The organism is Moritella viscosa, from assembly GCF_900120065.1.
Taxonomy (GTDB): domain Bacteria; phylum Pseudomonadota; class Gammaproteobacteria; order Enterobacterales; family Moritellaceae; genus Moritella; species Moritella viscosa.
This window is the reverse complement of sequence record NZ_FPLG01000094.1, coordinates 1-54,878: the sequence shown is the minus strand read 5'-3', so window position 1 is coordinate 54,878 and position 54,878 is coordinate 1. Positions and strand designations below refer to the sequence as shown.

Below are 54,878 nucleotides of genomic sequence, written 5' to 3'. Positions count from 1 at the left end.
GAGCATACTGAGCGGCTGTTTCCGTTTCAGTGGGATGGATTATAGAGAATTCGATCACATAGGCAAGCGTTATTATAAAATAACCTCACAAACAACAAGCTCTGTATAGATTTAGTACAGAAGTGTGTTTTTTCGATCTTGATAGTATATGAATCCCCCAATATAGCGAAGCAAGACATTATAAAAGTCATCATTAACATCGTCAGATTACTAGTAATGTCCATTTTTCGCGATACAATAACTTTAACCAAGGAGATAAACCCATGACTGAACTTAAAAAACAAATTATCACAGAGATGAAAGTTAAACCTAGTATCGATATCGCCGATGAGATCCGTAGTCGCATTAACTTTATCAAACAACAATTAACTGACTCAGGATTAAAAAGTTTAGTATTAGGTATAAGTGGTGGTGTTGATTCATCAACTTGTGGCCGACTTTGCCAATTAGCTATAGAAGAGCTAAATACAGAGTGCCAGAGTGATGATTATAATTTCATTGCAGTGCGTTTACCTTACTCTGTACAAGCAGATGAAGATGATGCACAAAAAGCACTTCGCTTTATTAATCCAAAAACATCTATCACCGTCAATATTCAATCTGGTGCAGATAGTATTCATGCAGAAGTACTCGAATCCGTGAAAGCAGCTGGGTTACCAGAAAGTACCGCATTCAACCAAGATTTTAATAAAGGTAATGTAAAAGCAAGAATGCGAATGATTGCACAATATGAAATTGCCGGTTTATATCGTGGTTTAGTACCAGGAACAGATCACAGTGCAGAAAACATTTCCGGCTTCTTTACTAAACACGGTGACGGAGCTTGTGATTTAGCACCATTGTTTGGTTTAAATAAACGTCAGGTTAGATCACTCGCAGCCTATTTAGGCGCATCAGAATTAGTTTATCAAAAAGTACCGACTGCCGATTTGGAAGAAGACCGCCCTCAATTAGAAGATGAAATTGCCTTAGGTGTTACTTATGAGCAAATCGATGATTTCTTAGAAGGGAAAGAGATCGATATTAAAGCTGAAATTAAAATTATCGATACCTATAAAAAAACAACTCATAAACGTAATCCAATTCCAACCCCTGTATAATGCATAGTTAATGACGTATACAAAAAAGCAGAGGTTTATCTCTGCTTTTTATAACTGTAATGACGTTAACGCTTACTTTACAATTTTAGTTGGTTTTGGCCAATTTTTGATATGACGTTGTTTCACTCGAGTGATAACAAGTTCATCGGCAGCAACATCTCTCGCGATAGTAGAACCAGCACCAACAGTAGCATTTTTACCAATAGTAACAGGTGCGATCAATTGACTATCTGAACCAATGAATGCGCCATCTCCAATAACCGTCTCGAATTTATTTACCCCGTCATAGTTACAAGTAATAGTACCTGCACCAATATTTACTTTTTCACCAATAATGCTATCGCCAAGATAAGCAAGGTGACCAGCTTTAGATCCTTTACCTAATGTTGTTTTTTTCAGCTCGACGAAATTACCTACATGTGCATCGTCTTCAAGTATAGTTTTAGGGCGTAAACGCGCAAATGGACCCACACTACAATCAATTCCAATTGTCGCCGATTCAATAATGGAGTTTGGTTTTATCTCAGAATGATCACCGATATGACAATCTTTCAAAATACAATTAGCACCGATAGTGACACCACGACCAATCGTTACCTTACCTTCAATGATAACATTAATATCAAAAGTAACATCGTTACCAACATTCACTTCACCACGTAAATCAAAGCGACGTGGATCAAGCATAGTAACGCCTTGCCCCATGAGTTTATATGCTTGTAATTCTTGGTATGCGCGTTCTAGTTCAGCCAATTGCATGCGGTTATTAACACCTTCGACTTCGATATTTGCAATAGGGTGAACGGCGTTAATCCTGCGACCTGCTTTATGCGCAAGCGCTATTACATCAGTTAAGTAATATTCAGCTTGCGCATTATTATTATCTAACAGAGATAACCAATGCTGAAAATCTGCACCATTAGCAACGAGAATACCAGAGTTCACTTCATTAATTTTAAGTTGATCTGCAGATGCATCTTTCTGCTCAACAATACCTACAACTGTGTCGCCTTCACGAACAATGCGACCATATCCCATAGGATTATCTAATTTCACAGTAAGTAAGCCAATACCACCTTCAGGTTGAGATTGACATAAATGGGTTAGCGTTTCTTGGCTAATTAATGGAACATCACCATACAACACTAATACTTGTTCATCGGCTTTAAATTGATCCGCGGCCTGTTGTACCGCATGACCAGTCCCCAATTGTTCAGCTTGTAGAACCCAATCTAATTTGTCATCTTGGATTCGTGATTTCAGTAATTCAGCGCCATGGCCATAGACTAAATGGATATCGTTAACATCTAACTGTTTTACGGTATCAATAACATGCTGAACCATTGGTTTTTTAGCAATTGGGTGAAGAACTTTAGGGAGATCTGAACGCATACGCGTTCCTTTACCAGCGGCAAGAATAACAACACTAATGGGCATAATGGGCTCTTATCTGAATGATGACATTAAAATATAAATAGAATATTCAGGTTATAGGGAATAATTAAGTTTAACAATAAGGATTGTGTATTAAAAACATAAAAAAAGCGACCCTAAGGTCGCTTTTTGACAACTAAACGTATTCAATTAAAAATTCAAACTAGTTGAATTTTTTAACCAATTTAAGCACGCGAAGTTGAGCAATTGCATCAGCCAGTTGATTCGCAACTTTAACATAATCTACATCTTGGTTAGTTGCAGAGCTGTTAAGTAGTTCCTCAGCTTGTCTTTTGGCTTCTTGCGCTTTGGCTAAATCTAGATCTTCTGCACGAATAGCAGTATCAGCCAGCACGGTAACTTCGCCAGGTTGTACTTCACAAGTACCGCCTGAAACGAAGATAACTTCTTCTTCACCGTGTTGTTTAACCAAGCGCACCATGCCAGGTACTATTCCAGTTAATAGTGGTGTATGCCCAGCTAAAATGCCGAACTCACCGCCAGAACCGGTAACTTGAATGCTTTCAGCACGCCCAGAAAATAAAACACCTTCTGCGCTTACTACATTCAAATCAAAAGTCATAGCCATAGTGCCCTCGCTTATTTACAGTTTCTTCGCAGCTTCAACAGCATCGTCGATAGAGCCACAATACATGAACGCTTGCTCAGGAAGATCATCGTAATCACCCTCTAGTAAGCCTTTAAAGCCTCGTAGAGTTTCTTTTAATGATACTAGAACACCCGGGTCACCCGTAAATACTTCAGCAACATGGTATGGCTGAGTTAAGAAACGTTGGATCTTACGAGCACGAGATACAATTTGCTTATCTTCTTCAGATAGCTCATCCATACCTAGGATCGCAATAATGTCTTTTAACTCAGTATAACGCTGTAGTACACCTTGAACGCCACGAGCGATGTCGTAATGTTCTTGACCAACTACTAGTGGATCTAACTGACGAGAAGTAGAATCTAGTGGGTCGATCGCAGGGTACATACCCATTGAAGCAATGTTACGGTTCAGTACAACTGTTGCATCTAAGTGAGCAAATGTTGTTGCTGGAGATGGATCCGTTAAATCATCCGCAGGTACGTATACCGCTTGGATAGATGTAATTGAACCACTCTTAGTTGAAGTAATACGCTCTTGTAGGATACCCATTTCTTCAGCTAGTGTAGGCTGATAGCCTACTGCTGATGGCATACGACCTAGCAGTGCAGATACTTCAGTTCCCGCAAGTGTATAACGATAGATATTATCGATGAATAATAATACATCTTTACCTTCGTCACGGAAGCGTTCAGCCATTGATAAACCAGTCAAAGCAACACGTAAACGGTTACCTGGAGGCTCATTCATTTGGCCGTAAACCATTGCTACTTTATCAAGTACGCCGGCTTCTTCCATCTCGTAGTAGAAATCGTTACCTTCACGAGTACGCTCACCAACACCAGCAAACACAGATAAACCTGAGTGAGCTTTAGCGATGTTGTTGATCAGTTCCATCATGTTTACGGTTTTACCAACACCGGCACCACCGAATAGACCGACTTTACCACCTTTAGCAAATGGGCAAATCAAATCGATAACTTTAACACCCGTTTCTAACAATTCGTTAGAAAGTGACTGCTCTTCATAAGAAGGTGCGGCACGGTGAATTTCATAACGCGTATCTGTTGGGATAGCGCCTTTACCGTCAATTGGATTACCAAGAACGTTTACAATACGACCAAGACATTCGTCACCAACAGGTACGCTAATCGCGCTACCAGTGTTAGTTACTTTAAGGCCTCGGCGTAAACCGTCACTTGAACCCATAACGATACAACGAACAACACCACCACCGATTTGTTGCTGAACTTCTAGCACCAATTCAGATAGGTTAGCGTCGTCGAATGTCAGTGCATCGTACACTTGAGGTACGGATTCTTGTGGAAACTCAACGTCCACAACTGCACCGATGATCTGGACAATAATACCAGTACTCATTTTAAATCCTCTAAACTTTACAAGTTTGCCTAAACCGCTGAAGCACCAGCACAAATTTCAGAAATCTCTTGTGTAATGGCAGATTGACGGGCTTTGTTAAATACTAACTGTAGCTCATCAATGATGTCACCAGCATTGTCTGTTGCATTTTTCATTGCAAACATACGTGCTGCTTGTTCAGATGCTGCGTTTTCAACAACACCTTGATACACTTGAGATTCAATAAATCTAACTAATAATTTAGTTAAAAGCTCAGCAGGTTCACCTTCATAAAGGTAATCCCAGCCATGCTTAGGTAATGCTTCATTTTCTTCCGATGCAGGCAACGGCAGTAGTTGATCGATAGTTGGTTCTTGCGTCATCGTATTAACAAATTTGTTATATACAACGAATAAGCGATCCAACTTCCCGTTATCGTATGCATCTAGCATAACTCGAACAGAACCAATCAAATCATCTAACTTAGGTGCTTCACCGAGGTTTGCTGTATTAGCAACCACGTTTCCACCTACGTTAGCGAAAAATGTACCAGCTTTAGCACCAATAAGGCCTAAATCTACATCTACATTTTTTTCAGACCATCCCTTCATATCAGAGATAGTTTTTTTGAAAAGGTTAATGTTCAAGCCACCGCATAGACCACGGTCAGTTGAAATCACAATATAACCAACACGTTTCGCATCACGTTCTTCTAGGTACGGATGAGAGTACTCTAGGGAACCTTCTGCGAGATGACCGATCACTCTGCGCATTGTGTTAGCGTATGGGCGACTAGCTGCCATGCGATCTTGTGCTTTACGCATTTTGCTCGCGGCAACCATCTCCATTGCGCTGGTGATCTTCTGAGTATTAGTAATACTCCCGATCTTGTTTTTAATTTCTTTAGCGCCGGCCATTTGCTTCTCCTATTAAGCTAGCTGTGGCAGCAAAGGCTGCCACCGCTCTTACCAGGTTTGTGTAGACTTAAAGCTTGCAAGTAAGCTTGTTAGCTTAGCTTGAACATCTTTGTCGTACGCGCCTGTTTCATTAATAGAAGCAAGTAAATCAGCGTGTTCTGCTTTAGCATAAGCTTGTAGAGACGCTTCAAAGCTAACAATTTTGTTAACTTCTACATCTTCTAATGCACCAGTTTCTGCTGCATATAAAGATAGAGCCTGCTCTGCAACACTCATAGGTGCATATTGGCCTTGCTTCATTAGCTCAGTAACTTTCGCACCATGATCAAGCTGCTTACGCGTTGCATCATCAAGGTCTGAAGAGAATTGAGCAAATGCTGCTAATTCACGGTACTGTGCTAGTGCGGTACGAATACCACCAGATAGTTTCTTAATGATCTTCGTTTGTGCTGAACCACCAACACGTGATACAGAAATACCTGGATCAACAGCAGGACGAGTGCCTGAGTTAAACAGTTCTGTAGTCAAGAAGATCTGACCATCGGTAATAGAAATTACGTTCGTTGGTACGAACGCAGATACGTCACCACCTTGAGTTTCAATGATTGGAAGAGCAGTCAAAGAACCAGTCTTACCTTTCACTTCACCTTTAGTGAACGCTTCTACGTATTCAGCGTTTACACGAGCGGCACGCTCTAGTAAACGTGAATGTAGATAGAAAACATCACCAGGGTATGCTTCACGGCCCGGCGGACGACGTAATAGTAATGAAATCTGACGATAAGCAACGGCTTGCTTAGACAGATCATCATATACGATTAGTGCATCTTCACCACGGTCACGGAAGTATTCACCCATAGCACAACCAGAGTATGGTGCTAAGTATTGCAGTGCCGCAGCTTCAGAAGCCGTTGCAACAACAAGAATAGTGTTTTCCATTGCGCCATGTTCTTCAAGCTTACGTACAACACTAGCAACGGTAGAAGCTTTCTGACCAATTGCTACGTATACACATTTAATGCCCGAATCTTTTTGGTTGATGATTGCATCGATAGCGATAGCACTCTTACCAACCTGACGGTCACCAATAATAAGCTCACGTTGACCACGACCGATTGGTATCATAGCGTCAATAGCTTTGATACCAATTTGTACAGGTTGGTCAACAGATTTACGTTCCATTACACCCGGTGCAATTACTTCAACAGGAGAAAAACCATCGTTGTCGATTGGTCCTTTACCGTCGATAGGCTCACCAAGTGTGTTTAAAACACGACCTAATAAGTTGCGACCTACTGGCACTTCAAAAATACGTCCTGTTGAACGTACTTTCTGGCCTTCTGCAAGACCCATGTAAGAACCCATTACTACCGCACCAACAGAGTCACGCTCTAAGTTAAGTGCGATACCAAAACGGTTGCCAGGTAATTCAATCATTTCGCCTTGCATACAGTCTGCAAGGCCATGAATACGAATAATACCATCGCTTACTGAAACGATAGTACCTTCATTTCTTGCTTCACTAACAACGTTGAATTTTTCAATACGTTGTTTGATCAGATCACTGATTTCTGTAGAATTCAGTTGCATGCTATTCCCCAATTACGATTGTAGCGCTTCCGCAAGTTTATTTAACTTACCGCGTACAGAGCCATCAATAACTAAATCACCAGTCTGAATAATCAAACCACCAATTAACGTGTTATCAACGTTGCAATTTAACTTAACTTTGCGTGCTAAACGTTTTTCCAACGCAATGACAATATTTGCTTCTTGCTCTGCCGTTAGTGACATTGCAGAAGTAACATCAGCTTCAACAGATTTCTCATGTTCCGCTTTGTAATGTGCAAATAAAGTAACAATGTTTGGTAATGCGCTTAACCGAACGTTCTCGGCCAGTACTTTAATAAAGTTTTGGCCTGATTCGTTAAGTTGCTCATCAGCTACGTTGATAAAAATATCAGCAATAGCGTGTGCACTTACAGCACCATTTAATAATGTAGAAATATCTTTATTTACCGCAATTTCTGCCGTAAACGCTAACATTTCTTGCCATTTATCAATAGCCTGTTCCTTAACGGCAAAATCAAATGCAGCTTTAGCATATGGACGAGCAATAGTAGTCAAATCAGACATAAGCCCCCCAGTTGTTAAAGTTCTGCAACGATTTTGTCTACGATGTCACTGTTAGCAGCTACATCAATAGAACGTTCGATAATTTTTTCAGCACCGGCAATAGCTAAACCAGCTACTTGTTTGCGTAACTCTTCTTTTAGACGATTACGTTCAGCTTCAACTTCAGCTTCCGCTTGAGCAAGAATTTTAGCTCGCTCCGCATTTGCTTCTTCTTTAGCTTCATCGACAATTTGAGCTTTACGCTTGTTTGCTGCATCAATGATATCTGCCGCTTGCGCTTTAGCATCTTTCAATTGATCTGTTGCTTTAGCTTCCGCTAGCTTCAAATCTTTAGCAGCTTTATCCGCACTTGCAAGACCATCGGCAATCTTCTGTTGACGTTCTTCGATAGCCGCAATCAGTGGTGGCCATACATATTTCATACAAAATAGTACGAATAACGTAAACGAAATCGCTTGGCCTAAAAGAGTTGCGTTGATATTCACAACGAACCTCCTTGGTTAGTAGTGGACCAAAAGCTGATTAAGCGATGAATGGGTTCGCGAATAATAGGAATAGTGCGATACCAACTGCAATCATAGAGATCGCATCAAGAAGACCAGCAACGATGAACATTTTAGTTTGTAGTGCTGGCGCCATCTCTGGTTGACGAGCAGAAGACTCTAGGAATTTACCGCCTAAGATAGCGAAACCGATTGCTGTACCGAATGCAGCAAAACCTAGTAAGATAGCAACAGCGAAGATAGTAGCTGATACAGTTTCCATTTTATTCTCCAATAAGATAAAAAATTTTAATTAAAAATTTGTGTTTATAAATTAATGATCTTCACATGCACTGCTTAGATATACCATAGACAGCATCATGAAGATAAACCCTTGTAGAACGATTACCAAAATATGGAAAATCGCCCATGGCACACTTAGTCCCCACTGAAGGTACCAAGGCATAAGCGCGATCAAAATAAAGATCAGCTCACCTGCGTACATGTTACCAAACAAACGAAGCGCTAATGAAATAGGCTTAGCCAGTAAAGTAACCATTTCCAGTGCAAAGTTAAAAGGAATAAATAACCAGTGGTTAAATGGGTTCATAGTCAGTTCGCGAGCGAACCCTTTGACACCTTTAACCTTGATGCTGAAACCAACAATAAGTGCAAAAATACTTAATGACATAGCAAATGTCGTATTTAAGTCTGTTGTTGGAACAACTTTCATGTAGTCAATTCCCATTGCTTTTGCGGCTTCAGGAATGAAATCCACAGGAACCAAATCCATTGTATTCATCAGAATAACCATCATGAAGATAGTTAATGACAGCGGTGCAATTAACGCATTACGACCATGAAAAGATTCTTTCACGATGTCGTTAACAAACTCGATACACATTTCAACAAAACATTGAAATTTGCCCGGTACGCCCGTTGTCGCTTTCTGACCAACTAGATAGAATGTCCCTAAGAATAAAATCCCTAAAGCGAGGGTTACGAAAAGTGTGTCTAGGTGCCAAGTCCAAAATCCTTCACCAACCGCTAAATTAGTTAAGTGATGTTGGATATATTGGGTCGACGTTAGTGCTTCACCTGTTGCAGACATTTTTCATCCCAGTTTTTTGTTCATAAAATAAGGAGCAAATAATTGTGAGCCAATTGCTAATGAGAACGTCACGTAAAGAGGAAGATAATTCACCTTAACGAAACCTAATACCGCAATAAAAAACACAACTGTCAGTACCAATTTTAACGATTCACCTAATGCAAATGATGCAACAACATCTTGAATCTGTCTGGCGCCCATAAACCGGAAAGCCAAACGGGTAAAAATGTAATTTGGTAAGACATAAATAATGCCACCAAAGATCGCAGAGCGAGCTGAAAGCTCACCATCAATAAGCAAAAAGGTTAACGCGCAAACGGCCACTAATAGCACCTGAAACACAATCAATTTAATAGCTTGATTGAACGCATTCATTGCTAATTTATTTGACACAATAAACCCCTAAAACAATCTTTTTGAAGCATTCAAAAAAAATATACAAAAACGCTTCTAAAAGCAGGATAAATTATACGTTGAAGTGGTGCTAATGCAACTCATTGCAAGCCAGATAAGGAAAGCTAAGTATAATATTCTGAAAAATGAGATATGACAGACGTTACCCACTAATGAGTACCGCCCTTATAATATTAAATTCTAAACAACACTGTTATTATGAAATAAAGTTATTTTGATATCGGGTTAAATATAAACCTTTGATATTTCAAGTGAAGATAATTGTAAAGAAAAGCGTATCTTACTGAGCTAAGTATATTTATTGACTCATAGCTACACTTTAAAAAATATTAACTTAATTTGATATTTATCATCCAGAGATTAAAATTTAACCCAAAGTTGCAACTATATCATCCAATTCAGCAAGGCTAGTATAGTCAATTGTTAACTTCCCACAGCCATTTGCACCTTGTTTAATGATAACTTTGGCTTTTAATCGTTCAGATAAGCGATATTCTAGGTTAACAACATCTGGATCTTTTACCTTTATTGGACTTATTTCAGTTTTTGGTTCGAGTAGCTTTCTCACCAATTTTTCGGTATCCCGTACCGTTAAACCTCGCTGAGCAATATTGCTTGCAGCTTGTGATTGCAACTCACCTTCAAGTGCCAATAATGCACGGGCATGACCCATTTCAATATCACCATGTTCAAGTAATATTTTAACCTCGGTATTTAAGCTATTTAAGCGTAATAAATTCGATACCGAAGCTCGTGATTTACCTACCGCATCGGCGACTTGTTGATGCGTTAATGAAAACTCTTCAATTAAGCGCAGTAATGCAATCGACTCTTCCATTGCATTTAAATCTTCACGTTGAATATTCTCAATTAATGACATTGCCATGACAGCTTCATCGGCAACGTTTTTAACTATACAAGGCACTTTTGTTAAGCCCGCTAATTGCGCTGCACGCCAACGACGTTCCCCGGCTATAATTTCAAACTGTTGTGAATTTAATTCCCGAACAACAATAGGTTGAATAATACCTTGTGCTGTAATCGATGCCGCTAACTCATCTAAGGCATCTCTAGCCATATCTTTACGTGGTTGATACTTACCTGGATATAACCATTCAATCGGTAATTTTTTAAATTCATTGTCAACCCTTGCTACCGGTTGCACTAGATCATCAGCTGTTTGTTCTTTCGTTCTTGCAATTGCACTTGTACCGAGCAAAGCATCCAGACCTTTACCTAATCCTCGTTTTTTCGCGTTCATGCTTGTTCCTTTGTCTGTTCGCTCTGTTCATTGGCTAATTCTTGACGACGAATAATTTCACCCGCTAGTGCTAAATAAGCTTTAGCCCCGTTAGATGATTTATCATAATACATGGCAGGCGCACCAAAGCTAGGCGCTTCAGCTAAACGAACATTTCGTGGGATCACAGTACGATAGACTTTATCCCCAAAATGTTGTTTAAGTTGTTCAGACACGTCTGATGCCAACCGGTTACGTGGGTCATACATGGTTCGCAGTATGCCTTCGATTTTTAAGTCAGGGTTAACAGCGGCGGATAACTTACTGGTGGTATCCATCAATGCAGTCAGTCCTTCTAGCGCATAATACTCACATTGCATTGGTACAATAATCGAATCAGCAGCAGCCATGGCATTAATTGTAAGTAAATTTAATGAGGGAGGGCAATCAATAAAAATATAATCGTAATAATCTTTTACCTCTGCTAACGCATTTTTTAACCGTAACTCACGGGCAAAGAATTCCATTAACTTAATTTCAGCTGCAGTAACATCTTGGTTCGCCGCAATAAGATGATATTTCCCTGAAGTTTCAGTAACGACAACCTCTTTAACTGATTTCTCATCAACTAATAAATCATAGGCTGAATACTCGACAGTATATTTGTCAACACCACTACCCATGGTTGCGTTACCTTGTGGGTCAAGATCAATGAGCAATACCTTACGTTTAGTCGCAGACATTGAGGCTGCTAAATTGACACAAGTTGTTGTTTTTCCTACGCCACCTTTCTGGTTAGCTATTGCTATGATTTTGCCCACAAATATTTCCTATTATTTTATCTCAGACATAACAATTAGATGACGTTCGCCCTCTAATTCTGGCACTGTTAGTTTATGTGCAACTTCCAGTTTAAATTTAGTATTCAATGTTTTAATTTCACCCGTTGGTCTAACCCCTTTCAACGCATAAAACAATCCATCTTGTTTTGGTAAGTGCTTACACCAATGTAACATATCTTCTAGTGAAGCAAACGCACGACTTAATACCCCATCAAATTTAATTTCTGGGTGATACTCTTCAACACGAGACTGCACAGGCGTTACATTGGTTAATTTTAGTTCATGAACTGCTTGGGTAATAAAACGAATACGTTTACCTAAACTATCAAGTAATACGAATTCTTTGTCAGGATTCATGATCGCGAGTGGTAAGCCTGGTAAGCCTGGCCCAGTACCAACATCAATAAAACGTTCACCTTCTAAATACGGGCTCACGACAATACTATCCATGATATGTTTTATTAACATGTCTTCAGGATCACGTACCGACGTTAGATTATATGCCTTATTCCACTTATGTAATAAAGTCACTAATGCCACTAATTGCTGCTTTTGTGTATCAGTAACAACTAAAGATGTTTGTGCTAATAATGCTTCGAGGCGGTTGATCATACGTAGGTTTACTCCGGTAAAACGCGATTATGTAAGTTAATATCAAATCGTAGAAAAATAAAAAACAACCTACTGAGTGAGGTAAAGGTACCTTAAACTGAATAGTAGCATTGCAAATTAGGGAATGATGTCAAAAATGAGGTTATATAGCCACCGATAAATGAGTTAACGGTGGCAGTAATCGTACATTATTTATTTGTTTAGTAAGTTTTGCTTTTTCAAATAAATTAATAGAATTGAGATCGCGGCAGGTGTAATACCCGAAATTCGTGATGCCATGCCAATCGTTTGCGGTTTAACGTCGATTAACTTAGCAACAGCCTCGTTAGAAAGGCCTTTAATTTTTGCGTAATCTAAGTCTGTCGGTAATGATGTATTTTCATGGCGTAACTGTTTTTCAACTTCTGATTTTTGACGGTTAATATAGCCTTCGTACTTAATCGTAATTTCAACTTGTTCTGCTGCTGATTCATGTTCTAACTTAGGGCCTAACTCTTCAATTGTCATCAGAGCGTTGTAGCTGACTTCAGGACGGCGAACAAGATCTTCTAAAGTATGCTCACGAGATAATGGTTTAGCCAGTAGTGCGTTGATCTTATCAGCAAATGCTTTGTTTGGATTGATCCAGGTTGAGCGTAAACGCTGTTGCTCTAATTCAATCGCTTCCATTTTTTCGCTAAATACCTGCCAGCGATGCTCATCAACCAAACCAAGCTTATAGCCTTGCTCTGTTAAACGCGCATCGGCATTGTCTTCACGTAATAATAAGCGGTACTCAGCACGACTTGTAAACATACGATACGGTTCTTTCGTCCCTAAAGTTGCAAGATCGTCGATCAACACACCAAGGTAAGCTTGATCACGACGAGGATGCCACGTATCTTCATCACGTGACGTACGAGCAGCATTTAAGCCTGCAAGTAGACCTTGCGCAGCCGCTTCCTCATAACCCGTCGTACCGTTAATCTGACCGGCAAGAAACAAACCTTCAATAAATTTACTTTCTAACGTTAATTTAAGATCTCGGGGATCAAAATAATCGTACTCGATCGCATAACCTGGACGCGTAATGTGAGCATTTTCTAAGCCACGGATCGAACGAACAAGATCGACTTGAACATCATACGGTAGACTTGTTGAAATACCGTTAGGGTATACTTCATGAGTCGTTAATCCTTCCGGCTCAATAAAGATTTGATGTGATTCTTTATCAGCAAAACGCGTGATCTTATCTTCGATCGACGGACAATAACGTGGACCAATACCCTCGATCACACCAGTATACATTGGGCTACGATCCATACCACTGCGGATCACGTCGTGCGTATTATTATTTGTATGAGTAATATAACAAGGGATTTGTTGTGGATGATCCTTACGGCTACCTAGAAAAGAAAATACAGGCGTTATCTCATCACCATGCTGTTCTTCCATAACGGAAAAGTCAATTGTACGACCGTCAATACGTGGTGGTGTACCGGTTTTCAAACGATCAGTACGGATAGGTAATTCGCGTAAACGTGCAGCTAATGACACAGATGCAGGATCACCAGCTCGACCACCTGCATAGTTCTGTAAGCCTATGTGGATAAGTCCATCAAGGAATGTTCCAACCGTCAATACTACTGACTTTGCTTTAAACTTAAGGCCTGCTTGCGTTACCACACCAACGACACGATCGTTTTCAATAATAAGATCATCAACAGACTGTTGGAATATAGTTAAGTTTTGCTGATTTTCAAGTTTTTGGCGTACTGCTGATTTATATAATAAGCGATCAGCTTGTGCACGTGTAGCTCGAACAGCAGGACCTTTACTTGAATTTAATGTTCTAAATTGGATTCCACCTAGGTCGGTGGCTTGGCCCATGATCCCGCCAAGTGCATCAATTTCTTTAACCAAGTGGCCTTTACCAATACCACCGATAGCTGGATTGCATGACATGTGTCCAAGCGTATCGATATTATGGGTTAATAATAATGTATTTCGTCCCATACGAGCAGCAGCAGCCGCAGCTTCAGTGCCAGCATGTCCGCCACCTACGACGATAACTTCAAATTGTTCATGGTATGCCATGTATCACCTCGGTTTTATTTGGCGGATATATTCAGAGCGGCACAGTTTACGGTTTTCTCTAACAGATGCAAATGATCTTAAATATATTTTTTTATTTGGATCTAACTGTTGATCTTAAGATCTTATAAGAGATCTTATTAGATCTATTATTAAGGGCGCCTTGATCTGTTGATAACCCGTTTTGATCTAGAAAGATCATGCGTTTAGCTGCGATCACTTGCTGTTAGTAAGGCTTGTGCTTGTTACGTATAAGTTGGGTGTAAATAGCCTAGTTATACACAGCTAGCGGGGCTGTAGATTTATTCTACAAGGATAACTATAGGTTGATCACAAGAAAGATCTATAGTTACCCACAGAAAATAAAAATAAAAAAACACGAGCATGGTTATATTATAGCCATTTTTTAGACCATTCTGGATACCATATATCGATCGCATCTTCAGGGATCGGCGTTTCCAGCGTGCAAATTTCAAGTGTGATCGCCACTTTTTCGGCATCCAATAGTGTTAATTGACGATCGATCATGTGTCCTGCATTGCAAAATTGATCATAAGATTTAGAGCCTAGAGCGATCACGCTGTATTTTATTAAGCTTAAATCTGGGTTGTTTTGTGTGAGTTGTTGCGCGAAAAGGGCGATATTTTCTGGATAATCACCAGCGCCATGGGTTGCAGTACAGATGATCCAAGGATTATTTTTGTTGATCGGTAAGTCTTCTAGTCGAGGATCTAGGTGTATATTGGCTTTAAATCCTTGATCAACGAACTTCTCTGCTAAATGATCCGCTACATATTCAGCGGATCCCAAGGTAGTGCCGACAATAATTTCAAATGTATACATGATTTTCTCTTATTTAATGGTTTATTCCGATAGTTTTATTGTAAAATATCATCAATGATTATAATTTTTTATTGCTGATTAAGGCGCTTATGACTTCATTATTTCAACGTTTTATTAATGTACTTGGGAACTCCAAAGCGACAGAGAAAGCAACATCTACTTCTCCCAAACCTGTAATTAATAACGTTGCTACATCTATAGTTAGTATACCTGATGTCACTGTGAGTAATGAGATAATTGACACCAGCTCATTATTTTATGATCTGTTGTTTAATCACCAGGAGATTAATGCAGAGACTAATCTGGGTTTGAACCCATTAGAAAAAAGTATTTTGCTTAAAGTCGAAGCAAGTGTAGGGTCTCCTGAAAACATCGCCTTGAATGTAGTAAGACTGCCAGCTGTATTACATAAAGTATCAAGCTTAATTGACAGTGATAATTATACAGCACAGCAGCTGGCAGCCTTGATTACGCAAGATCCTGCTCTGGCTGCTGATGTGATTCAGTTAGTCAATTCTGCACACTATCAATTAGGCTCTCAAGCAGTGACAAGTTTACAAGAGGCCGTGGTTCGTTTAGGTGGTTTGCAAATAAAGTCGATTGTGTTGACGATAGTTATGCAAAATATAACCGAAATAAAGCCGATCTATTTTAAGTTGTTTGGCCAGTATTTATGGCAACATTCGCTAACCACTGCCTTGTGGGCAAAAAAGCTGGCTAAGAGTAGGGGAGGTGATCCTGATTTAGCTTATTTCATCGGTTTGATCCATGATGTGGGGAAAATTGCATTGTTTAAATTGATTGTGGATGAGATGAATATTGGTGATCCACAGTTTAGACCGAACTCCAAGTTATTCCGTCAGATGATGACTAAACATTCATTGCGTTTGTCTGCTCTGATTGCACAATCTTGGCAGTTGCCTGGGCCTGTAGTTAAAGCGTTATATGAACAGGTTGAAACGGGCTCTGTGGTAGAGCACACGGGGCCTGGTAAGCTATTAAAGGTAGCCAACTTATATAGTGAAATACACTTGCTATTAGCGCAGGGATATATTTCAGAGCAGCAGGCTAGTGAGTTTTGTCATGAGCATCAATTAGATCTTCAAGTTTGTATTACTGGGGTATAAAATCAACTTTTTTAACCGACTAAAGCTCATTTTAAAGGTCTAAAAATATGCTTTATAACGCCACTATATTTACAGTTTTAGTTATTATCATAGTTGTTATTCAGCGGGATTAAGTTGTGGGTAACTCTGTGGATGGCTTTGTAATAAGGATCTTGTTGAATCGTTGCTGAAGTGTATTGGATGTCGATATCATGATCTTGCTTTGACAGTTAATTGTGATGTGCTGGATAAAGTGATGATCCCAATTAGGATCATCATTTTTTTATTTACCGATACAGAACGAAGTAAAAATACGACCAAGAAGATCATCTGAGGTGAACTCGCCGGTAATTTCTGAGAGTTGCTCTTGCGCTAAGCGTAGCTCTTCAGCAAGGAGTTCCCCAGCCTGATAAACTTCAAGTTGGAGTTTACCTACCTGTAAATGTTCATAGGCTTTCTCTATCGCATCTAAGTGGCGACGTCGAGCTATAAAGCCACCCTCTGTATTACTTTGATAGCCCATACATTCTTTTAAATGGGCTTTCAATTCGTCTAAGCCAAGGTTTTCTTTTGCTGATATTTTAAAAACCGGATGGCCTTGATCTTCGCTTTTTGTTAATTTCTCACCGGTTAGATCCATTTTATTTCTGATAACTGTAAGTCCGATCGAAGAGGGTAGGCGATCAATAAAGTCTGGCCAAATTTCGGCAGGATCCGTTGCGTCCGTGGTCGTACCATCAACCATGAATAACACTTGATCAGCATTGTTGATCTCTTCCCAAGCGCGTTCAATGCCGATTTGTTCAACACGATCCGGGCTTTCGCGTAAACCTGCTGTATCTATAATATGTAATGGCATACCATCAATGTGAATATGTTCGCGTAATACGTCGCGGGTAGTACCTGCTATGTCGGTGACAATGGCCGACTCTTTACCTGCTAATGCATTTAGCAAACTTGATTTACCGGCGTTAGGACGACCAGCAATCACGACCTTCATACCTTCGCGAATGATGCTACCTTGTTTTGCTTCTTTTTGTACCGCGGTAAGGTTATCAATGATTTTATATAATGCTTGAGCAATTTTACCGTCAGCAAGGAAGTCGACTTCTTCTTCAGGGAAGTCAATCGATGCTTCAACATAAATGCGTAAGTGAATTAAACTTTCGGTTAGAGTATTAATTTTTTTCGAGAACTCACCTTGTAGAGAGTTCATTGCTGATTTTACTGCGCGTTCAGAGGTGGCATCGATTAGATCGGCAATTGCTTCTGCCTGGGTTAAATCCATTTTGTCATTGAGGAATGCACGCTCTGAGAATTCACCTGGACGGGCCATTCTAATGCCGTCTATTTTAAGAATACGGCGCATCAGCATATCCATGATCACGGGACCACCATGGCCCTGTAACTCTAAAACATCTTCACCGGTAAATGAATTTGGTGCTTTGAACAAGATGGCAATACCTTGGTCAATTGTTTGTTGTTCTTCATCCAGGAAAGATAAGTAATCGGCTTTACGCACTGGTGGAATTTTATTTAAAATGGTTTGTGCGACTAACTCTGTTTTTGGCCCAGAGATACGAATAATACCAACACCACCTCGTCCTGGCGGTGTGGCTTGTGCAATGATTGTTTCATTAGTTAGCATGTTATTACCCGAAGATAGTAGGTTTTTTAGATGAAAAAAGGCGGCACAAGGGCCGCCTTGATAAGATTAGCAAGTTTATTTCTTACTATGCAAACCTTGTTTTTCCAGAGAGCGGAAAATAATAGTTTGTTGGATAATTGTAACTACGTTACTCATTAACCAGTATAGAACTAGTCCTGCAGGGAACCACAAGAAGAAGAAAGTAAACATTACAGGCATAAACTGCATTACTTTCTGTTGCATTGGATCCTGAACTTGTGTCGGTGACATTTTTTGGATCATATACATAGTAACACCCATTAATAGCGGTAATACGTAGTATGGGTCTTGTGCTGATAAATCATTAATCCACAATGCGAATGGTGCGTGACGTAATTCCACACTTTCCATTAATGCCCAGTATAGTGAGATGAAAATAGGCATTTGGATGATCATTGGGAAACAACCACCTAATGGATTTACTTTCTCTTCTTTATACAATGCCATCATTGATTGCGACATTTTTTGTTTGTCGTCGCCACATTTTTCACGTAATGCAGTCAGTTTTGGTTGCAGTAAACGCATTTTTGCCATTGACGTGTATTGCGCTTTGGTTAGCGGATACATTGCACCACGCACGGTAAACGTGATCATGATTACGGCAATACCCCAGTTACCAACTAAACCATGGAAGAACTGCAGTAATTTAAATAGCGGTTGTGCAATGAACCACAACCAGCTGTAATCAACAGTAAGGTCAAGACCTTCAACTAATTCACCCATCTCATCTTGTAATTTTGGACCAACCCAAAGCTTCGCCGAGATAGTTTTTTCGCTGTTTGCGGCAATTGTTTCAACAGGTTGTTTGAAACCAATGATCGCCTGACCTTTAGTAAACTCAGTACGACCAATGTTTAAGCTGTAGAAGTGATTTAGCGTATCACCCGGGATCCATGCTGCTACAAAGTAATGTTGTAGCATGCCAACCCAACCTGCATCCGTTGTACGGCTTAGGTTTGCATCGCTGATATCACTGAAATCGTATTTTTCATAACGCTTATCTGTCGTGCCTAGTGCTGCACCACGGTAAGCTTTCATCATCATGCTGCTACCTTCGTCTTCTGCAAGATCAATATTTTGTTTTAATTGACCATACATTTGTACCGAAATCGCGTTAGCAGATTGGTTATTAATTTTGTAGCTAACTTCAATATCATAACTACCGCGTGTAAGAGTAAATACTTTCGTAAATTTAACTCCATTCTCGTCTGTATATGATAATGGGATATCTAATGTATCACCAGAAATTGTGAAGTTTTTCGCTGTTGTTGTATATTGTGGACGACCATTTGCGTTTGCATCTGGACCGTTTACGCCAATAAGACCACTTTGTGCAACGTAAACATTTGTTGCATCATTTTGTAATAAGATGAAACGTTCTTCAGCATCTAACTCTGTAGCATGTTCAAGTAAGTTTGCATGAACAATATCACCGCCTAAAGTATCGACAGTTAGTTCAAGTACATCTGAGCTAATAGTTATCAGATTGTTTGATTGTTTGCTGTTTGGCGCATCAGTTGATGAGTCACTGCCTGCTGGTACATCGCCAGTTAAACCATTGGTGATCGCTTGAGTCGTTGTTGGTACTGCAACCGGGTTGTCCTTATTTTGCCACTCGGTGAATAGCAAAAAGCTGACAAACAATAATCCGATGACAAGTAAATTACGTTGGGATTCCATAATCTAATTAATCTCTTTGTTTGGGTTCTGGTACAGGATCGTAACCATGTTTATTACTAAAAGGATGACATATTAATAGACGTTTGGCTGTGAGCCAACAACCTTTTGTAAATCCGTGGAGTTTTATTGATTCTATCGCGTATTGAGAACACGTTGGAGTGAAGCGACAGCGAGGCCCAATCATCGGACTAATGAATAATTGGTACCCTCGTATTAATTTGGTGCCTAACCATTGCAACGGCGACAAAGTTTGCGCCATAACTTCTCCAATAATGCATCGATTTCTGCATTTTCCAAGTTTGCAATACCTGATTTAGCGATAACCACGATATCAACATTAGGAAAATCATGTTGGCGTGTCCGAAAACTTTCTCTGAATAGACGCTTAACTCGGTTACGGCCGACAGCAAGTTTAATCGCTTTTTTAGGTACCGCTAAACCAAGACGAGGATGTCCAAGTGAGTTATTTTTGGCAAGTATAGTTATATGAGGTGAGGCTGATCGCACAGGGTCTGCGAATACGTTTTTGAAGTGTTCGGGAGTTAACAAACGTAACTCCCGAGGAAAGCTCTTATCTATCACGTCTGATAATTAAGCGCTTAAAGTCTTACGACCTTTTGCACGACGACGTGCAAGAACCTTACGGCCACCTACAGTTGCTTTACGTGCGCGGAAACCGTGTGAACGTTTACGCTTAAGGTTACTTGGTTGAAAAGTACGTTTCATAGCTTTATCCGTTATAAAATTAACTGTACAGTTATGTTGAGTTAGCCAAGAAATAATGACCGGTCGTCAACTTGACTAACACAAAAAGAGGCGGAATTTTAATCATTCTTGTAAAACAAGTCAATAATTAATAAATACTCGCCTCGTGAAAATAGCAATATCTTACTTAAATTCGATATTCTCGACCGATTATTATGCGATTGGATACATGAAATAATAGGCTAAATTCCTATCCATATAGATAAAAATTATAATTCGGTTTAATAATTGCTGTTATTCCAATCTGATCACAAGGGATCAAGCGGGGAATTATACAGGCTATTTACTAACTAACAAGTCAGCACTGCTAATTTATCCACTTTATAATGCCTGATTATTGATTTACTCGTTGTAAAAATGAACGAGTACGGGGATCTTGCGGGTTATTAAAGATCATATCCGCGGATCCTTGTTCAACAATCTGACCTTGATCCATAAAAATCACCCGGTCTGCGATCTCTTTTGCAAATTGCATTTCGTGTGTCACAATCAGCATAGTTTGCTTTTGTTCGGCTAATTGACGCATTAATCCGAGTACTTCACCCACCCATTCTGGGTCTAACGCTGAGGTTGGTTCATCAAATAAAATAACTTTACTTTGTGCTGCCATAGCTCGTGCTATGCCAATACGTTGTTGCTGGCCCCCTGATAGTGAAGAAGGGTAGCTGTCTTTCTTATCTATTAATCCAATACTATCGAGGATAGTAAGCGCTTCCTTTTTAGCTATTTCTGCCGATTTTCCTCGGACGATAACTAAGCCCTCTGTAATATTTTCGAGGGCCGTTTTATTGGCAAATAGAGCATAGTTTTGAAATACGAAAGCGGTTTTTTTACGCAGCTCCGTAATTTGTTTTTTAGTGGCACTGTTTGCATCAACAACTAAATCATCAATAGTAATTTTAGCACTTGTTGGTTGCTCTAGAAAATTAAGGCAACGTAATAGCGTTGATTTACCTGTGCCTGAAGAGCCGATAATAACGGTTGTTTCACCTTCTTTGATATCTAAATCAATTTGACGTAAAACCACATTATCACCAAAATGCTTACTTAAATTAGCTACTTTGATCATGTTAATACGCCTTGTTGAGATAACGTTCTAAATGAACTTGCATTTGGGTAAAAACGAGTACGACAGCCCAGTAAATCAGCGCAACAGCCAGATAGCTTTCGAAGAAGTAAAAACTTGATGAAGCTTCCATCTGCGTTTTCGCCATGATCTCGGTAACACCGAGCGTAAATGCCAAGGACGTGCTTTTGATCATGTCGATAAAGTAATTCATCAATGATGGGGTCGCAATACGTGCTGCTTGTGGTAGCACGATACGGCGCATAGCTTGACTCGATGTCATTCCGATACTGAGTGAGGCTTCCATCTGTGATTTATCTACAGCCATGATTGCAGCGCGAATACTTTCAGCTTTGTAAGCGGCAAAGTGCAGTGTTAAGCCAATCACGGATGCGGTAAAGGCATCCATATTGATCAATATAGGGAATACTCGCGGCAGACCGTAATACAGCAAAAATAACTGTACAAGGAGCGGAGTGCCACGAAAAAAAGAAATAAATAACATTGCCAATTGATTGAGCACAGGTACTTTGAACGTGCGTACCACCGCTAAGCCAATGGCTATTATCAGGGCAAAGATGACACCAATCAGTGCCATCTGCATCGTTGTTCCCAAATACTTAAGTAGTATCGGGAACAGATTTAGCATGTACTCAAAATTAAATTGCATTTATTTTACAGTTATATCCGTTGAAAACCATTTTTCTGAAATCGCTGCTAGAGTGCCATCGGCACGCATGTTATCCAGCGTTGTATTCACTTTTAGGCGTAGTACTTCTTGTTTTTCTGTTTTCAAAAATGGCATTGCATTTTCGATAGTTTCAAACGTTGGACCTGCAAGTTGTAACGGTAATGGTGATTTGTTAATTAATTCAAGTGATGATAAACGATCCATAACAAACGCATCTGTACGACCTAATGCTACATCACGTTCGATACCAGTGTCGTAGGTTTTGATAGTAATGTTATTATTGGTATCGTATTTGCGTAATAAATCAGCAAAATTAGAGCCTAAGTTTACGCCAACTGTTTTGTTTGCAAGGTCATCAATACCATTAATTTCGGTATTGCCTTTTCTTACGACAACTTGAGCACCGTCATACACGTAAGTTTGGCTAAATGAATATTTAGCTGTACGTGCTGGAGTGATGGTTACTTGGTTTGAAATCGTGTCGATACGACCTGTTTCTAGCATTCCAAATAGACCGGAAAAATTAACGGTGATGAATTTTACTTTTGAATCATTACGCTTGGCGATCTCTTTCCATAAATCCACTTCAAAACCTTGGAGTTGATCATTTTTTGAAAAAGTGAATGGGAAGTAGTTACCTGACATACCAACTTTAATTGTTTCTTGTGCGTGTGCTACGCTTGTTAATGTTGTACTTACAAGCACTGCTGCCGCTAATAATAGTTTTTTCATGATTCACCCTGGTTACGCAAATAATATGTTAATGCGTGCATGATATTCTAATGTAAAATGAATTATAAATAGCATTTAGTTATAACTAATTGCTAAAAGATAGCGTTATTTATTATATTTACCGGTTTTTTCATATCTATTCGCACCTTATTAGTTTTTATTTTGCTTTTGTGTGGATAAGTGTTTATTCATGCTAGCGCTTATGCACAATTAGCAGTAAAATAATCCATTATTCTTTATTTTTATCTGGAGTGTGGAGAGTGTCAGTTTCTCTTTGGCAGCAATGCCTTTCGCGCTTACAAAATGAGCTTTCCTCTACTGAATTCAGTATGTGGTTACGCCCACTGAAAGCAGAACTTACCGATAGTACTTTCACCTTGTATGCTCCGAACCGTTTTGTACTTGATTGGGTTCGTGACAAATACCTTAATTCAATTACTGCATTATTCGATGAGTTTTGTGGTGCGGATGCACCTATCTTACGTTTTGATATTGGTGGTAAAGCGACGAAGGTAACACAAACGACGACCAAGGTTGATCGTGTAGTTACTCAAAAAGTGATCTCAAGACCAGCACTAGACCCGTGGGAATCAAGTTCACCACAGCAGCCGACGATTAATCACCGTAGTAATGTTAATTTGACATATACGTTCGATAACTTTGTTGAAGGTAAGTCAAACCAATTAGCACGTGCAGCCGCGCAGCAGGTAGCTAGTAATCCGGGTGGTGCTTATAACCCGTTATTTCTATACGGTGGAACAGGTTTAGGTAAAACGCATTTATTACATGCAGTTGGTAATGGTATTAAAGCGCAAAAACCTAATGCCAAAGTGATCTATATGCACTCTGAACGTTTTGTTCAGGACATGGTTAAAGCATTACAGAACAATGCCATTGAAGCGTTCAAAAATTATTACCGCAGTGTAGATGCATTATTGATTGATGACATTCAATTTTTTGCCAAGAAAGAACGTTCACAGGAAGAATTTTTTCATACTTTTAATGCCTTACTTGAAGGTAACCAACAGATTATTTTAACTTCAGATCGTTATCCAAAAGAGATTGATGGTGTTGAAGATAGATTGAAATCGCGTTTTGGTTGGGGTTTAACCATTGCCATTGAACCACCTGAATTGGAAACCCGTGTTGCAATCTTAATGCGTAAAGCTGTTGAAAGTAATATTCATTTACCTGATGAAGTGGCTTTCTTTATTGCCAAACGCTTACGTTCAAACGTACGAGAGCTAGAAGGGGCATTGAATCGAGTGATAGCCAATGCTAACTTTACGGGGCGTGCTATTAATATTGATTTTGTCCGTGAAGCATTACGTGACTTATTAGCGCTGCAAGAAAAGCTAGTTACTATTGATAATATTCAAAAAACAGTGGCAGAATATTATAAGATTAAAATCGCTGATTTGTTGTCGAAGCGTCGCAGTCGTTCTGTTGCCAGACCACGTCAAGTCGCGATGGCATTAGCCAAAGAATTGACCAATCATAGTTTACCGGAAATTGGTGATGCGTTTGGTGGCCGTGACCATACTACGGTATTACATGCTTGTCGTAAGATAGTGCAACTGAAAGAAGAAAATCACGATATTAAAGAAGATTACTCTAATTTGATTAGAACCCTATCGTCGTAAAAGCGTCGTAAAGAATCGTCGTAAAAAAGGTTATATTAAATGCAGTTTACAATTAATCGCGAAGCATTATTACGACCGCTACAATTAGTATCGGGTGCCTTGGGTAACCGTCCTACGTTACCGATTTTAGGTAATGTATTACTTGACGCTAAAGAAGGTAAATTATCGTTAACGGGTACTGATCTGGAAGTCGAATTAATTGGTCAAGTTAGTCTTGAAGGCGAGTATAGTGAAGGCCGTACAACCGTGCCAGCGAAAAAGTTTCTCGATATATGTCGAGGGTTACCTGATGGTGCACAAATTCAAGTCAATTATGCGAATGATCGTATTGTGGTGAAATCAGGACGTAGTCGCTTTTCTTTATCAACGTTACCTGCAACAGAGTTTCCAAATATTGAAGATTGGGATAACGATATTGAATTTGAACTGCTACAAGGTTCATTACGTCGATTGATTGATAATACCCAGTTCTCAATGGCAAGTCAGGATGTACGTTATTATCTTAACGGTATGCTGTTTGAAACTGAAGGTAATGTATTACGTACAGTGGCAACTGATGGTCACCGTCTGGCGGTGGCAAGTTGTCAACATGATGCTAACCTAGCACAGCAGCAAGTTATTGTACCGCGTAAAGGTGTGCTTGAGTTAGTACGCTTGTTAGATAGTGAAGAAGACATGGTTAAGATTCAATTGGGGAGTAATAACATACGTGCTATCACTAGTGGTTTTGTTTTTACCTGTAAATTGGTTGATGGTCGTTTTCCTGATTACCGTCGAGTATTACCAAAAAATGCCGATAAGATGTTAATATCGGGGCGTGAAGAATTGAAACAAGCCTTCTCGCGTGCCGCCATTTTATCGAATGAAAAATTCCGCGGTGTGCGTCTGAATATGAACCAAGGTTTACTTAAGATCACGGCAAATAATCCAGAGCAAGAAGAAGCTGAAGAGTTACTTGATGTTGAGTTTGGCTATGATGAGTTAGAGATTAGCTTTAATGTAAGTTATGTATTAGATGTATTAAATACGCTTAAATGTGACAAAGTTAAAATGTCATTATTAGATGCTAACAGCAGTGCCTTGATTGAAGATGAACAATCTGATCAAGCATTGTATGTTGTTATGCCAATGCGGTTATAATTTTAGATGGGACTGGTTAAGCTAAATATCACTGACTTTCGAAACATTAAACAAGTATCCATGCAACCGGGTGTGGGTGTTAATATTATTCTTGGTGAGAATGGCAGTGGTAAGTCAAGTGTACTTGAAGCGATTCATTACTTGGGGTTAGGGCGTTCTTTTCGTACCCACTTAACCAGTCGCGTTGTGAAACATGGCGAGAAGGATTTCACTTTATTCTCGCACTGTCAGCAACGATTAAACGATGAACAGATCACAACGATTGGGTTAAAGAAATCAAAAAACAGTGATACTGAACTAAAAATTGCTGGACAAAAAGCAGAGCGGTTAGCTGAATTACCCGGCATATTACCATTACAATTAATTCACCCTGAAAGTTTTACTTTACTTTCAAGTGGCCCTAAATTACGTCGACAATTTGTTGATTGGGGGGGATTCCACGTGGAACCTGAATTTTTTGCTACTTGGGCAAAGTTGACTCGATTATTAAAACAGCGAAATGCTATTTTAAAATCGGGAAAACGTTACGCTGAGCTAGCATATTGGGATAAGGAGTTTGCAGTTCAAGGGACGATTATTGCGCAGATGCGTGGTCGTTATCTTGAACAGCTTAATCCGATAATTAAATCTGCCTTGGCAGACTTCTTACCCGAGTATGAATTTGATATTCGCTACCATCAAGGATGGGATAGTGGTATCGAATTAGCTGAATTATTAAAACAAAATTTTATGCGCGATCAACAGTTAGGTTACACTAGCTTAGGTCCGCAAAAAGCGGATATCCGAATTAGAGCGAACGGAGTACCGGCACATGATATTTTATCAAGAGGTCAACTTAAATTGGCTGTGTGCGCAATGCGATTAAGTCAGGGACTTTTTTTAAGTCAGCATAGCAATAAGCGATGCACTTTTTTAATCGATGACTTTTCCTCAGAGCTTGATGACAGTAAACGGAAGTTGCTGGCGCAGTATCTGATTGAGAGTAAGGCTCAAGTATTTGTTACGGCTATTGAGAAAAGTCAGGTAACAGCTCTTTTAACAGAAAGCTGTAAAATGTTTCACGTGGAACATGGCAAATTAATTGAATTTTAAATATAAAGGCGCGAGAGCTAACTATGTCTGAAAATAATTACGACTCTTCAAGTATTAAAGTACTGAAAGGCTTGGACGCGGTGCGTAAGCGCCCCGGTATGTATATTGGTGATACTGATGATGGTTCAGGTTTGCACCACATGGTATTTGAGGTTGTAGATAACTCTATCGATGAAGCATTAGCGGGTCATTGTACTGATGTTGTAGTAACGATACACGAAGATGGTTCTGTATCTGTTAGTGATGACGGTCGTGGTATTCCGGTTGATATTCATGAAGAAGAGGGTGTTTCTGCTGCCGAAGTTATTTTAACGGTACTGCATGCCGGTGGTAAATTCGATGATAATTCATATAAAGTATCTGGTGGTTTACACGGTGTAGGTGTTTCTGTTGTAAATGCATTATCAGAAAAATTAGAATTAACCATTCATCGCCACGGTCATATCCATCAGCAAATTTATCGTCATGGTGAACCACAAGCGCCGATCGCTGTGATTGGTGATATTGATACAACGGGTACTGAATTACGCTTTTGGCCTAGTCATGAGACTTTCACCAATACATTATTTCATTATGATATTTTAGCAAAACGTTTACGTGAGTTATCTTTCCTAAATTCAGGTGTTTCAATTAAATTAATTGATGAACGTGAAGACGGAAAATCGGATCATTTCGTTTATGAAGGTGGTATTAAGGCATTTGTTGATTACTTAAACGTTAACAAAACACCAATCAACAAAGACGCATTTCACTTCTCTGTTGAACGTGAAGATGGAATTACTGTTGAAGTTGCTATGCAGTGGAACGATGGTTTCCAAGAAGGCATTTATTGCTTTACTAATAATATTCCACAACGCGATGGTGGTACTCACCTTGCAGGTTTCCGTGGTGCATTAACGCGTACGTTAAACAACTACATGGAAAAAGAAGGCTTCTTGAAAAAAGCCAAGTCGTCGACTGCTACTGGTGATGATGCCCGTGAAGGTCTAACTGCTGTTATTTCTGTTAAGGTACCTGATCCTAAGTTCTCTTCACAAACTAAAGATAAATTAGTGTCTTCAGAAGTTAAATCTGCTGTAGAACAAGCTATGGGTGAAAAGCTAGCTGAATACTTGCTAGAGAATCCGAAAGAAGCATCAACGGTTGTGACTAAAATTATCGATGCATCACGTGCGCGTGAAGCTGCACGTAAAGCACGTGAAATGACACGTCGTAAAGGTGCGTTAGATTTAGCTGGTCTGCCTGGTAAGCTTGCGGATTGTCAGGAAAAAGATCCTGCACTTTCTGAACTTTATATTGTGGAAGGTGACTCTGCTGGCGGTTCAGCCAAGCAGGGGCGTAATCGTAAAAACCAAGCAATTCTACCGTTGAAAGGTAAGATCTTAAACGTAGAAAAAGCACGTTTCGATAAAATGTTATCATCACAAGAAGTTGCAACATTAATTACTGCAATGGGTTGTGGTATTGGCCGTGATGAATATAACCCGGATAAAACGCGTTATCATCAAATCATTATCATGACCGATGCCGACGTCGATGGTTCACACATCCGTACGTTATTGCTGACTTTTTTCTTCCGTCAAATGCCCGAACTTATCGAGCGTGGTTACATTTATATTGCACAACCACCGCTTTATAAAATGAAAAAAGGTAAACAAGAACGCTATATCAAAGATGATGCAGACTTAACACAATACCTAACGACAATTGCACTCGACGGTGCTGGTCTATTTGTTAACTCTGATGCGCCAGCAATTCGAGGTGCGGCATTAGAAGATTTAGTAAATGGTTATCGTAAGATAGAAAGCTTAATGGGTAAACTAAACCGTAGCTTACCAAAAGTGTTTACTAATGAAATGATTTATCAATCAGTATTAACTGCTGAGATGTTAACTGATGAAGCGTCAACGACTGCATGGGCTGAAGAATTAGTGGCAACTCTGACGGCGAAAGAAGTGACGGGTACTTTGTATTCTGCACGTGTTGCACAAGATGAAGAAAGCCAATTATTCTATCCAGTATTATCTATCCGCCAACATGGTTTAGATACAAGCTATGACTTCACACCTGGTTTCTTTAATTCAAAAGAATACGCAACACTCACTGGTTTGGGGATCGCGAATTTACTTGAAGAAGGCGCTTATATTAAGCGTGGAGAGAAAAGTCGTGAAGTAACTAATTTTGTTGAAGCGCTAAACTGGTTAATGGCAGAATCAAAACGTGGTAGTTACATCCAACGCTATAAAGGTCTAGGTGAAATGAACCCTAGTCAGTTATGGGAAACAACCATGGATCCTGAAACGCGTCGTATGTTGCAAGTACGCATTGAAGATGCTGTTGCAGCCGATCAACTATTCACTACCTTAATGGGTGATCATGTTGAACCGCGTCGTGAGTTTATTGAAGAAAATGCATTAAAAGTAGCTAACTTAGATTTCTAAATTTCGCCATATTGAATGTATTAAAAAGGAGCCGTATGGCTCCTTTTTTTATATGTTTATTATTTTAAAGTATCTACAACCGCTGTTTATTGTAAGATTATCGGCTATGATTAAGCGGTTGCTGTACTGATCACGACAATTTCAGCGTAAGCTTTTTGTACTTCTTCGGCAATAATTTTGATCCCTCGCTGTACTGCATCATCTGGTTGCGAATAGTTCATGCGGATACATTCATCTGTATGACGCCATTCCTCATCGAGACCAGGAAAGAAATGATGACCCGATACGATGAGAACACCACGTGTTTTTAAACGCTCATATAGCTCTTGGCTACTGATCGGCAGGTCTTTGAACCATAACCATAAGAATATTGCGCCTTCCGGTTTATGGATTCGGAAACGTTCATCGGTAATATTTTCGTGCAGCCAAGTAACTGCTTGCTGTGCTTTGGCATAATAATAAGGTTTGATCACGTCTTCACTTAAGCTAATGATGTCACCAGACTCAACAAGATTTTGTGCCAGCATCGGCCCTAAGCTGCCGGGAGCTAAATTAATAATACCGCTTAAGTTTGAGATTGCGGAGATTACTTCTTCATTACCAATCACTATACCGCAACGAGTTCCGGGTAAGCCGAGTTTTGATAGACTCATACATAAAATAGTATTATCGTTATATATTGGTTCTACGGGTTCAAAAATGATATTTGGAAACGGTGTGCCGTAGGCATTATCGATCAGTAGGGGGATATTATGCTGTTTGGCCAGTGCATCAAGACGTTGCATTTCTTCATCGGTTAATACATTACCGGTTGGATTAGTTGGGCGTGATACACAGATTAAACCAATATCATCGGTAATATGGAGGTTGTCAAAATCAACGTGATATTTAAATAAACCACCATCGAGTAATTCAATCTTAGGTTTTACTGTCTCAAAGAAGTCATCAGTTAGTGCTGTGTCGGTATAACCTATGTATTCCGGAGCTAATGGAAATAGTACCTTCTTTTTCTTATTACCGGAAAAATCACCTGCGAACAAGTTGAATAGGTAGAAGAAGGCATTTTGACTGCCATTAGTTAGGGCTATGTTTTTATCGGTTAATTCCCAGCCGTAAGTCTTATTTAATAATGTAGCAAGTGCTGTGGTGAAACTGTTCTTTCCTTGTGGACCATCGTAGTTAGACATTGCTGCAACCAGATCGCCACTGCTTAATAATTGTTGTGCTTCACTGTTAAAGCGCTCCAGCATCTCAGGAATTTGAGCAGGGTTACCACCACCGAGCATGATGACATCATCACCGCTGCGAATACCTTCATTTAGATCATGCATTAGCTGCGTGATCCCTGAGAATTGAGTAAATCTTTGACCAAACAATGAGAATTCCATATCAGCACTTCTTGTAATTATTTAAAGGGTAAACAACCAACATAGCTGAACTTGACGCGGTTGTCGATAGTACGAGAGAGGCAAATTTATTTTTCTTACTGGTAATGTTTCACGTGAAACCAAAGGGTTTTAGTTGCATCTATTTAACAATGTTCCACGTGGAACATCACCTAGAAAGGGCTATTTTCGTCGTTGCTTATAGCCAAAAGTACTGAATAATAAAGTTGTAATAACAAAAAAAACTGTCTACTAATTATGTATTTATTGTCCGCGACAGATAAGGTAAGGTTGAACTCCATGATTACAATAATAGCCTTTTAAGAGGCATGAAGAGCTTATTCCTATGCAAAGAAATTTGTTATCAGAACGTATTGAAACACTAATAGATCATCTTTCTTATGGTATTTATGAACGCCGAGATGCCATAAGATTATGTTTATTAGCAGCCTTAAGTGGTGAAAGTGTTTTTTTATTAGGACCTCCAGGTATTGCTAAAAGTTTGATTGCTAAACGAATGATTGAAATTTTTGAAGATGAAAGTTACTTCGAATATTTAATGACACGTTTTTCAACCCCCGAAGAGATCTTTGGCCCATTATCAATCAAGGCGCTAAAAGATGAAGGTAAATATGTACGCCTCACTAAAGGTTACTTACCTGAAGCTGAAGTGGTGTTTCTTGATGAAATCTGGAAAGCGGGACCTGCGATCTTAAATACCTTATTAACCGTGATTAATGAGCGTACATTTCATAATGGAATCGAACATCAAAAAGTACCTATGCGGGTTATTGTTTCTGCGTCGAATGAATTACCGAGTGCTGATTCTGGTTTAGAAGCTCTTTATGACCGTATGTTATTACGTCTATATTTAGAGCCTATTCAAGATAAGCGCAATTTCAAAGCGATGTTAATTCAGAAACCATTACGCCAAGTAAACGATAAGATTATAAAAGTGAGCAATGATGAGTTTGAGCTTTGGCAGCAAGAAATAAATCAAGTACGTCTGAGTGAGCATTGTTTTGAGATAATTTATGAGCTGAAGTTATTTTTAGAGCAACGTAATACCAGTGGCGAGATGATTGCTGAACCGGTTTATGTCTCTGACCGTCGTTGGAAGAAATCGATGCGTTTGTTGCAAGCCTGTGCTTATTTTAATGGTCGTGATGAAGTAACTGAAACCGATTTATTTGTTCTTAAAGATTGTATTTGGCATGATCTAGAATCGCGCGATGTTATTATCGAAGCCACTCACCAATTTGCTAGTAAGCGTTTCTGTGACCAAGATGAAGTGAATTCTGCATTAGCGAGTATCAAGAGTCGATTGGTTAAACTTGATGCTGAGTTCATTGATCGCTTTGCTACTCGCTTAACTTCTGACGTGCTATTAACAAAATTACGTTATAAATTAGATCGTGAATTTGTGCGCACATCGAGTCTGAATGGTATCCCTAGTTTATGTAAGATTGCATTACTTGGTGAATATGATGTATTAGAGCAGGGCTCACAAGAAACTGCAAAATGGGTACATGTTGGTTTGGATGATTTCCAAAAACAAATAAAAACAGGTTCTTGTTTAGTGAAAGGCTATGTGAATGATCACCGTAACGATGTGTGGTTAAACTTTTCTGTGGATGCTAATCAGCATTTACAGATCCAAAACTTTGCCAATAAGAGTATTCCGGTTGCTGTTATTGTCTCGGATGCTGCGCTGAATATAGACGAAAACTGGTTACAACCCCTAGCTGAGATAGATAAAGAGATCTTGGTGATCGCGGATAAGTTAAAGAAAAGCCAGCGAGAGTTTAGCTTAACTAACCATAATATTTTTGTCAGTGATGACTTTATGGATGATGTTGCGACGAGTCTTGGTTCATTATCATTAGAGTTGAATAATTTAGTACAGCATAAAGCATCACTATTAGATCGTTTGAATGCCATTGCACGTTTGTTTGAACAAGGCTAACTGGTATGGCTAAGCCTTATAATAAAAACCCTGCTATTCGACAATTAGTTGATGATGCCTTGTTAGATATTACAGCTAATAATCGAGTAACCAGTGATATCAAACTAGCTTACATCAATGATTGGAAGCAGCAGGTCACGATCTTATTAGCGGATATGTCATTGCCTGTTGGTTTGAGCAATGAGATTCATTTGTGTGATACGGCAAGACTATTGAGTCCGAGTAACTTTAGAAATAAAGTTGAAGGTATTCTGAGTAAGATAAAAGCCGACTCGTCATTTTATCAAACTGGATTAACTATCTATCAGCAAAATAGGATTATGCCGGATGATGTGTTCTTTGCCGTTTTTTTAGATGGCTGGCAGCAAGCAATTGAGTTAATGATGAATCAAGAACAAAGCCGTTTAATCGAAGAAAAACGGGAACAGTTATTGATCGAATTAGCCGATCGTGAAGAAACTATCGAACAATTAGAAGGTGTTCTCGATAGTGATTTACTGTGTAATGGTGAGCGTTTATGGGATCTTGCTAAAGGTAAGTTGACCCATTTAGATACCAAGCTACTACAACGTTATGCTGTTAATTTACGTAAGAACAAAGAAGTCAAACAAATTGCCTCTGAGCTCGGACGCATGGCACTTGCACACATTAATCCGGAAGAAACGCCAAACAGTTATGAAACCTGGGTATTAGATAATAGCTATCAAGATAATGTTCCAGATGATATGCAAGGCGTTACCTACAGTGATGAGATCTCACGGATGCTGCAAACCGAAGCGGTTAACTTAACGTTTCCAGAGTTAGAGATCATCTTTTATAAACGCTATGTAGAGCGCCACTTATTGACTTATCAGTATCAAGGCGCGCTGCAACAGTATAAAAAAGTAACCCAGTATCGTGATATTTCTGATGCTAATGAGCAAACCGGCGGGCCTTTTATTATCTGTGTTGATAGTTCAACATCGATGCAAGGCTTTCCTGAACTAACGGCTAAATCAATTTGTTATGCGCTATTGCAGATTGCATTTGAACAACGGCGTCAATGTTACTTGATGATGTTTTCAAATGAGGTTATCACGTTTCCGGTTACCCAAAGTACCAGTCTATCAACTATGCTAACGTTCTTGTCATCAAGCTTTCGTGGTGGCACTGACCTACAACCCGTGATTGAAAAATCATTAGACTTGATGAGTTCTGCACAATTTAAAAATGCGGATACTTTAGTCATTTCTGATTTTATAGCACAAAAATTACCAAGCCATATAGCAGATAAAATTAGAACGATTAAGATAGAACAAAATCGTTATCATGCTATTTCATTATCCCCTCAAGGTAATCCTGAATTAATGAACGTGTTTGATCATGTTTGGCGTTATTCTGCGGGTTTAACAGGGCGGTTGAAGAAAGTAAAATAATAGATGTTCCACGTGGAACACATGGTAGCGGTTATTGTGTCATGAATGTTTACGTTGAAAAGAGAATAGATAATAAAAAGCCAACATCATTGATGCTGGCTTTTTTATACATAAAACTAATTTTAATTAACAGTTATTTCTGTAATACAGAAATATCGGCTACATTTAAAAATTGGTTACGCAGTGTATTTAGTAATGTTAAGCGGTTAATTTTAAGTGCTTCATCATCAGCCATTACCATTACGTTGTCGAAGAATGTATCTACAACATCACGTAGTTCTGATAATTCTGTTAATGCTTGTTGGTAATCACCGGCCGCAAATAACGGCGCAAGTAATTCAACTTTAGCATCAACTGCAGAAGCCAATGCTTTTTCAGCATCTTCTTGAAGCAGTGATGCATCAACAGCTGAGTTTAGCTTACCTTCAAATTTAGCGAGGATATTACCTACACGTTTGTTCGCTGCAGCTAATGTTGCAGAAGCATCTAAACTGCGGAAGTGATTAACAGCCTTAACACGCTTATCAAAATCAGCAGGTTTAGTTGGGCGACGAGCTAGTACTGCTTGAATTACATCAACACTGATACCTGCATCTCTGTACCAAGCAGGGAAACGACCAAGTACGAATGCCACAACATCTGTTGATACGTTTTCGTTTGATAGTTTGTCACCGAATAGATCTTTCGCTGTATCTACTAAGTCAACTAGATCTAACGGTAAGTCTTTTTCGATAATTATACGTAATGTACCAATCGCAGCACGACGAAGTGCGAACGGGTCTTTATCACCTTTAGGGATTTGACCAATACCGAAAATACCAACTAATGTATCTAACTTATCAGCCAGTGCTACTGCACAAGCAACCAATGATTCAGGTAGACGGTCACCAGCATAACGAGGCATATACTGCTCGTTTAGTGCTACAGCTACTTCTTCTGCTTCACCGTCGTTACGCGCATAGTGCATGCCCATAACACCTTGCACGTCAGGAAATTCTACAACCATGTCTGACATTAAGTCAGCTTTAGCGAGTAGACCTGCACGTTGTGCATGCTCTGTATTGGCTGATATTTTACCTGCAATAGCAGCCGCTAAATCAGCAATACGTTGTGATTTTTCTTTTAACGTACCCAGTTGTTTTTGGAATAAAACAGTTTCTAGATCAGCAAGACGACTTTCTAATGACCGTTTCTTATCTGTGTTAAAGAAGAATTCAGCATCAGCTAGGCGAGGGCGTACAACTTTTTCATTACCTTCAATTACTTGTCTAACATCTTTACTGATGATGTTTGAAACAAAGATAAATTTAGGTAAAAGCTCACCGTCTGTGCTTAACATTGGGAAGTACTTTTGGTTGTCTTTCATCGTGTAGATCAAAGCTTCCGCCGGTACGTCGAGGTAACGTTCTTCAAAGTTACCCACTAATGTTACTGGCCATTCTACTAAAGACGTTACTTCTTCGAGTAGGTCTTCTTCGATTTCAGCAACACCGCCGTGCTCGTTTGCCGCCGCAATGACTTGTTTACGAATTACATCTTTACGACGTTCGTAATCAACCATTACCATTCCGTGGTCTTCAAGCAAATCTGCATAATTGTCAGCGTGTGGTAATTCGAAATCACCTTTACCTAGGAAACGGTGACCACGAATAGTTCGTGCCGCTTTAATACCTAAGATTTCGCCTTCAAGGGCTTCTGCACCAAATAACATCGTAATTGTATGTACAGGGCGAATGAATTGAATTGGGCTTGAACCCCAACGCATCGGCTTGCTAACAGGCAGCTTAGCTAAAGATGTCGCAACCATGTCAGCGATAAGCGCTTGTGTTGGTTGGCCTTTTACTTCTGATTTATGAAGTAGCCATTCGCCTTTGTCTGTTTTAATTCGACCAGCTTGCTCAATAGTAATACCATTACCACGTGCCCAACCTTGCGCCGCTTTCGTTGCATTTCCGTCGGCATCAAATGCAACAGAAATCGCAGGACCGCGTTTTTCAATTACTTTGTCAGCTTGAGAGTCTGCAAGCGCTGTTACTGTTAATGCTAAACGACGTGGTGCTGCCATCCAGTTAACGTCAGCAAATTCTAAACCTGCTTTGTCTAGCTCAGCTTGGAAGTTTGCCGCAAATGCTTCTGCTAATGTGCGTAACGATTTTGGTGGTAATTCTTCAGTACCAATCTCGATTAATAAATTTTCAGTTGCCATGCTACTTCCTATTTGTCTTTTTTACATAGCGGGAAGCCAAGCGCTTCACGAGATGCGTAATACGCTTCAGCAACACCTTTAGAAAGGGTGCGGATACGTAAAATATAGCGTTGACGCTCAGTCACAGAGATTGCATGACGTGCATCTAGCATATTAAATGCGTGGCCAGCATCAAGAATACGTTCGTATGCTGGTAGCGGTAGTGGCACTTCTAAATCCAATAGCTTTTGCGCTTCTTTTTCACTTTCATCAAAGAGAGTAAATAGGAAATCAACATTTGCATGCTCGAAGTTGTAAGTAGACTGCTCAACTTCATTTTGGTGGAAAATATCACCATACTTAACAGTGCCTAGAGGACCGTCTGTCCACACTAGGTCATATACACTGTCTACTTCTTGGATGTACATCGCAAGACGTTCAAGACCGTAAGTCATTTCGCCTGTAACCGGTTTACATTCAAGACCACCAACTGCTTGGAAGTATGTAAACTGTGATACTTCCATACCGTTTAGCCAGATTTCCCAACCTAGACCCCAGGCACCCAATGTTGGGTTTTCCCAGTTGTCTTCAACGAATCGGATGTCGTGAACCAATGGATCAAGACCAACTTCTTTCAGCGAGTCCAAGTATAATTCTTGGATATTAGCTGGAGATGGTTTAAGCACTACTTGAAACTGGTAGTAGTGTTGTAAACGGTTTGGATTTTCACCATAACGGCCATCAGTTGGACGACGCGATGGTTGAACGTAAGCATAAGCCATTGGCTCTGGACCTAATGAGCGTAAAAACGTCATTGGGTGAGAGGTGCCGGCACCTACTTCCATATCGAATGGTTGCACAATCGCACAACCTTGACGAGCCCAGTAATCCTGCAGTGCTAGGATCAGCCCTTGAAAGGTTTTAACATTATATTTTGACATGATATCTGCACAATAAAGCAAAGAAATAATCATTAAAGTATACCTGCTGCGCAGATATGAATATAGGATAAATTACAATTTTTCGCATTATTAGTGTGGTTTTTTCAGGTATTTGAGCTAGGTTAGCAAGGGGTCGGCAGAAAACCTGGCTAGGGATAAGAGCTGGCGCGAATATGCAGTGTTGATATTCGCGTATATAGAGTGGCTAATTTACACCTTTTTTGATCAGGTATTGATACGGTAGGCGCTCTGTCTGGCTAGCCACTAGGGTGTGATCCATAAACTGGCAGAAACTGGGGATATCACGTACTGTCGCAGGGTCATCTGCAAGTATTAATAATGTTTGACCATACTCAAGTTTCCTCACCGTTTTCCTTACCATCATTACAGGTTCTGGACAGCGTAAACCAAGGGCATCGAGTTCATGTTCAGGATCGGAAAATAATGGATTCATCAGGCTTTCTCTATGTGGTAAATATACGTAAATAGACTAATATTAATGAGTGATTACAATTATATATTGGTAAATCATCATGTATGTTGTTAACTTGTTAATAATCGCGCGATATTAATTTTGCGCTGTTAAGTAACCATCAACAAGGAGTGTGTATGTTACTACAAGCCAGTGGCAGACTAAAAGTATATTCTTCAATCGCTTTTTTTGCTTTATTAATCATGCTTATGGAAGTGCCTATTGCTGATACAGGTACTTGGCTAGGGGTGCTGAGTATTGTTGGGATCGCTGTTTGGGTGGAATTAAGTGATTATTTTGTTGAAGAAGATAAAGTAGAAAAAGCCAAACAAGACGATGATAAAAAATAAATTCACAGAGGGCGATCGCCCTCTGTCTTGTAATCTAACTCGTAATTTCCCTCCTTGTAATGGTAAAACTGTGATTGTTATCTAAGCTTAACTCTACTACCTGTTTATTGGAGTTAACTATGAAAGGCAACAGTAAGGTTATCGCGACCCTTAATGGGTTATTACATAATGAATTAGCAGCAATTGATCAATATTTCACTCACTCTCGAATGTATCAGGATTGGGGGTTAGAAAAATTATATGAACGGATCAGTCATGAAATGGAAGAAGAAATTACGCATGCTGATGCGCTCATTAAACGTATTCTATTTCTTGAAGGACGGCCGAATTTAAAAGATCGCCGGGATTTATTAATTGGCAGTGATGTGACGAGTATGCTGACTAATGATCTGGTATTGGAAATGGAAGTTGTTGGTGGATTACGTGCTGGTATTAAAGTGTGCGAGGAAGAAGGTGATTATCAAACCCGGGAAGTATTGTTGCCATTACTGGCTGATACTGAAGAAGATCATGTTTACTGGTTAGAGCAACAGTTAGGGTTGATTAAAAAAATCAGTTTATCTAATTATATCCAGTCGCATATGGGCTCTTAATTCTTATCGTATTACCACATTTATCGTTCAGGAGGCGGTTATGCAAGGAAATACAAATATCATCATGTTATTAAATAAGGCGCTAGGTTGTAAGCTGGTTGCGATCAATCAATATTTTTTACATGCCAGAATGTATAAAAATTGGGGCTTAGAGGGATTGGATAAAGCGGACTACAAACAGTCTATTTTAAAAATGAAGCAGGCAGATAAACTTATTAATCGTATTTTATTTTTGCAAGGGTTGCCGAATTTACAAGACTTAGGTCGGTTAGCTATCGGTGAAGAGGCTGCTGAAATGATTCAACTGAATATTGAGCTGGAGTTGAGTATTCGGGTGGTACTACAAACCTTGATTGAAGAATGCGAAAAAAGTAATGATTTTGTCAGTCGTGATATAGCCACTGAAATCTTAGAAGAAGTTGAAGAACAAATTGACTGGATCGAGAGTCAGCAATACCTGATCGGTCATGAGGGCTTAGACAACTATTTACAATCTCAATGTAGTTAGGCAACCTGTGGCTGTTGTTGTGCTTGCTTGAGCAGAGTTTGGTTTAATACCTTTTTTGCACATTGACAACACTTGCCACATTGACTACCAATACCAAGCTCAGTACTTAATTCTTTCATTGTTGTAGCACCTTCATCAATACTTTTTATCAGCTGTTTATCGGTAATACCGTGACAAATACATACGTACATAAATAACTATTCTTGGCTGGATTTACGCCGATGTTAATATGAATGCGAATGATTATCAAGCCGCTAGACCGCAAAAACTTTGGCTTTCACCATGTCTCTATATTGTTTTGGTGCCATATCAAAGTGTTGCTGGAATTTTTTTTTGAAATAATATGCATCACGAAAACCAACTTGTTCTGCTACATCGCAGATCGTTAAGCCAAAATCCCGTAATAGCACCTGTGCGGTCTCTAATCTCAGTGTTAACAGAAACTGATTTGGGGTTTGTCCCACTTGTTCTTTGAAGCGGCGATTGAAGGTGCGTAGCGGTAACTGACAAACATCGGCGATCATTTGATTGGTAATGCTATTTGCCATGTTTCGTTGCATCCAATCTTGTGCGAGGGCAATCGACTCATCAAACTGTACTTGGCCACCAACTTGGTAGAAAGGCTGTTGTTGAGTACGTGATATTTCATGGGAAAAATGATTTTCAATCACACTAGCGATCTTTTTTCCAAACATTTCATTAATTAAAAATAGCATCATTTCTGATTGTGAGTTAATACTACCCGCACAATATAAGCCATTCGCGGCAGTGATAGAGGCTTGACGATTGAGTTTTACTTGTGGGTATTGTTGACTAAATTGATCGTAAAAATACCAGTGTGTTGTGGCTGGTAATCCATCAAGTAATCCGGCTTCAGCCAACCAACAAACACCTGTGCCAGTTGATAGTATTTTTGCACCGCTATTATACTGCTGACGTAACCAAGGTAATATTTCTGGGTGTTTAATGATTGAAACTAATGGATTTCCCCACATTGGTGGAAATATGACTAAATCAAACTCTTGCTCACAGGTAAAGGTCAAGTCGGGTTGTAAACGAAGTCCGGCTGTCAGAGGCTTAGCGGTTAAGCTGCTAGAAATTAATTTTATTTCTAGTGGGTCTTGATGCTGGGTTTTTCTATCGCGCAAGCGTGATGCACCCGATAACATTTCTGCTGCTAAGGAAATACCAGTAACTAACGCTTTATCATAAAGTACAAACCCAATTTTCATATCAAACTCCAATTCTGTAGCAATCTAAACTTAGTATATCTATTTATTTATTACATTGTGTCCGATCTTTATAGGTAAATAGTCTGCGTTGGCACATTTGTCAGGGCTAATGGCATGGATGAAAGTGAATTGTTAGTATAACTTGCTAGACTATCTAGCAATAGCTGAGATTCGAATGAGATGTATTAAAATGGCGAAATTACCGTTAATAGTTGGTTTAGGTGGGATGAATGCAGCAGGACGTAGTTCTGGTTTCCATAGTTATAAGCGTTTAGTGTGCGATGCCTTGCCTGATGATGTAATGGCTAGTACTTGGCAAGACTTAGCCCAACGCATGGGGTTAGATACTCGCGATATAAATACTGACATTATTGGCCAAATTAAAGCCGGTACGTTAGTGCGTCATGCGACTACATTTAATCCAAAAGCGGTACCTTTCCAGCGAAAATATAAGTTCTCACCAGCAGGAGAACCAATTAAGTTTCAGTTAAAAAAATCAAAGCTACCTCATACTATTCCTGTTAATTGGGTACTTAATGACGTTGATAATAAAACAGTTGAAGTGACCGTTGAAGGTGATTTTGAGGCGTTAATTTATGACACCATTACTTACCCAGTATCAAGTGCCGGTAATATTCCAACGGGCTTTGATTTAGATAAATTATACAATTCGCGATCGCATCCTCGCGGTTTAAAACTAACGGTTTATGGTGCCTCTGATGCACTTAATTCATTAGGTGTTGATTGGGATGATATTCTCAAATTAATTAATCCTGATGAAGTATCTGTCTATGCGGGAAGTGCACTTGGTCAAGTCGATGAAAATTCATTTGGTGGTATGCTTTCAGCTTATTTTAAAGGCGGTCGCGTTAGTACCAAAATGATGGCCATGGCACTAGCTGAAATGCCAGCAGATTTCATTAATAGTTATGTGATCAATAGTGCTGGTACTACTGGCACCAACATGGGGGCTTGCGCGAGTTTCTTATATAACTTGCGTCAAGGTATGCTAGACATTCAGTCAGGTAAATCAAAAGTTGTTATCGTTGGCAACGCTGAAGCACCTGTTGAAACTGGGGTTATGGAAGGTTTTCGTGTGATGGGCGCGTTAGCTGAAGATGATCAGTTAAAAGCATTAGATAACAGTGATTTTGTTGATAATCGCCGCGCTTGTCGTCCATTCTCATCCAACGCTGGGTTTACGATGGCTGAATCGGCACAATTTGTGGTGTTGATGGATGATGAACTTGCATTAGAGTTAGGTGTGTCTATTTATGGTTCTGTTGCCGATGTGTTTGTTAATGCTGATGCCAATAAGAAATCCATTTCAGCGCCAGGAATTGGTAACTATGTGACCGTGGCTAAAGCAACCGCATTAGCGAAAGCTATTTTAGGTGAATCAGGCTTACAGCATACTTTTGTGCAAGCGCATGGTACTGGAACGCCACAAAACCGGGTGACAGAAAGCCATATTTTAAATGAAGTCGCGGCAAGTTTTAATATTAAGAAGTGGCCTGTTACCGCAATTAAATCTTATGTCGGTCATTCAATGGGAGCTGCGGCTGGAGATCAACTTATGGCGTCGTTGGGTGTGTGGCAACACGGCTGGATCCCAGGGATTAAAACGATTGATCATATTGCCGATGACGTACATCAAGAAAACCTGCACATCTTAACTGATCACCAGTTTGTTGGTGATAAAGGTCAAGAGATGAAAGCGGTAATCTTAAATGCAAAAGGTTTTGGCGGTAATAATGCCAGTGGTTTAGTATTATCACCAGAGCAGACATTAACAATGCTGGAAATTAAATACGGAACATCAGTAGTAAGCGCTTACAAAGAACGCAATGTCCTGATTAAACAACGAGCTGTTGATAATGATACAAAGGCATGCCTAGGCGAAGAAAAAATCCGTTATGCATTTGGTAATGCGGTTATTGATGAAAGTGGTGTGAATATCACTACTAACGAAGTGCGTTTACAGGGCTTTGCAAACGCAATTAAGTTAGCTCAAAATAATCCGTATCACGAATATAGCTAATGCGTTGATGAACCTTGCACGTTAACTACGTGCAAGGTTATTTTAAATACGATTCATTTCATCTGCCATCACTTGTAACTCTTCGGTAATTTCTGCGATCTGTTTCAACTTCTGAATTAATAATAATATATGTTTATGATCATCATTTTCATAGCGTTTGAGTAACTCCTCTAGTTCACAAATATAAAAATTATCGTCATTAACTGGCGATAAAATAGTATTTTTTGTTTGCTTTAACGCGAGGGTAATCATTTGTTCCACTAAGCGTAAATCTTGCTGTAATTCCGCATCAATAATTTTATTTCTGTGTACGCCTAATGCCGACAGTGCCGATAGCATGGCATGATTACGACGGGCTATATCATACACATGATTGAGTTTATGGCGTTTATCGCTGGGTTCAACCTGCATGTCTTTCCAAGACGCGGTCAAATGGCTATCAGCTACATAGGCTTTACGGCGTGAAACTCGATATGGTAATTCATTGTTTTTCCCCGAAACATATTGATTGATGATCTCATGAAAGTAAGCCTGATTAGCGGTTATCGCTTCGACTAAATACTTAGGGAATTGCTTATATTGCCAGTTGGGTAGGACTAGCTTGGCCAGTAGATAAGCAATACTACAACCGGTTAAGGTATCAATGATACGTGGGATGGTTACCACAAAACCTTGTTGGTACAGTACGTTAAATGCCAGTAATACTAACAAGGTAATATAGGTAACCGCACGACTGTAATTTTGACGTAAATAATAAAAGAATAGAAATGCTGATATTGCCAATAAGAATAGTTGGCTGCGCTCAGTTGGAAACAGGTATAATAGAATAGCACCGATGATGATGCCCATTAGCGTACCTGAAATACGTTGTTTTAATTTAACTCGAGTTGCACTGTAACTGGGTTGTAGGACAAATAGAGTGGTTAACACCACCCAATATCCATGTAGTTCAGAGGCGAAAATAATCCCTATCCCTAATGCTATGCCGATGGTTAAGCGGATCGCATGGCGAAATACTGGGCTGGATAAGTGCAATGCGTCACCTAACCTTTGTTTTATCGATAGGCGTTCACGTGGTGCCATAACTAAGAATTCATGCTCACTTGTGGGCTCGCTGTTAATTAATAGCTCATCAGCCTTGCGTAAATTACGAAATAATAATTTCAGTGGACCAAAGAGCTGCCATTGCACAGATTTTTCTAATGTCAGTAATTCTTGTTTTAAAATAGCGAGTGACCAAGTCAAGCCGTGATCGTGTACATAAGTCTGCTTGTATAGTGTTGCGTTACCGCGTTGAGTACAGGCGGTAGCAAGTTGCTTTAATACTTGCTCAAAACCATGGATGATCAAATCATTATTTAAATTACGTTTTAGTGAATCATAATGAAAATGGCTAGATGTCATTTTTTCATGCAATTCTTGGGCTTCTTGATAGAGGTGGATCAAGTGTTGAAGTTCATGGGATAGGTTTTCACTATCCATATGATAATCAATGTTGGTACGACATGCTGACATGGCATTGACGATATTAATATTTAACGTTGATAAGGTATGACGAATGGTTTTATGATCATGCTTTGTCTGCGAGAAAAATTTGGCTTTTTCTTGTTGGTATAAACCTAATGAAAAATAAACCTCAGCCAATTGTTCTCTGATGGGGTTATATAGAGTCACCTTAAGTAATACTGTCGAGATAATAAAATACCAAGCCGCACCAGCAATGAGGAGTAAAGAGTAAGGATTAAATTCGACTTCAGTTGCGAGTATAGTGGCAGATTCAGCATCATGGCTTAACCCTAACATAGTGTAAACCGCAATCATCAAGGTTGCAAAACTGATGGTTACATAGCGTTTACCTAAGGAACCGAGAATGATAATCGAAAAACTAAATAGGCAGCTGCCAATTAAAAATAACAATGGGTAAGGGAACAGTTGGCTTACTAATAATGATGATAAAGTAAAACAAAAAAGCGTCAATAAGCTATTAATAATGCGCTTTTTGATACTGTCATCACCTTCTGAAATTACCGCAGCGACAATACCGAGAACGGCGGTAACTGAGAGTTCAGAGAGTTCAAGAATGTACCCCGGAATCAATAAGGTTATCGATGCTAAAAATGCTTTTAGCGCAATAAAAAAATTACTGTTGGCGGTTAAATAAGTCAGTTTTCGCCATGGCTGTAGCATGCGTGATGAGTCCCTTATAAAAATTTTACTGTGCTGCTTTAATGGCATTGACGAGTTGTACTACTGCCGCTTGATTGCTAATGCTTTTATCATAAATAAAATTACTGATAACCCGTGTTATTGCTGATTGTACATAGGTTGTTGTTGCCATTGCCTGAGAAAAAGTCGGTACTAGTGTGTTGTCTCGGGTTGCTTGTTGGTAGTCTTGATATGCTTGCTGCGTACAGGCATTAAAATTACCCTTATCAGTGGTATCTATTATCGGTAATGAACCTTTTTTGACGTTAAAGTCACGCTGTAATTCCGGTGTTAATATGATACTTGCTAGGGTGTTTTGCGCTTTCTTTACTTCTGATGATACACTTTTTAATTTAAAAAAAGCAAAACTATCAATGTTATAGCTAAATATACCTTCAGTGCCAGGGAAGGGAATACAGCGGATTTTGGTATTTAATTTCTGCTTTTCTTGGAGTAGTTTACCTGCTACCCAATCCCCCATTATTTGCATTGCTGCTTGGTCTTCAATTAAGAGTTTAGTGGATTGTTCCCAAGTTCGATTTTTGGCATTTGCGTCGATGAATAACGATATAGTGCGTAATTTAGCAAAGGCTCGGATCATTGCCGGTGATGCTAATACTTGTGGGTTAAGTTCGACAAAAGCCTGTTTATATTGCTCTGCGCCTAAAATTGATAAACTGATCGACTCAAATAAAATTGCATCAGCCCAAGGCTCAGATGTATGAGCTATCGGTAAGTAACCAGCGGCTTCAAGCTGTGGTAATACTGTGATTAGCTCCGCGAGATCACGAGGAATTGCAATACTTGCTTTGTTAAAAATTGTTTCATTGAACCATAACCAATTAATACGATGAATATTAATCGGTACTGCCACATAATGTCCTTGGTATTTCATCACTGGCTTAATAAATTCTGGGAGCTTAGCATCCCATTGTTCTTGTTTAGCAATGTCGTCTAATGAGGTTAGGAACCCCAGTTTTGCCCATTCTTGAATATTATGGCCTTTGATTAACGCTGCCGTCGGTGGATTACCTGATACAGCCCGAGAACGTAATACCGTTAAGGCTGTATTACCACCGCCGCCTTTAATGGCAAAGTCGAGCCAGGTATTGTCGGTTTCTTCGACTTTACTTTGTAGCTCACTGAGCGCATCTAGTTCACCACCAGATGTCCACCAATGTAATACTTCTACTTGGCTTGCTGTTACAGGAGAAGTGAATAATACACTCAGTAGTATAAAGAGTCGTTGGATGCGATTACTGATGATGGTGCTCATTATTATATCCGTGATGATGGTTTGTGCGGGAGTCGTAAGATCACTTTTAATCCTGAATTTTCTCGATTGTGTAAGGTGAGTGTACCGCCATGGGCACTCGCTATACTGCGAGCAATACTTAAACCTAACCCTGAGCCATCGCTATCTTGAGCTATACGTGTATAAGGTGTAAAAATGTCCTCTAACATATCTTCTGGAATACCGGGGCCTGAATCAATCATACAAATGACGATGTGCTCTTGCTGTTGTTCGACGATAAGGTGTAAGAACCCTCCATATTTTATCCCATTTTCAACCAAGTTAGTTAAGCAGCGTTTTATAGCAAGGGGTTTTCCATGATAGTGAATGTTTACTTGTGGGAATGAAAAGGTAACTTTTTCTGTGCAGCTATTATGATGTTCTGTGATCTCATACAGTAATTCTTGGATATCAATAGGTGCACTGTTTTCGTGAATGTCGGTATCTTTCACACATTGTAATGCGCCTTTAACCATCATTTCTAATTGGTCGAGATCATTATTGAATTTCGCTGTTTTTACATCATCATTAAGTAACTCTGCACGTAAGCGTAATCGCGTTATCGGGGTTTTCAAATCGTGAGAAATGGACCGAAATAACCGTTCTCGATCGTCAATATAACGTTTTATTCGCAAGTGCATACGGTTAAATGCTTTAGTGGCAATCACTAATTCTGATGCGCCTTTTTCTTCAAGTAGAGGTTGATCTAAATCTTGACTTAATGTCGCTGCTGCGGCCGCCAGTTTTTTAAGTGGTTTGGTTTGCCAGCGCACTAGTATGTAGATCATCCACATTAAATTAGCGGTAATAAGAAAGATGAAAAACAATTGATCATTACTTACTAATTTATCATTAAGGGATACATAAGGTGCTGGTAGCAATGCGGCGATATATAGCCATTCATCAGGTGCGAACATCATTTGTATCACTAACACGGGGGGATTTAGCGGTTCTAGCGTGAGTGAGTAGTGTGCCCAAGAACGGGGTAATTCAGATAACAGAGTATCGTTGTTTAATACGTGTAAAGTTTTGGGGTGAGAAAACTCTGTTTTAATGACGATATTATTACCCAGTTTATCACCGAGCACACGATGAAATTCATCGAGTACGACACGTTTCATTTCACTGTTGGCTACGGGATCGATATTAATTTCGACTTCATTTAATGATACAAAATAGCGGCTTCCACCAAAATCGCGTAACTGTTCTAATACGATATGACGATATTGCAAGGGTAAGGAATTGAAGAAGGTCGCGGTTGAGGCTATATTTTGAGCCATGCTTTCCGCGGTATTTTTTAATCCTTCGAGTTCTTTATCTTTACTAAAATTATACCAAATACTGGTTGAAATTAACTGCGCGGTGGCGATTGATAACAGTGTCAGTAATAACATTCTAGAGACTAAAGAGCTGGGTAGCTGGCGGTAAATATACTCTTTAATCGTCATAAGAGACTTCGGTGATCAATACATAACCACGTCCGCGGATGGTTTTAATTAAGGTCGGACTTTTACTATTATCCCCTAGTTTTTGACGTAATCGACTCAGTTGTATATCGATGCCTCGTTCAAGGGGTAGTGCTTCTCGACCACGAGTCGCATCCGAAAGAGCATCACGACTTAGTACTTGATTTGGGTTTGTCACAAACAGTTTTAGCATATTGAATTCACTGCCTGACAGTTCTGTTGTACTGCTATTATGTTGATTAATTAATTGGCGTGTTAATGTATCAAGCTTCCAATGAGCAAACATAAAATAGCGGCCTTGGGTTGGCTTGGTGTAACTTGAACGGCGCAATAAGGCTTTGATTCTAGCCAGCAATTCTCGAGGACTAAAAGGTTTTGCCATGTAATCATCTGCGCCAATTTCTAAGCCGACAATGCGATCAGCTTCATCTGAATTAGCCGTTAACATGATGATCGGTACTTGTGATGTGCGGCGGATTTTTTGGCACAAGGTAAAACCATCATCACCTGGCATCATTACATCTAAGACAATCAGATCGGGCGTATTGGTGGCTAAGACGCGTTGCATTTCTTTGCCTTCACCGGCTGTCAGCACTGAAAATCCAGCTTGATCGAGATATTCACTGAGTAATTCTTTGATCTCAACGTCATCGTCAACTACTAATATTTGCTTTTTTGTGCTCATGCCCAGTCCATTATTTACATTGCGTAATGTGTATTGAACAGCTTGGAGGGGAAAATTTCAAGAAGAACATTTTAAGAAGAACATAAAAAAGCCAACTATCGTCATAGTTGGCTTGATATAGACTAACTAACCGTATGATGTATACCGTTGTTTTTAGTCTTCGATACGCTCAAAGATAGTCGCGATACCTTGACCAAGACCGATGCACATAGTCGCTAGACCATATTTACCACCTTGAACTTCAAGTTCGTTAACAAGCGTAGTCGAGATACGTGAACCTGAACAACCTAGAGGGTGACCTAATGAGATTGCACCACCGTTAAGGTTAATCTTTGTTTCAACAACATCTTCTAAGCCAAGGTCTTTAACACAAGGCAAAGATTGCGCTGCGAATGCTTCGTTTAATTCGAATACATCGATATCGTCAATGGTTAAACCTGCACGCTTAAGTGCTTTCTTTGTTGCTGGAACTGGACCGTAACCCATGATTGATGGATCACAACCTGCAACAGCCATAGATACAACGCGAGCGCGAGGCTTAAGACCTAGTTCTTTGGCTTTGTCTGCAGACATAAGTAACATTGCAGAAGCACCATCTGATAATGCAGATGAGGTACCTGCTGTTACTGTACCGTTTACAGGATCAAATACTGGACGTAAATTACCTAGGCTTTCCATTGATGTTTCTGGACGAATCACTTCATCAAAATCATACAATTTTAAAACGCCATCAGCATCGTGACCTTCAATTGGTAGAATTTCACGTTTGAAACGACCTGATTCTGTCGCTGCTTGTGCTAACTTGTGAGAACGAACTGCAAATGCATCCTGTTGCTCACGTGTAATGCCGTGTAATTTACCTAGCATTTCAGCTGTTAGCCCCATCATACCCGCTGCTTTAGCAGTGGATTTAGCAAGGCCAACGTGGAAATCAACACCGTGGTTCATTGGTACATGACCCATATGCTCAACACCACCAATGATCATCACGTCGCCGTCGCCCATTGCGATAGCACGTGTAGCATCATGGATAGCTTGCATCGATGAACCACATAGGCGGTTAACGGTTGTTGCACCTGCTGTGATTGGGATACCAGCAAGTAATGAAGCATTACGGGCGATATTGAAACCTTGTTCTAGTGTTTGCTGAACACAGCCCCAATAAACATCTTCGATGTCATTTGGATCTACTTCAGGGTTACGGTCAAGCAAGCCTTTCATTAATTTTGCAGATAGATCTTCAGCACGAACGTGACGGAATGCACCGGCTTTAGAACGACCCATAGGTGTACGTAGACAATCGACTACAACTACATCTCTCATTTTATTATCCTCGTTCGTGTCTTAGTAAAAAGTTTTGCCGTCAGCTGCGCGTTGACGCAAGCCATCAGTTACTTGGTAAAGTGGTCCTAAATCAGCAAATGAATCTGCTAATTCAATGTATTTATCTAGACCCATAGTATCTAAGTAACGGAATACACCACCACGGAATGGAGGGAAGCCAATACCATAGATAAGTGCCATATCAGCATCGCCTGGAGTAGCAACAATACCTTCTTCAAGACAACGAACAACTTCGTTAATCATTGGGATCATACAGCGAGCGATAATGTCATCTTTCGAGAAATCTGCTTTTTCGCTTGCAACTTCAGCAAGCAGCTCATAGCTTTTTGCATCCGGTGTTTTTTGTACGCGACCACGACGGTCTTTAGCGTAAGAGTAGAAACCAACACCATTCTTCTGTCCATAACGCGTTGCTTCAAACATCACATCGATAGAATCTTTACCCGTTTTAGCCATACGCTCTGGGAAACCGCTAGCCATAACTGCTGCTGCATGGTGACCTGTATCGATACCAACAACGTCGAGTAAGTATGCAGGACCCATTGGCCAACCGAACTCTTTTTCCATTACTTTATCTACGGCAACAAAATCTGCGCCATCAGCGATAAGTTTTGAGAAACCGAAGAAGTATGGGAATAGTACGCGGTTAACGAAGAAACCAGGACAGTCGTTTACAACGATAGGCGTTTTACCCATTTTTGCTGCGTAAGCAACGGTTGTCGCAATTGTTTCATCAGATGATTTCTCACCACGAATGATTTCTACAAGTGGCATTTTGTGTACTGGGTTGAAGAAGTGCATACCACAGAACTGTTCTGGGCGTTTTAAGCTCTTCGCTAGTACGTTAATTGGAATCGTCGACGTATTTGAAGTGATGACTGTGTCTGCACTTACGTTATCTTCCAATTCAGCTAATACAGCCGCTTTAATTTTTGGATTTTCAACAACCGCTTCTACGATAATGTCAGCTTCATCAACTGAGTTATAGCTTAGTGTTGGTGTGATTGATGAAATAACTTTAGCCAGTTTAGTACCGTCAATACGGCCACGCTTAAGTTGCGTTGTTAATAAACCAGACGCTGTTGCCATACCGAGGTCAAGCGCTGCATCATTGATGTCTTTCATGATAACAGGCGTGCCTTTAACCGCTGATTGGTAAGCGATGCCGCCACCCATGATACCAGCGCCAAGTACAGCTGCTTTATTGGTTGCCTTACCTGCTTTTGCTGCTTTTTTCGCGCCCGCTTTTAGTGCTTGGTCACTTAAAAATAAGCCAACTAATGCTTGTGCAGCATCTGTTTTAGCAAGTTTAATGAATGTTGCAGCTTCAACACCAAGTGCACCTGTACGGTCCATGCTTGCTGCTGCTTCAACTGTTTTAACTGCAGCTGTCGGAGCTGGGTAATGTTTACCCGCTTTCGCGTATACCATGCCAAGTGCAGTAGAGAAGCTCATTGTTGCTTCTATTTTATTTAAACCTAATGGTGCTTGTTTTTGCGCACGACGTGATTGCCAGTCAAGTTTTCCTGCAATCGCATCTTTAACCATTGATAGTGCTGCATCACGTAACTTTTCAGGTGCTACAACCGCATCTACTGTGCCAAATTTAAGGGCCGCAGGTGCTTTATAATCTTTACCTGTTGTGATCCATTCCACAGCATTATCAGCACCGATTAGACGTGGCAAACGAACTGTACCGCCGAAACCTGGCATGATACCTAATTTAGTCTCAGGTAAACCGATACGTGCTGTGGTGTCTGCTACACGGAAGTCTGTTGCAAGAATTGCTTCACAACCACCGCCAAGTGCATGACCGTTTACTGCTGAGATTGTTGGATATGGCAGGTCTTCAATGGCATTGAATACTGCATTTGCTTGTTCCAACCAACCTAATAATTCAGCGTCAGGTAGTTTAAAGAGTTCAAGGAATTCAGTGATATCAGCGCCAACGATGAATGCACCTTTACCTGATGTTTGAATTAATCCTTTAATGTCTGAATTAGTCTGTAATACTTTTACAGCTTCAGTTAATGCTTGTAATGTTGCTTGATCAAATTTATTAACTGGGCCTTTCGCGTCATATTTTAATTCTGCGATGCCATCTTCTAATAGAGTGACCGAGAGTTGTTCGGCTTGGTAAATCATTACGTTTCTCCTTGCTAAAGCGATGGTGATCATCAGCTCCGTTTGCTATTTACCAGCTATGTAGGGCACTGGTTGATCTCATTCTGTCGATAATCTAACAATATTTCAACACTTATTTTAAACGACTGTTTAAATTATTGTTAAAGGCGTTATGTTAATCTAATCACTAAGTAGTATAGTTGTTGATGGGATAGAGAGGGTGACAATACTCGTAAAATAAGTTATTTGTCTTTCAAGTTAGCGCTAGGTACTTAGTTTAAGTTTATGTTTAGTGGTTAATTCTTTGGTTTGTTTGTTGCGTAGTTTTATCTTCCTTAAACAGTTCGGCTTACAACTGTTTTTAATTGTTAGATGTTTGTTGATGAATGTTTAATAAAAAAAAATTGACCATTGCTTAACTTTTAAAATTTGTGATCCTGAACCTGCTATTATCAACAGACATATAACAGTAGAATAGCGATGAGTATCTCACCTGCACCAAATACACAGGATTTAAATGACAGCGAATAGCCCTTATTTTGTTTTAGAACAGGCTTATGAATATACTGAAGAAATAAAAAAAAGCCGTTTTATTACTTATCTAGCACCAACCAAAGGACGTCAAATAGCCGAACAATTTGTTCGGACAATCAAAGCACAACATCCTGATGCGCGTCATCATTGCTGGGCATTTGTTGCTGGACGCCCCAGTGACGGGCAGCAATATGGCTTTAGTGATGACGGTGAACCTTCTGGTACCGCGGGAAAGCCTATTCTTCATTGTTTAATGGGGAGTGACGTAGGGGAAATGACCGCGGTTGTTGTGCGTTACTATGGTGGGATTAAATTAGGCACGGGAGGATTAGCTCGTGCATATGCAGGCGGTGTACAACAAGTATTAAAATTGATTGATCCTATTGAATGCTTTATATATACAGAACTGAATTTAACTTGTGATTATGCTCAAATAGCCGCAATAGAACGCTTATTTTCAGTATATAATGGTAAATTAAAACATGCCGAATATGGTGAACAAGTAATAATGCAGCTTGATGTTGATGCAAGGCATGTGAAAGCGTTTATTATTGCGGTTAAAAACAAAACGAATGGCCAAGTTAATGTCAAAGTGGTCGATTAATATTTAGGGATAAAAATAATAATGCAATTCAGGGCAATTTTAAGAATTGTTGGGATATTAGTTACCATCTTTAGTGTAACCATGATATTCCCTGCACTGATCGCCGCAATATATAAGGATGGTGGTGGTCTAGTCTTCATTAATTCGTTTGCTTTCTGTGTCACGTTAGGCAGTATCGTATGGTACCAAAACCGCAATTATAAAAAAGAATTAAAAGCCAAAGATGGTTTCCTGATTGTAGTTTTGTTTTGGACGGTACTGGGGAGTGTTGGTGCGTTACCCTTTATTCTTTCCGAGCAACCAGATCTCAGTGTCGCTGGTGCATTCTTTGAATCTTTCTCTGGTTTAACGACAACAGGTGCAACCGTTATTGTTGGACTCGATGAATTACCTAAAGCATTGCTGTTTTATCGCCAGTTTTTACAATGGTTAGGTGGTATGGGTATTATTGTACTTGCTGTTGCTGTATTACCTGTTTTAGGTATAGGCGGTATGCAGCTTTATCGTGCTGAGACCCCTGGCCCAGTCAAAGATTCTAAGATGACCCCCCGTATTGCTGAAACAGCAAAAGCACTTTGGTATATTTATTTATGCCTTACAGTTTTTTGCGCAATGGCGTTTTGGTTGGCTGGGATGACTATTTTTGATGCCATTGCGCATAGCTTTTCGACTATTGCAATCGGTGGTTTTTCTACACACGATAGTAGTATGGGGCATTTTGATAGTTCGATTATTAATATGATCACTGTGGTGTTCTTAATTATTGCGGGGATGAATTTCTCACTGCATTTTGCCGCATTCTCAATTAAGGGTTTTAAACCGGGCACCTACTTACATGATCCGGAATTACGTACATTCTTATTTGTACAACTTGTACTTGTGGCTATTTGCTTCTTTATTCTCTTGTCTAAAGGTGTTTATGAGTCCCCTGAAATGGCATTAGACAAAGCTGTTTTTCAGGCCGTTTCAATTTCAACTACTGCTGGGTTTACAACGACAAGTTTCCAAGATTGGCCATTGTTCTTACCTGTACTGCTTGTATTTTCGAGTTTCATTGGTGGCTGTGCCGGTTCTACTGGTGGTGGTATGAAAGTGGTTCGTATCCTATTGCTTTATTTGCAAGGTATGCGTGAAATGAAACGCTTAGTACATCCTCGTGCCGTATATAAGATTAAATTAGGCAAAAAAGTATTACCCGATCGTGTTATTGATGCGGTTTGGGGATTTTTCTCTGCTTATGCCTTGGTTTTTGTTATTTGTATGTTGGCATTGATCGCGACGGGTATGGATGAGCTATCGGCTTTTTCTGCTGTGGTTGCAACATTAAATAACTTAGGGCCAGGACTTGGACAAGTTGCAGTACATTTTGGTGATGTTAATGACAGTGCAAAATGGATATTAGTTGTCGCTATGTTGTTTGGTCGTTTAGAAGTCTTTACCTTATTAATTTTATTTACTCCAGCTTTCTGGCGTAGTTAAGTGGAATCATATAAATGAAAAAAATGTTAGTACTGTATTCTACCGTTGATGGTCAAACCTTAAAGATAATTAAAGCTATCGAGGAGTCTATTGCCGATAAGTATCATTGTGAAGTTATGAGCCTTGAAGAATGCCAGCATCTTGATATGGCTATTTTTGATAAAGTCGTTATTGGTGGCTCTGTACGTTATGGTCATTTGAATAAAAAGCTCTATCAATTTGTTGCAGCGCATAAAGAAGAGCTTGAAGTAAAAGAAAATAGTTTTTTCTGTGTAAATTTAACCGCAAGAAAAGCTGAAAAGAATACCCCTGAAACGAATGCATATATGCAGGCATTTTTAGAAAAGTCGAATTGGGTACCCAAACAGCAAGCAGTATTTGCAGGCGCATTGTTATATTCAAAATATAATTGGTGGCAAACACTTATTATCCAGTTGATTATGAAAATAACTGGAGGTAGTACTGATACAACGAAAGATATTGAGTTTACTGATTGGGCTAAAGTGAAGTCGTTTGCGAAAACCTTATAGATTCGTTTACTTATATAGCGATACATTGACGTTCAGCGTTAAATTTAACCTGTGGTCGTTGGTTAATTGTTCATGTAATAGTATTTGTAATTCCTGACGTTGAAATGCTTGCCTATCAAATTGTTTTATCTATAATAGCGGCCACTGACACGGCAAACGTCGCTCAGTAAGGTGTTTAGAATCGACTTCGGTTACTTTTTAAGCGTCCTGAATAAAGCATAAATATGTGCTTGACTTCAAATCCGGTTTGCGTAGAATACGCAGCCTGACTACGACGAAAGACGTCAATGCCAATGCTCTTTAACAATT

General features: G+C 39.6%; 50 protein-coding genes. 15 read left to right on the top strand and 35 right to left on the bottom strand.

Annotated elements, in window-relative coordinates; translation table 11 throughout:
• Positions 1–263 precede the first annotated feature (263 nt).
• Positions 264–1,100: an ammonia-dependent NAD(+) synthetase gene (gene nadE / locus BT797_RS13770; RefSeq protein WP_075472428.1), complete on the top strand. Its 837-nt coding sequence runs from the start codon at positions 264–266 to the stop codon at positions 1,098–1,100.
• Between the two features lie 72 nt (positions 1,101–1,172).
• Here the strand turns inward: nadE and glmU are convergent, their stop codons facing one another.
• The 15 genes from glmU to mioC form a co-directional block, all read right to left on the bottom strand.
• Positions 1,173–2,537 carry a bifunctional UDP-N-acetylglucosamine diphosphorylase/glucosamine-1-phosphate N-acetyltransferase GlmU gene (glmU, locus tag BT797_RS13765; RefSeq protein ID WP_075472426.1) on the bottom strand — a complete coding sequence of 455 codons (1,365 nt, stop codon included), beginning with the start codon at positions 2,535–2,537 and terminating at the stop codon, positions 1,173–1,175.
• A 160-nt stretch (positions 2,538–2,697) separates the two neighbouring features.
• Positions 2,698–3,123 (bottom strand): F0F1 ATP synthase subunit epsilon, encoded by a 426-nt coding sequence (locus BT797_RS13760; RefSeq protein WP_045108515.1) that lies wholly within the window; start codon positions 3,121–3,123, stop codon positions 2,698–2,700.
• Positions 3,124–3,138: 15 nt separating this feature from the next.
• Positions 3,139–4,524, bottom strand: coding sequence for a F0F1 ATP synthase subunit beta (atpD, locus tag BT797_RS13755; RefSeq protein ID WP_045108514.1), 1,386 nt, complete (start codon positions 4,522–4,524; stop codon positions 3,139–3,141).
• Positions 4,525–4,553: 29 nt separating this feature from the next.
• Complete coding sequence (gene atpG / locus BT797_RS13750; protein WP_045108513.1) at positions 4,554–5,420, bottom strand: F0F1 ATP synthase subunit gamma; 867 nt, start codon at positions 5,418–5,420, stop codon at positions 4,554–4,556.
• Positions 5,421–5,468: 48 nt separating this feature from the next.
• Positions 5,469–7,010: a F0F1 ATP synthase subunit alpha gene (gene atpA / locus BT797_RS13745; RefSeq protein ID WP_045108512.1), complete on the bottom strand. Its 1,542-nt coding sequence runs from the start codon at positions 7,008–7,010 to the stop codon at positions 5,469–5,471.
• A 12-nt stretch (positions 7,011–7,022) separates the two neighbouring features.
• The gene (atpH, locus tag BT797_RS13740) at positions 7,023–7,556 is read right to left on the bottom strand and encodes a F0F1 ATP synthase subunit delta (RefSeq protein ID WP_045108511.1); all 534 of its coding nucleotides are present in this window, start codon (positions 7,554–7,556) and stop codon (positions 7,023–7,025) included.
• 14 nt (positions 7,557–7,570) lie between these two features.
• Complete coding sequence (gene atpF, locus BT797_RS13735; RefSeq protein WP_045108510.1) at positions 7,571–8,041, bottom strand: F0F1 ATP synthase subunit B; 471 nt, start codon at positions 8,039–8,041, stop codon at positions 7,571–7,573.
• A gap of 37 nt (positions 8,042–8,078) precedes the next feature.
• The gene (gene atpE / locus BT797_RS13730) at positions 8,079–8,321 is read right to left on the bottom strand and encodes a F0F1 ATP synthase subunit C (RefSeq protein WP_017223402.1); all 243 of its coding nucleotides are present in this window, start codon (positions 8,319–8,321) and stop codon (positions 8,079–8,081) included.
• Positions 8,322–8,372: 51 nt separating this feature from the next.
• The gene (atpB, locus tag BT797_RS13725; RefSeq protein WP_045108509.1) at positions 8,373–9,149 is read right to left on the bottom strand and encodes a F0F1 ATP synthase subunit A; all 777 of its coding nucleotides are present in this window, start codon (positions 9,147–9,149) and stop codon (positions 8,373–8,375) included.
• Positions 9,150–9,152: 3 nt separating this feature from the next.
• Positions 9,153–9,542, bottom strand: a complete 390-nt coding sequence (locus tag BT797_RS13720) for an ATP synthase subunit I (RefSeq protein WP_045108508.1) — start codon at positions 9,540–9,542, stop codon at positions 9,153–9,155.
• Positions 9,543–9,930: 388 nt separating this feature from the next.
• Entirely contained in the window at positions 9,931–10,824 is an 894-nt protein-coding gene (locus tag BT797_RS13715) for a ParB/RepB/Spo0J family partition protein (RefSeq protein ID WP_045108507.1), read from the bottom strand.
• The gene (locus BT797_RS13710; protein ID WP_045108506.1) at positions 10,821–11,624 is read right to left on the bottom strand and encodes a ParA family protein; all 804 of its coding nucleotides are present in this window, start codon (positions 11,622–11,624) and stop codon (positions 10,821–10,823) included. Before BT797_RS13710 ends, BT797_RS13715 begins: the two co-directional genes overlap by 4 nt.
• 12 nt (positions 11,625–11,636) lie before the next feature.
• Positions 11,637–12,257: a 16S rRNA (guanine(527)-N(7))-methyltransferase RsmG gene (gene rsmG / locus BT797_RS13705; RefSeq protein ID WP_075472425.1), complete on the bottom strand. Its 621-nt coding sequence runs from the start codon at positions 12,255–12,257 to the stop codon at positions 11,637–11,639.
• A 192-nt stretch (positions 12,258–12,449) separates the two neighbouring features.
• Entirely contained in the window at positions 12,450–14,333 is a 1,884-nt protein-coding gene (gene mnmG, locus BT797_RS13700) for a tRNA uridine-5-carboxymethylaminomethyl(34) synthesis enzyme MnmG (protein ID WP_075472423.1), read from the bottom strand.
• A gap of 390 nt (positions 14,334–14,723) precedes the next feature.
• Positions 14,724–15,173 carry an FMN-binding protein MioC gene (gene mioC, locus BT797_RS13695; RefSeq protein ID WP_075472421.1) on the bottom strand — a complete coding sequence of 150 codons (450 nt, stop codon included), beginning with the start codon at positions 15,171–15,173 and terminating at the stop codon, positions 14,724–14,726.
• 89 nt (positions 15,174–15,262) lie between these two features.
• On the opposite strand from mioC, the gene BT797_RS13690 reads away from it, so the two are divergent.
• Positions 15,263–16,300: an HDOD domain-containing protein gene (locus BT797_RS13690; RefSeq protein WP_075472419.1), complete on the top strand. Its 1,038-nt coding sequence runs from the start codon at positions 15,263–15,265 to the stop codon at positions 16,298–16,300.
• Positions 16,301–16,562: 262 nt separating this feature from the next.
• On the opposite strand, the gene mnmE is transcribed toward BT797_RS13690, so the two are convergent.
• The 8 genes from mnmE to BT797_RS13650 all read right to left on the bottom strand — a co-directional run bounded on the left by mnmE (position 16,563) and on the right by BT797_RS13650 (position 22,900).
• Positions 16,563–17,927: a tRNA uridine-5-carboxymethylaminomethyl(34) synthesis GTPase MnmE gene (gene mnmE / locus BT797_RS13685; RefSeq protein WP_075472417.1), complete on the bottom strand. Its 1,365-nt coding sequence runs from the start codon at positions 17,925–17,927 to the stop codon at positions 16,563–16,565.
• Between the two features lie 75 nt (positions 17,928–18,002).
• Positions 18,003–19,646 (bottom strand): membrane protein insertase YidC, encoded by a 1,644-nt coding sequence (gene yidC, locus BT797_RS13680; RefSeq protein ID WP_075472415.1) that lies wholly within the window; start codon positions 19,644–19,646, stop codon positions 18,003–18,005.
• A 7-nt stretch (positions 19,647–19,653) separates the two neighbouring features.
• Positions 19,654–19,905: a membrane protein insertion efficiency factor YidD gene (gene yidD, locus BT797_RS13675; protein WP_075472414.1), complete on the bottom strand. Its 252-nt coding sequence runs from the start codon at positions 19,903–19,905 to the stop codon at positions 19,654–19,656.
• Entirely contained in the window at positions 19,872–20,195 is a 324-nt protein-coding gene (gene rnpA, locus BT797_RS13670; protein ID WP_045112339.1) for a ribonuclease P protein component, read from the bottom strand. Before rnpA ends, yidD begins: the two co-directional genes overlap by 34 nt.
• A gap of 42 nt (positions 20,196–20,237) precedes the next feature.
• Entirely contained in the window at positions 20,238–20,372 is a 135-nt protein-coding gene (gene rpmH, locus BT797_RS13665) for a 50S ribosomal protein L34 (RefSeq protein ID WP_006034071.1), read from the bottom strand.
• A 373-nt stretch (positions 20,373–20,745) separates the two neighbouring features.
• Complete coding sequence (locus BT797_RS13660; RefSeq protein ID WP_075472410.1) at positions 20,746–21,480, bottom strand: amino acid ABC transporter ATP-binding protein; 735 nt, start codon at positions 21,478–21,480, stop codon at positions 20,746–20,748.
• A 1-nt stretch (position 21,481) separates the two neighbouring features.
• On the bottom strand, positions 21,482–22,126 hold the full coding sequence (locus BT797_RS13655; protein WP_211705500.1) for an amino acid ABC transporter permease: 645 nt from the start codon (positions 22,124–22,126) through the stop codon (positions 21,482–21,484).
• A 21-nt stretch (positions 22,127–22,147) separates the two neighbouring features.
• The gene (locus BT797_RS13650) at positions 22,148–22,900 is read right to left on the bottom strand and encodes an amino acid ABC transporter substrate-binding protein (protein ID WP_045112336.1); all 753 of its coding nucleotides are present in this window, start codon (positions 22,898–22,900) and stop codon (positions 22,148–22,150) included.
• Positions 22,901–23,160: 260 nt separating this feature from the next.
• Here BT797_RS13650 and dnaA point away from each other — a divergent pair, with 260 nt between their 5' ends.
• The 4 genes from dnaA to gyrB are packed head-to-tail and all read left to right on the top strand — an operon-like array spanning position 23,161 to position 29,216.
• The gene (gene dnaA, locus BT797_RS13645; RefSeq protein ID WP_075472408.1) at positions 23,161–24,543 is read left to right on the top strand and encodes a chromosomal replication initiator protein DnaA; all 1,383 of its coding nucleotides are present in this window, start codon (positions 23,161–23,163) and stop codon (positions 24,541–24,543) included.
• A gap of 39 nt (positions 24,544–24,582) precedes the next feature.
• Complete coding sequence (dnaN, locus tag BT797_RS13640) at positions 24,583–25,683, top strand: DNA polymerase III subunit beta (RefSeq protein ID WP_075472406.1); 1,101 nt, start codon at positions 24,583–24,585, stop codon at positions 25,681–25,683.
• A gap of 6 nt (positions 25,684–25,689) precedes the next feature.
• A complete protein-coding gene (recF, locus tag BT797_RS13635) occupies positions 25,690–26,775 on the top strand; it encodes a DNA replication/repair protein RecF (protein ID WP_075472404.1) in 1,086 nt (361 codons plus the stop codon).
• 23 nt (positions 26,776–26,798) lie between these two features.
• Complete coding sequence (gene gyrB, locus BT797_RS13630; protein ID WP_075472402.1) at positions 26,799–29,216, top strand: DNA topoisomerase (ATP-hydrolyzing) subunit B; 2,418 nt, start codon at positions 26,799–26,801, stop codon at positions 29,214–29,216.
• 110 nt (positions 29,217–29,326) lie between these two features.
• Here the strand turns inward: gyrB and BT797_RS13625 are convergent, their stop codons facing one another.
• A complete protein-coding gene (locus tag BT797_RS13625) occupies positions 29,327–30,604 on the bottom strand; it encodes a valine--pyruvate transaminase (protein ID WP_075472400.1) in 1,278 nt (425 codons plus the stop codon).
• A 343-nt stretch (positions 30,605–30,947) separates the two neighbouring features.
• On the opposite strand from BT797_RS13625, the gene BT797_RS13620 reads away from it, so the two are divergent.
• Both BT797_RS13620 and BT797_RS13615 read left to right on the top strand, forming a co-directional pair.
• A complete protein-coding gene (locus BT797_RS13620) occupies positions 30,948–32,567 on the top strand; it encodes an AAA family ATPase (protein ID WP_075472398.1) in 1,620 nt (539 codons plus the stop codon).
• Between the two features lie 5 nt (positions 32,568–32,572).
• Positions 32,573–33,982, top strand: coding sequence for a vWA domain-containing protein (locus tag BT797_RS13615; protein ID WP_075472396.1), 1,410 nt, complete (start codon positions 32,573–32,575; stop codon positions 33,980–33,982).
• A gap of 133 nt (positions 33,983–34,115) precedes the next feature.
• Here the strand turns inward: BT797_RS13615 and glyS are convergent, their stop codons facing one another.
• From glyS to tusA, 3 genes are all read right to left on the bottom strand, one after another.
• Positions 34,116–36,188: a glycine--tRNA ligase subunit beta gene (gene glyS, locus BT797_RS13610; RefSeq protein WP_075472394.1), complete on the bottom strand. Its 2,073-nt coding sequence runs from the start codon at positions 36,186–36,188 to the stop codon at positions 34,116–34,118.
• 8 nt (positions 36,189–36,196) lie between these two features.
• Positions 36,197–37,108 carry a glycine--tRNA ligase subunit alpha gene (gene glyQ / locus BT797_RS13605; RefSeq protein WP_045112710.1) on the bottom strand — a complete coding sequence of 304 codons (912 nt, stop codon included), beginning with the start codon at positions 37,106–37,108 and terminating at the stop codon, positions 36,197–36,199.
• 205 nt (positions 37,109–37,313) lie between these two features.
• Complete coding sequence (gene tusA / locus BT797_RS13600) at positions 37,314–37,562, bottom strand: sulfurtransferase TusA (RefSeq protein ID WP_075472392.1); 249 nt, start codon at positions 37,560–37,562, stop codon at positions 37,314–37,316.
• A gap of 155 nt (positions 37,563–37,717) precedes the next feature.
• On the opposite strand from tusA, the gene BT797_RS13595 reads away from it, so the two are divergent.
• The 3 genes from BT797_RS13595 to bfr (BT797_RS13585) all read left to right on the top strand — a co-directional run bounded on the left by BT797_RS13595 (position 37,718) and on the right by bfr (BT797_RS13585) (position 39,031).
• The gene (locus BT797_RS13595; RefSeq protein ID WP_045112326.1) at positions 37,718–37,930 is read left to right on the top strand and encodes a hypothetical protein; all 213 of its coding nucleotides are present in this window, start codon (positions 37,718–37,720) and stop codon (positions 37,928–37,930) included.
• A 119-nt stretch (positions 37,931–38,049) separates the two neighbouring features.
• Positions 38,050–38,523, top strand: a complete 474-nt coding sequence (bfr, locus tag BT797_RS13590; RefSeq protein WP_045112325.1) for a bacterioferritin — start codon at positions 38,050–38,052, stop codon at positions 38,521–38,523.
• A 40-nt stretch (positions 38,524–38,563) separates the two neighbouring features.
• A complete protein-coding gene (bfr, locus tag BT797_RS13585; RefSeq protein WP_045112324.1) occupies positions 38,564–39,031 on the top strand; it encodes a bacterioferritin in 468 nt (155 codons plus the stop codon).
• On the opposite strand, the gene BT797_RS13580 is transcribed toward bfr (BT797_RS13585), so the two are convergent.
• Both BT797_RS13580 and BT797_RS13575 read right to left on the bottom strand, forming a co-directional pair.
• Entirely contained in the window at positions 39,028–39,222 is a 195-nt protein-coding gene (locus BT797_RS13580; RefSeq protein WP_045112323.1) for a (2Fe-2S)-binding protein, read from the bottom strand. The two genes, bfr (BT797_RS13585) and BT797_RS13580, sit on opposite strands and share 4 nt — an antisense overlap.
• Positions 39,223–39,285: 63 nt before the next feature.
• Positions 39,286–40,263: a GlxA family transcriptional regulator gene (locus BT797_RS13575; RefSeq protein WP_045112322.1), complete on the bottom strand. Its 978-nt coding sequence runs from the start codon at positions 40,261–40,263 to the stop codon at positions 39,286–39,288.
• Positions 40,264–40,453: 190 nt separating this feature from the next.
• Between BT797_RS13575 and BT797_RS13570 the strand changes: the two genes are divergently transcribed.
• A complete protein-coding gene (locus tag BT797_RS13570; RefSeq protein WP_075472390.1) occupies positions 40,454–42,304 on the top strand; it encodes a beta-ketoacyl synthase in 1,851 nt (616 codons plus the stop codon).
• A gap of 42 nt (positions 42,305–42,346) precedes the next feature.
• On the opposite strand, the gene yccS is transcribed toward BT797_RS13570, so the two are convergent.
• The 6 genes from yccS to fadB form a co-directional block, all read right to left on the bottom strand.
• Positions 42,347–44,491, bottom strand: coding sequence for a YccS family putative transporter (gene yccS, locus BT797_RS13565; protein ID WP_045112320.1), 2,145 nt, complete (start codon positions 44,489–44,491; stop codon positions 42,347–42,349).
• 25 nt (positions 44,492–44,516) lie between these two features.
• On the bottom strand, positions 44,517–45,785 hold the full coding sequence (locus BT797_RS13560) for an ABC transporter substrate-binding protein (protein WP_075472388.1): 1,269 nt from the start codon (positions 45,783–45,785) through the stop codon (positions 44,517–44,519).
• A gap of 2 nt (positions 45,786–45,787) precedes the next feature.
• Positions 45,788–47,251, bottom strand: coding sequence for an ATP-binding protein (locus BT797_RS13555; protein ID WP_045112318.1), 1,464 nt, complete (start codon positions 47,249–47,251; stop codon positions 45,788–45,790).
• Positions 47,241–47,954, bottom strand: a complete 714-nt coding sequence (locus BT797_RS13550) for a response regulator (RefSeq protein WP_045112317.1) — start codon at positions 47,952–47,954, stop codon at positions 47,241–47,243. Before BT797_RS13550 ends, BT797_RS13555 begins: the two co-directional genes overlap by 11 nt.
• A gap of 153 nt (positions 47,955–48,107) precedes the next feature.
• Entirely contained in the window at positions 48,108–49,277 is a 1,170-nt protein-coding gene (fadA, locus tag BT797_RS13545; protein WP_075472386.1) for an acetyl-CoA C-acyltransferase FadA, read from the bottom strand.
• A gap of 21 nt (positions 49,278–49,298) precedes the next feature.
• Positions 49,299–51,443, bottom strand: coding sequence for a fatty acid oxidation complex subunit alpha FadB (gene fadB / locus BT797_RS13540; RefSeq protein WP_075472384.1), 2,145 nt, complete (start codon positions 51,441–51,443; stop codon positions 49,299–49,301).
• Between the two features lie 496 nt (positions 51,444–51,939).
• On the opposite strand from fadB, the gene BT797_RS13535 reads away from it, so the two are divergent.
• Genes BT797_RS13535 through hemG form a run of 3 tightly spaced genes read left to right on the top strand, consistent with a single transcriptional unit; the run spans position 51,940 to position 54,569 of the window.
• On the top strand, positions 51,940–52,560 hold the full coding sequence (locus BT797_RS13535) for a YigZ family protein (protein WP_045112314.1): 621 nt from the start codon (positions 51,940–51,942) through the stop codon (positions 52,558–52,560).
• Positions 52,561–52,581: 21 nt separating this feature from the next.
• Positions 52,582–54,039, top strand: coding sequence for a TrkH family potassium uptake protein (locus tag BT797_RS13530; protein WP_045112313.1), 1,458 nt, complete (start codon positions 52,582–52,584; stop codon positions 54,037–54,039).
• Between the two features lie 14 nt (positions 54,040–54,053).
• On the top strand, positions 54,054–54,569 hold the full coding sequence (hemG, locus tag BT797_RS13525) for a menaquinone-dependent protoporphyrinogen IX dehydrogenase (protein WP_045112312.1): 516 nt from the start codon (positions 54,054–54,056) through the stop codon (positions 54,567–54,569).
• Positions 54,570–54,878: the final 309 nt, after the last annotated feature.

What these genes read in the sequence shown, in the direction of transcription:
- nadE (WP_075472428.1), top strand. Translation starts at nt 264, where the DNA reads ATGACTGAACTTAAAAAACAAATTATCACAGAGATGAAAGTTAAACCT.
- glmU (WP_075472426.1), bottom strand. Translation starts at nt 2,537, where the DNA reads ATGCCCATTAGTGTTGTTATTCTTGCCGCTGGTAAAGGAACGCGTATG.
- BT797_RS13760 (WP_045108515.1), bottom strand. Translation starts at nt 3,123, where the DNA reads ATGGCTATGACTTTTGATTTGAATGTAGTAAGCGCAGAAGGTGTTTTA.
- atpD (WP_045108514.1), bottom strand. Translation starts at nt 4,524, where the DNA reads ATGAGTACTGGTATTATTGTCCAGATCATCGGTGCAGTTGTGGACGTT.
- atpG (WP_045108513.1), bottom strand. Translation starts at nt 5,420, where the DNA reads ATGGCCGGCGCTAAAGAAATTAAAAACAAGATCGGGAGTATTACTAAT.
- atpA (WP_045108512.1), bottom strand. Translation starts at nt 7,010, where the DNA reads ATGCAACTGAATTCTACAGAAATCAGTGATCTGATCAAACAACGTATT.
- atpH (WP_045108511.1), bottom strand. Translation starts at nt 7,556, where the DNA reads ATGTCTGATTTGACTACTATTGCTCGTCCATATGCTAAAGCTGCATTT.
- atpE (WP_017223402.1), bottom strand. Translation starts at nt 8,321, where the DNA reads ATGGAAACTGTATCAGCTACTATCTTCGCTGTTGCTATCTTACTAGGT.
- atpB (WP_045108509.1), bottom strand. Translation starts at nt 9,149, where the DNA reads ATGTCTGCAACAGGTGAAGCACTAACGTCGACCCAATATATCCAACAT.
- BT797_RS13715 (WP_045108507.1), bottom strand. Translation starts at nt 10,824, where the DNA reads ATGAACGCGAAAAAACGAGGATTAGGTAAAGGTCTGGATGCTTTGCTC.
- rsmG (WP_075472425.1), bottom strand. Translation starts at nt 12,257, where the DNA reads ATGATCAACCGCCTCGAAGCATTATTAGCACAAACATCTTTAGTTGTT.
- mnmG (WP_075472423.1), bottom strand. Translation starts at nt 14,333, where the DNA reads ATGGCATACCATGAACAATTTGAAGTTATCGTCGTAGGTGGCGGACAT.
- mioC (WP_075472421.1), bottom strand. Translation starts at nt 15,173, where the DNA reads ATGTATACATTTGAAATTATTGTCGGCACTACCTTGGGATCCGCTGAA.
- BT797_RS13690 (WP_075472419.1), top strand. Translation starts at nt 15,263, where the DNA reads ATGACTTCATTATTTCAACGTTTTATTAATGTACTTGGGAACTCCAAA.
- mnmE (WP_075472417.1), bottom strand. Translation starts at nt 17,927, where the DNA reads ATGCTAACTAATGAAACAATCATTGCACAAGCCACACCGCCAGGACGA.
- yidC (WP_075472415.1), bottom strand. Translation starts at nt 19,646, where the DNA reads ATGGAATCCCAACGTAATTTACTTGTCATCGGATTATTGTTTGTCAGC.
- yidD (WP_075472414.1), bottom strand. Translation starts at nt 19,905, where the DNA reads ATGGCGCAAACTTTGTCGCCGTTGCAATGGTTAGGCACCAAATTAATA.
- rpmH (WP_006034071.1), bottom strand. Translation starts at nt 20,372, where the DNA reads ATGAAACGTACTTTTCAACCAAGTAACCTTAAGCGTAAACGTTCACAC.
- BT797_RS13660 (WP_075472410.1), bottom strand. Translation starts at nt 21,480, where the DNA reads ATGATCAAAGTAGCTAATTTAAGTAAGCATTTTGGTGATAATGTGGTT.
- BT797_RS13655 (WP_211705500.1), bottom strand. Translation starts at nt 22,126, where the DNA reads ATGCTAAATCTGTTCCCGATACTACTTAAGTATTTGGGAACAACGATG.
- BT797_RS13650 (WP_045112336.1), bottom strand. Translation starts at nt 22,900, where the DNA reads ATGAAAAAACTATTATTAGCGGCAGCAGTGCTTGTAAGTACAACATTA.
- dnaN (WP_075472406.1), top strand. Translation starts at nt 24,583, where the DNA reads ATGCAGTTTACAATTAATCGCGAAGCATTATTACGACCGCTACAATTA.
- recF (WP_075472404.1), top strand. Translation starts at nt 25,690, where the DNA reads ATGGGACTGGTTAAGCTAAATATCACTGACTTTCGAAACATTAAACAA.
- gyrB (WP_075472402.1), top strand. Translation starts at nt 26,799, where the DNA reads ATGTCTGAAAATAATTACGACTCTTCAAGTATTAAAGTACTGAAAGGC.
- BT797_RS13625 (WP_075472400.1), bottom strand. Translation starts at nt 30,604, where the DNA reads ATGGAATTCTCATTGTTTGGTCAAAGATTTACTCAATTCTCAGGGATC.
- BT797_RS13620 (WP_075472398.1), top strand. Translation starts at nt 30,948, where the DNA reads ATGCAAAGAAATTTGTTATCAGAACGTATTGAAACACTAATAGATCAT.
- BT797_RS13615 (WP_075472396.1), top strand. Translation starts at nt 32,573, where the DNA reads ATGGCTAAGCCTTATAATAAAAACCCTGCTATTCGACAATTAGTTGAT.
- glyS (WP_075472394.1), bottom strand. Translation starts at nt 36,188, where the DNA reads ATGGCAACTGAAAATTTATTAATCGAGATTGGTACTGAAGAATTACCA.
- glyQ (WP_045112710.1), bottom strand. Translation starts at nt 37,108, where the DNA reads ATGTCAAAATATAATGTTAAAACCTTTCAAGGGCTGATCCTAGCACTG.
- tusA (WP_075472392.1), bottom strand. Translation starts at nt 37,562, where the DNA reads ATGAATCCATTATTTTCCGATCCTGAACATGAACTCGATGCCCTTGGT.
- BT797_RS13595 (WP_045112326.1), top strand. Translation starts at nt 37,718, where the DNA reads ATGTTACTACAAGCCAGTGGCAGACTAAAAGTATATTCTTCAATCGCT.
- bfr (WP_045112325.1), top strand. Translation starts at nt 38,050, where the DNA reads ATGAAAGGCAACAGTAAGGTTATCGCGACCCTTAATGGGTTATTACAT.
- bfr (WP_045112324.1), top strand. Translation starts at nt 38,564, where the DNA reads ATGCAAGGAAATACAAATATCATCATGTTATTAAATAAGGCGCTAGGT.
- BT797_RS13580 (WP_045112323.1), bottom strand. Translation starts at nt 39,222, where the DNA reads ATGTACGTATGTATTTGTCACGGTATTACCGATAAACAGCTGATAAAA.
- BT797_RS13575 (WP_045112322.1), bottom strand. Translation starts at nt 40,263, where the DNA reads ATGAAAATTGGGTTTGTACTTTATGATAAAGCGTTAGTTACTGGTATT.
- BT797_RS13570 (WP_075472390.1), top strand. Translation starts at nt 40,454, where the DNA reads ATGGCGAAATTACCGTTAATAGTTGGTTTAGGTGGGATGAATGCAGCA.
- yccS (WP_045112320.1), bottom strand. Translation starts at nt 44,491, where the DNA reads ATGCTACAGCCATGGCGAAAACTGACTTATTTAACCGCCAACAGTAAT.
- BT797_RS13560 (WP_075472388.1), bottom strand. Translation starts at nt 45,785, where the DNA reads ATGAGCACCATCATCAGTAATCGCATCCAACGACTCTTTATACTACTG.
- BT797_RS13555 (WP_045112318.1), bottom strand. Translation starts at nt 47,251, where the DNA reads ATGACGATTAAAGAGTATATTTACCGCCAGCTACCCAGCTCTTTAGTC.
- BT797_RS13550 (WP_045112317.1), bottom strand. Translation starts at nt 47,954, where the DNA reads ATGAGCACAAAAAAGCAAATATTAGTAGTTGACGATGACGTTGAGATC.
- fadA (WP_075472386.1), bottom strand. Translation starts at nt 49,277, where the DNA reads ATGAGAGATGTAGTTGTAGTCGATTGTCTACGTACACCTATGGGTCGT.
- fadB (WP_075472384.1), bottom strand. Translation starts at nt 51,443, where the DNA reads ATGATTTACCAAGCCGAACAACTCTCGGTCACTCTATTAGAAGATGGC.
- BT797_RS13535 (WP_045112314.1), top strand. Translation starts at nt 51,940, where the DNA reads ATGACAGCGAATAGCCCTTATTTTGTTTTAGAACAGGCTTATGAATAT.
- BT797_RS13530 (WP_045112313.1), top strand. Translation starts at nt 52,582, where the DNA reads ATGCAATTCAGGGCAATTTTAAGAATTGTTGGGATATTAGTTACCATC.
- hemG (WP_045112312.1), top strand. Translation starts at nt 54,054, where the DNA reads ATGAAAAAAATGTTAGTACTGTATTCTACCGTTGATGGTCAAACCTTA.